Here is a 56,580-nt window from a genome sequence, read left to right on the forward strand (position 1 = left end):
GACCAGCCCGGGTGCCGACAGCCGGCCATCACGACCGCATCGCTGGACTAGCGTCCGCCGGGCGGCTTTTCCGCCCATGACGCCCGCGAAACATCTCCGGGATTATTTTGTCGGCGCGCTGGCAGGCCCCCGTGGGGCCCGCCCCCCACCGACGCCCAGGAGACGCAGATGCCCTACTACACCGGTTCGATCGTCGCGGTTCCGACCGCCCGCAAGCAGGACTACATCGCCCACGCCGCCGCCTCATGGCAGGTGTTCCACAAGTACGGCGCCGAGCGCATGGTCGAGACCTGGGGCGTGGACGTGCCCCATGGCAAACTCACCGACCTTCACCGCGCCGTGGAGGCCAAGGAGGACGAGACCGTCGTGTTCTCGTGGATCGCCTGGCCCGACCGGGCCGCCTCCGATGCCGCATGGCAGAAGATGGAACAGGATTCGGCGATGGCGGCGCTCCCCGAGATGCCCTTCGACGGCAGCCGCATGATCTACGGCGGCTTCAAGCCCGTGTACGCGCAGGGCGAGCCCGTCAGCGGCGGCTACTACCAGGGCTTCGCGCTGGCGGTGCCCGAAGGCAACCAGACGCCTTACGTCGCCATGGCGGACGAGGGCTGGCAGATGTTCGCCAAGCGCGGCGCCCTGGCCATGGTCGAGGCCTGGGGCGAAGACGTCCCGCACGGCAAGCGCACCGACTTCTACCGCGCCGCGCAGGCCGTCGAAGGCGAAGTGCCGGTGTTCAGCTGGATCGCCTGGCCCGACCGCGACACCTGCGACGCCGCCAGCAAGGCGATGGAGGCGGAGATGGAAGGCGCCGGGATGCCCGAGATGCCCTTCGACGGCAAGCGCATGATATGGGGCGGGTTCGAGCCGGTGTTCGATTCCGGCGCGTCGTCCTGACGCAAGGCGCCTGCGTGCCAGCGGCCGGTTCGAGCTGCGCAAGCTGGACGACGGCACCGTCCACTTCTTCCTGTCGGTGAAGGGGATCGAACCGGACGCACTGACGCGGAGGTTCGTCGAGCTGCTTGCGGCTTGAGTCAGCCCCAAAGCCCGAAGACGACGCCGAAGAGCAGGAACTGGACCGCGTGGTAGCCGCCATCGATGAGCCAGAGCTTGAGCGAACGCTGCGCGAACTGGTAATTGATCCCGTAGCTCGCCGCCACCAGGCCGATACCCGTCAGCGCGCCCAGCTTGACCGAAGCCTCGAGCCCGGGCGACGGCCCGACAAGGACCGCGAACGCAGCGGCCGCCACCAGGGAGAACGCGAAGCTCACGCCGAACACCTTGGCCGGATGGCCGGCCGCCATCTGGCTCCCGTTCTCGACGGTCCAGACTTTTCCGAAGAGCGCGGGCGAATACCATAGACCACCCACCAGGAAGCTCGATGCGGCCGCGGCCAGCACGATCCAGATGTTCATGACTTCCCCCATTGATGTACGACGTTTGAGCCCAGGGTGATGACGATCTTGCCGCGCACAGGCTCTCCCGAAGATGAGTTGACCTGCGTCGGGTAACGTCGGGAAAGCATACGCCAGCGTCGCGCCGATGCCCCTATGGCAGGAACTGGCCGGTGGTACGCCGCAGCGCCCCGTCAGTGCAGCGGCGGCGACGCCGGCTCCGCGGCCGACATGTAGAAGTCGTTGAGGTATTTCTCGCCCTTGTCGGCAAGCACGGTGACCACGGTCTTCAGCTCCGGGTAGAGCTCGCGGATGCGGCGGGCGGCGATGAGGTGCGCGCCGGAACTGGGTCCGCACAGCAGGCCGCGGTTGCGGGCGAGCTTGCGCATCTCGGCCACCGCGTCGGTGCTCGACACGCTCAGGAAATCGCTGACCTGGTCGCGGTGGCGGGCGAAGATGCCGGGCACGAAACCATCGGATATGCCCTCGATCCCGTGCAGGTCCACTTCGCCGCAGAGCAGCGTGCGCGACTCCGACGGCTCCATCGCGAACAGGCGTACGTCGGGATTCACCGCGCGGAACGCCTGGCCGACGCCGATCAGGGTGCCGCCGGTACCGACGCCGTGCACGAAGGCGTCCGGCACGCGGCCGTCGGGCAGCTGGGCAAGGATCTCCGGCCCGAAAATCTCCCGGTTTTCCTGCACGTTCCACTCCGACTCGAACTGGCCGGGGAAGAAGAAGCCCGGGCGGCTGCCAAGCTCGCGCGCGCGCTCCAGTGCCTCGTTGACGTGGAAGTTCCCGGTCAGCAGCACCTCGGCGCCAAAGGCGCGCGAGATCGCCACCCGTTCGCTGGACAGGCCTTCCGGCATGACCACGATCATGCGGTAGCCCTTGACCGCCGCGACCATCGAAAACGCGTTGCCGGTATTGCCGCTGGTGGCCTCGACGATCGTGTCGCCGGGCTTGATCAGCCCTTCCCTTTCCGCGCGCTCGATAATGTACGTGGCGATGCGCGCCTTGATCGAACCGGAAGGGTTGAGGAATTCGCACTTGGCGAAGATGCCGTCTTCGAGTTCCAGCAGCGGCGTGTCGTGCACGGCGTCGAGGATGCTGTTGGACACCTGCGTGTAGCGGACCGGCATGTTCGACTCCTGCGATGGAATTGCCCATTGTCCCGGCCCGGCATGGCCCGCGACCTGATCCTGGTCACGGGCCGCCGATTCCGGTCAGAACATGCGCTGCAGCACGCCATCCTTCTTGACGAAGCGGTGGACCAGCGCCATCACCACATGGCCGATCACCAGGGCCAGCAGCAGCCAGGCAAGCGGCGAGTGCACCATGCCGCCGAAGGTGGCCAGCCACGGGATCTCGGCGCCCTGGGCCACCAGTTCCATGCCGAAGACGGTCAGGCCGTAGCCGTTGCCGATCATGATGCTCATGCCGCTCACCGGCATCAGCACCAGGGCCGCGTACAGCGCGACGTGGCCGGCCTTGGCGACAAGGCCGAGCATCCTCGGCGGCGGTGCCGGCGGGCGGCTGCCCTGGTTGCGCAGCGCCCAGAAGATGCGCGCCAGCATCAGCAGCAGGATCAGGAAGCCGATCGAGATATGCCAGGGCACCAGGGTCTGGCCGACCCAGTGTTCGCCATCCTCGATGCGGTCGAAGATCTTGAGCACCTGCCAGACCACCAGCAGGGCCACGCTCCAGTGCAGCAGGCGCGAAACGGTTCCGTAGCGTTCCCTGGTATCACGGCTCATGGGATCTCCTTGGCTGGTTGGGCCGCTGGCGGGCCGGAACGGCGGCAGTACCAACCATACCGCCGTTCGATGAGCATCAGGCCGACGCCTGCCCGAGGGCGTCCATCGCGGACACCGGCAAGCGCAGGTTCGCCGCGGCCATGATGTCGTCGAGCTGCCCCAGGCTGGTGGCGCTGGCGATGGGCGTGACGTTCGGCCGCGCCATCAGCCAGGCGAGCGCCACCTGCGCCGGGGTGGCGGAGACATCCGCGGCGACCTTGCGTAGGACGTCGAGCAGCTTCATGCCGCGCTCATCGAAATAGCCCTTGAGGAGGCCGGCTCGTGCGGTGCCTTCCAGGTCCTCGACGCTGCGGTACTTGCCGGTCAGGAAGCCGCTGGCAAGCGAGAAATAGCTCACCACGCCGATATCGCTCTCCTGCGCCACGGCGGCCAGGCCGGACTCGTAGCCGGCGCGGTCGTACAGGCTGTAGCCGGGCTGCATCACTTCGTAGCGGGACAGGCCCTTGTCGGCGGACACCTGGAGCGCCTCGCGCATGCGTTCGGCCGAATAGTTCGACGCGCCGATCGCGCGGACCTTGCCGGCCTCGACCAGCTTCGAGAACGCGGTGAGCGTTTCCTCCAGGGGCACGGTCTCGTCGTCGGCGTGGGCGAAGTAGACATCCAGGTAATCGGTGCGCAGGCGCTTGAGTGAATCCTCCACCGCCGCCTGGATGTTGTCGGCCGACAGGCCGTCGCGTGATTCGAGCTTGCCGACCTTGGTCATCAGCACGACGTCGTCGCGGCGGCCGCGCTTCGCCAGCCAGTTGCCGATCACGGTTTCCGATTCGCCACCCGACAGGCCGGGGGCCCAGGCCGAGTAGACATCGGCGGTGTCGATGGCGTTGAAGCCGCGTCCGGTGAAGCGGTCGAGCATCGCGAACGACGTGGCTTCATCGGCGGTCCAGCCAAAGACATTGCCTCCGAACACCAGCGGGGCGATTTCCAGGCCAGAGCGGCCAAGCTGACGTGCCTGCATTCCAAGTTCTCCTGTCACATGATTGATTCAACGATACCGCCTTCGACACGCAGCGCCGCACCCGTGGTGGCGCACGCCGCTCATCACGTTGACCTGGTTGAACTCGTCCCAGAGCGCATCGTCGATGTCGAAGAATTCACGCGCGCCGTAGATGCCGATGTTGTTGGTCCGCGCCTGACCGCCAGGTCGCCAGGTCGCCGCGTCAAAGCGTGCTGGTCACTTCGGCCCCGTGGTCGGCGAGGAACTCCTTGGCCCGTGCCTGCTCGTCGTGCGACAGGGCATGGACGACGACCGTCGTGCGGCGCGCGTCCATCGCGTCGTGGGTGGCCTGGACATAGCGGTCGTGGTCGGGCCGGATCGAAACCAGCCCGCCCAGGAACAGTCCGCCGACGGCGCCAAAGAAGATCGTCACGAGGCCCGCCGCCACCGGCGAGCGCGCCACGAACGGCACGCCCATCCACATCATGATCCCGAAGGCGACCACGCCCAGCACGGCGCCGAGGATGCCAAGCCGCACGTGGGCGATGACAATCGTGCGCCAGATGCCGCCGCCCTCGGGTTCGAGCTTGATGTTGGCGTCGGGCTCGCCGGGCGCGATCACCTTCACCTGCGCGGGCTGCAGGCCCACCGCGGCGACAAGCGCCGCTGCGGCATCACGTGCGGCGGCACCGCTGTCGAATACCGCGGCAAGCTTGCTGTTGGATACTTCTCCGCTGACCGGGCTGTCGGACACGGCGCGTGCTCCTGATGGCCTGCGCCGATCATTCCAGACCGGGTGTCCGCCGGACGTGAGCGCCGGACTGCGCCCTCAGGCGGCCGCGACGCCCATCCGCAGCTGCGGTTTCAGGGTCACGTCGCCGCGGTCGGCGATCAGCTGCAGCTCGCCGTCCTGGATCATCGCGCCCATGTTCATGCTGCGCTCGAGCAGGCCGGCCGCGGCCTCCACCGATGCCGGATCGAGGGTGACAACGGTGAGGTTCTTCAGGCGCCCAAGGCCGTTGGCGACCTTGTCCCACCAGATATCCGCGGCGCCACCGCTGTAATTGACCACCGTGACCTGCCGGGCGCGGCCGCAGGCCTTGCGGATGCGGCTCTCATCGGGCTGGCCGAGGTCGATCCAGTGTTCGACGTCGCCGGTGTAGTCGCGCAGCCACAGATCGGGTTCTTCCTCGTTGCTCAGGCCACGGCCGAACTCGAGCCGCTCGTGCGCATTCAGCGCGAACGCGATCACGCGCGCCATCAGCCGCAGGGGCGTTTCCGAAGGGTGCTGGGCGAGCGTCAGGGCATGGCCGGCGTAGTAATGCCGATCCATGTCGCTGACCTGGAGCTCGAGCCGGTAGATCGTGGCATTCGGTGCCATGTGCGCGCCTCTTCAAGGGAGGCGCGAGTGTAGACCCTTGGCAGGTAGGGGTATGGTTGGCGATGCCACCGTCCACAGGAGCGCCTGCCATGACCCGACTTACCGCCAGGGACTTCTCGCCCGAACTCCTCGAGCTGTATGACGGCTATGTGCACGGCCGCATCAGCCGGCGGCAGTTCCTCGACCGGGCGGGCGCACTCGCCATCGGCGGAATGACGGCGATGGGCGCCCTGGCCGCGCTGAGCCCCAACTACGCGCTCGCGCAGCAGGTCCAGTTCACCGACCCGGAGATCGTGGCCGAATACATCACCTATCCCTCGCCCAACGGCCACGGCAAGGTACGCGGCTACCTGGTGATGCCGGCCAAGGCGCAGGACGCCGTGCCCGGCGTGGTCGTGGTGCACGAGAACCGCGGCCTCAATCCCTATATCGAAGACGTCGCGCGACGCGTGGCCAAGGCCGGCTTCGCGGCGCTCGCGCCCGACGGCCTGAGCTCCGTCGGCGGCTACCCCGGCAACGACGACCGCGGCCGCGAATTGCAGCAGCAGGTCGATCCGGAGAAGCTGATGAACGATTTCTTCGCCGCCATCGAGTTCCTGCTCGGCGACGCGCGCACCACGCACAAGGTCGGCATCACCGGCTTCTGCTACGGCGGCGGCGTCTGCCACGCGGCGGCGGTGGCCTATCCCGAACTGGCCGCGGCCGTCCCCTTCTACGGCCGCCAGGCCGAACCGGAGGACGTCCCGCGCATCCAGGCACCGCTGCTGATCCACTTCGCCGAGAACGACGAACGCGTCAACGCCACCTGGCCGGCATACGAAGAAGCGCTGAAGGCCGCCGACACCCCCTACGAAGCGCATTTCTATCCGGGCACCAGCCACGGCTTCCACAACGATTCGACCCCGCGCTACGACGAGGCCGCGGCGAAGCTGGCCTGGGAGCGGACGGTCGCGTGGTTCCAGCGTCACCTGGCCTGATCCGAGGGAAGCGGCGGGCAGCGGGGCGAGGCACCGGCGGCGAATCCGATCATGGCACCCGACAGCAGTTCGGGTATACGCGTCATGCCTTGGTCTGGTGTGCACGAAGCCGCCATGACGCGAACGCCACCGCCGCCAGTCCAAGCAGCGAGCCCGGCCACACGCCCCACACCAGCGCTGCGGCCAGCCCGACGTACAGCGCGACTCCACCCGCCAGGATCGGCGCCATGCCTTCGGCCGCCGGAACACCACGCGTGCGCCGCAGCTCGAAGCGAACCACCAGCACGATCACCGGCGCCACCATCAGCAGGCACAGCGCGATCCAGCCTGCACGCCCCAGCCAGAAGCCGGGCTCGCCCGGCACGCCGGCGTCGATGGGCAGCCCCAGCTTCTCGCCCAGCCACGCAGCAGGCAGCTCGGCCAGCTTGTGCCACAGGTACAGCGGCATGCCGAGCGCGCCGAGCACGGCAATCACGCGCCCCAGCGCGCGACCGGCCAGCAGCCGCCGCGCCAGCGGCTCGAAGAACAGCACCGCACCGGCCTGCAGCCACATCACGCCGATCAATGCCAGCGTGGGCGGCAGCATGTTGTTGCCAGCCAGCGCCACGCCGACCATCGCCAGCGGATAGCCGCTGCCCATCGCCAGCAGCAGCCACGCCGCCCCCAGCGCCAGCAATCCGATGCCCGCGCCGACGCCGCGGAAGCGGCCGCGCTTCCAGGCGATGCCGAGCTGCTGCGGGATCAGCCAGACCAGCAGCATGTTCAGCCAGGCGATTCCTGCCGGGCTTTCCGATACTGCGCGCCCCAGCCAGCGCAGTTCCTCAAGCGAGGTGGCGCCTGCGCGGATCAGGTCGAACACCGCGGCCACGGCCACCAGGCCCGCCACTGCCCCCAGCCCGAAGCGGGCGTCCAGCCGCAGGCACCACGGCAGCAGCGCCTGCACGGTCAACAGCATCAGCAGGAACCACAGGTGGATGGTGAGCGACTGGTTGAACACGCCGAGCAGCCGACCGCCGGTGAGCAGCGAGAACGCCGCCAGCGCCACCAGCACCGCCAGGTAGGTCACCGTGGGCCGCGCCAGCCCGAGTGCGCGCGCCGCCCACCACTGCTTCTGTTCGCCCCGCTCCAGCCTCCGAGCCACGCCATCGGCGCTCACCGCAGCGGACACGAACACGAACAGCGGCACCACCTGCACCACCCAGGTCAGGAAGCCCGCGGCCTCCCAGATGCCGAGCAGATGATCGGTGTCCACCAGCTGGCCATCGACCAGTCGCGGCAGCGTGGCGATCCAGTGCCCCAGCACCACCACCAGCAGCGCGCATGCGCGCAGTGCATCAGGGTAAGGATCGCGATCAGGTCTGCTCATTCGATACCGTGGGCCGACGGGTTCCTGCGGCATCTTATATGCGACCAATGACCCGCCCGACCGCGGTTTACCTTCCCCGCCCCCGAGACTATGCTGACCACCGGTGTAGCGTGGATTACGCTCCTGCAGGATCGCGCGCTATCCCAAGCAAGACACGCCCGGGGATGTCCCCGGTCCGTCCAGCCACCCAGACTCGAGGATCGCTTCATGGTCAACATGAACCGACGGCAGTTCCTCAAGGTCTCAGGTACGAGCCTCGCCGGCTCGAGCATGGCGCTCCTTGGCGCCATGCCCACGACGGCGATGGCCGAAGTACGCCAGTTCAAGCTGGCGCGCATGACCGAGACCCGGAACACCTGTCCCTATTGTTCGGTCGCCTGCGGCGTCCTCCTGTACGGCCTGGGCGACGGCGCCAAGAACGCCGCCGCCAGCATCGTCCACATCGAGGGCGATCCGGACCACCCGGTCAACCGCGGCACGCTCTGCCCCAAGGGCGCGGGCCTGCTCGACTTCGTCAACAGTCCCAACCGCCTCAAGCAGCCGGAATACCGCGCGCCGGGTTCGGACCGCTGGGAGGCGATCTCCTGGGACGACGCCATCGACCGCGTCGCCCGGCTGATGAAGGACGACCGCGACGCCAACTTCGTCACCAAGACCGAAGACGGCAAGACGGTCAACCGCTGGCTCACCACCGGCATGCTCGCGGCCTCGGCCAGCAGCAACGAAGTCGGCTACATCACCCACAAGGTCATCCGCAGCCTCGGCGTCCTTCCATTCGACAACCAGGCCCGCGTTTGACACGGCCCGACGGTGGCAGGTCTTGCCCCGACGTTTGGCCGTGGAGCGATGACGAACCATTGGGTCGACATCAAGAACGCGGACGTTGTACTGATCATGGGCGGCAACGCAGCCGAGGCCCATCCCTGCGGGTTCAAGTGGGTCACTGAAGCCAAGGCGCACAACGCCGCCAAGCTGATCGTGGTCGATCCGCGCTTCAACCGCTCGGCGTCGGTCGCGGACTACTACGCACCGATCCGCACCGGCACGGACATCGTGTTCCTCGGCGCGGCGATCAAGTGGCTGATCGACAACGACAAGATCCAGCATGAGTACGTCCGCAACTACACGGACATGAGCTTCATCGTGCGCGAGGACTTCGCATTCGACGAGGGCGTGTACTCCGGCTACGACGCCGGGACGCGGACCTACGACAAGTCCAGCTGGGACTACGAGCGCGGCGAGGACGGCTACGTCCGCACCGACCCGACCATGCAGCACCCGCGCTGCGTCTACCAGCTGCTGAAGGCGCATTACGCCCGCTACACGCCGGAGATGGTCGAGCGCGTCTGCGGCACCACGAAGGAGCAGTTCCTGACCGTGGTCGAGATGCTGGCATCCACCGCCACGACCGACCGCGCCGCCACCATCCTGTACGCGCTGGGCTGGACCCAGCATTCGATCGGCTCGCAGATCATCCGCACCGGCGCCATGCTGCAGCTGCTGCTGGGCAACATCGGCATCGCCGGCGGCGGCATGAACGCGCTGCGCGGGCATTCCAACATCCAGGGCCTGACCGACCTGGGGCTGATGACCAACCTGCTGCCGGGCTACCTGACCCTGCCCAATGACGACGAGCAGGACTACGCCGGCTACATCGCCTCGCGCACGCAGACCGCGCTGCGGCCCAACCAGCTCAGCTACTGGCAGCACTATTCGAAGTTCCACGTCAGCCTGATGAAGTCCTGGTGGGGCGATGCCGCCACTGCCGAGAACAACTGGGCCTTCGACTACCTGCCCAAGCTCGATCGCCCCTACGACATGCTGCAGACCTACGAGCTGATGGACCAGGGCAAGGTCAACGGCTACATCTGCCAGGGCTTCAACCCACTGGCCGCCGCGCCCAACAAGGCGAAGATGAATTCGTCGCTGGCCAAGCTGAAGTACATGGTGATCATGGACCCGCTGGTCACCGAGACCTCCGAGTTCTGGAAGAACTACGGCAAGCACAACGACGTCGACACCGCCGGCATCCAGACCGAGGTCATCCGCCTGCCGACCACCTGCTTCGCCGAAGAGGAAGGCGCGCTGGTGAACTCGGGCCGCTGGCTGCAGTGGCACTGGAAGGGCGCCGAGCCGCCGGGCCAGGCCAAGAGCGACGTCGAGATCATGGCCCTGATCTACACCCGGCTGCGCGAGCTGTACCAGGCCGAGGGCGGCGCCTTCCCGGACCCGATCCTCAACCTGTCCTGGCCCTATGCCCGGCCCAGGCACCCGACCTCGACCGAACTGGCCATGGAGTACAACGGCCGTGCGCTGCAGGACCTTGCAGACCCGAAGGACCCCTCGCGCATCACCCGCCGCGCGGGCGAGCAGGTCTCCGGGTTCGGCGAGCTTCGCGACGACGGCAGCACCGCCAGCGGCTGCTGGATCTATGCCGGTGCGTGGACCCAGGACGGCAACATGATGGCGCGCCGCGACAACAGCGACCCGACCGGCATCGGCCAGACCCTCAACTGGGCCTGGGCCTGGCCGGCGAACCGCCGCATCCTGTACAACCGCGCCTCCGCCGATCCGGCCGGACAGCCCTTCGACCCGAAGCGGCCCTTGGTCTGGTGGGACGGCAAGCGCTGGACCGGCGCCGACGTGCCGGACTTCAAGGCCGACGAGGATCCGGCGGACGGCATGGGGCCGTTCATCATGAATCCCGAGGGTGTGGCCCGCTTCTTCGCGCGCGGCGGCCTGGCCGAAGGCCCGTTCCCGACCCACTACGAGCCCTTCGAAACGCCGCTGGGCTACAACCCGATCTACCCGGACTCGCCGCAGGCCACCAGCAACCCGGCCGCGCGCCTGTTCGATTCCGACCGGGCGACGATGGGCACGGCGGAGGACTTCCCGTTCGTGGGCACCACCTACCGCCTCACCGAGCACTTCCACTACTGGACCAAGCACGTGAAGCTCAACGCGATCCTGCAGCCGGAGCAGTTCGTGGAGATCGGCGAAGGCCTGGCGCACGAGGTCGGCGTCAGCAACGGCGACCGGGTGCGGGTGTCCTCCAAGCGCGGCCATATCGAGGCCGTGGCGGTGGTGACCAAGCGCATCCGCGCCCTGAAGGTCGACGGCCGCACCGTGCACCACGTCGGCATCCCGATCCACTGGGGCTTCGTCGGCCTGGCCAAGCCGGGCTACCTGGCCAACACGCTCACGCCATCGGTCGGCGACGGCAACTCGAACACACCCGAGTTCAAGTCGTTCCTGGTGAACGTGGAAAAGGCATAGGAGACCCCACATGGCATTGCAATCGCTCGACATCAAACGGGTTTCCGCCACCACCACCCAGCCACCCGTCATCCGTGAACCGGTGACCGGCGGCGTCGCCAAGCTGATCGACACCAGCAAGTGCATCGGCTGCAAGGCCTGCCAGGTGGCGTGCATGGAGTGGAACGACCTGCGCGACGAGGTCGGTGAGAACGTCGGCGTCTACGACAACCCCGCCGACCTGACCCCGCACTCGTGGACGGTGATGCGCTTCGCCGAGCACGAGACCGAGGAAGGCAACCTGGAGTGGCTGATCCGCAAGGACGGCTGCATGCACTGCGAGGACCCGGGCTGCCTCAAGGCCTGCCCCTCGCCCGGCGCGATCGTGCAGTACACCAACGGCATCGTCGATTTCCACGAGGAACACTGCATCGGCTGCGGCTACTGCGTCACCGGCTGCCCCTTCGACGTGCCACGCATCTCCAAGAAGGACAACAAGGCCTACAAGTGCACCCTGTGCTCGGACCGCGTCGCGGTCGGCCAGGCGCCGGCCTGCGCCAAGGTCTGCCCCACCGGCGCGATCGAGTTCGGCACCAAGGAGCGGATGAAGGAGCACGCGGATCTCCGCATCATCGACCTGAAGTCGCGCGGCTTCGAGAACGCCGGCCTGTATGACCCGGCGGGCGTCGGCGGCACCCACGTGATGTACGTGCTGCACCACGCCGACAGGCCGGAGCTGTACAACGACCTGCCCAAGGATCCGAAGATCAGCCCGATGGTGTCGCTGTGGAAGGGCGCGGCCAAGCCGCTGGGCCTGGCGGCGATGGCGCTGGCCGCGCTCGGTGGCTTCTTCCACTACATCCGCATCGGCCGCAACGTGGTGACGGAAGAGGAAGAGGCGGAGGCCGCGGCCGCGGCACCACGCAGGTCCGACGCCGCCACCGGGGAGCATCACCATGACTGAGCGACGGACACCCGAACGGATCCCCCGCTACACCGCCAACGAGCGTACCAACCACTGGCTGACGGCGATCAGCTTCGTGCTGGCCGCGCTCTCCGGACTGGCCCTGTACCACCCGGCCACGAACTGGCTGGTGGCCCTGTTCGGCGGCGGGCCGTGGACGCGCATCCTGCATCCCTTCATCGGCACCTTCATGTTCATCGTGTTCGCGCTGCTGGCCATGCGCATGTGGGGCCACAACCGCATCGAGGCGCGCGACCGGGAATGGATGAAACACACCGGCGATGTGATCAACAACCGCGAGGAAAACCTGCCGGAAGTCGGCCGCTACAACGCCGGGCAGAAGCTGCTGTTCTTCGCCCTGATCGCGAGCATGGTCGGCCTGCTGCTGACCGGCATCGTGATGTGGCGGCCGTGGCTCGCCGCGTTCTTCCCGGTCACCGCGATCCGCTGGGCCTCGCTGCTGCACGCCTTCTTCGCCACGCTGCTGATCTGCATGATCATCGTCCACGTGTACGCCGCGTTCTGGGTCAAGGGCGCGATGGAGGCGATGCTGCGCGGCTCGGTCACCCGCGGCTGGGCCCGGAAGCACCATCGCGCCTGGCTGCGCGAAGTCGACGGGGAAGGCCGCCAAGGCGGCAAGTAGCGGCTCTCCCGGCTTTGGCCTAACCTGCCCCGTGCGGGGCAACGGCGCGCCCCGGAGGGGCGCGCCGCTTCATTTCCGCCGCTCCCCGATGGAGACAACGTGCAACGCATCCTGCCACGAGGCGAAATCGAAACCCTCGACCACACCCGTATCCCGCGCCTGCGCATGCCCGAGCGCGTCAGCGTGTTCTCCGACCGCGCAGCGCGCCTGCACAGCCTGGCCGGGGACAGTCCGGTGGGTGGTTACCTGACGCTGATGGCACAACTGGCGCAGGCACAGCAGGCGGCACTCAAGGGTTACACACCGCCGGCGCCCGAGGCCGCCGTCGTCGAGCGTGCGAAACAGCACGACATGCCACCCCTGCCCGCCATCGGCCTGGCACGCGACCCGGAGTGGCGCGCGCTGCTCGGGCAGCTGCTTGACGAGGTCGCCGGGAGCGACGACACCCCGGCGCCCGCCGTCGACGCCTGCGCCGCGCTGCGGAAGACGCTCGACGAGTCGCCTGCAGTCATCGAGGACATGGCATCGGCCCTGCTCGCAGGCGTCGCCAAGGGCGAGGATGCCGCGGCCGCGCCCTTCATCATGGCCGCGCTGCAGGTCTACTGGACGGGCATGGCGGCCGCCTTGGAAGAAAAGCAGCTGCCGGTCGGCAGCTTCGGCCTCTGTCCCTGCTGCGGCTCGGCGCCGGTCGCAAGCGTCGTCCGCATCGGCGGCGCCCACGATGGCTACCGCTACCTGTGCTGCCCGCTGTGCAGCATCGAATGGCACCTGGAGCGCGTGAAGTGCTCGCACTGCGCGAGCACCAAGGGCATCGCCTTCCACCACGTCGAAGGCGGCTCAGATGCCATCAAGGCCGAGTCCTGCGACGGCTGCAAGAGCTACCGCAAGATCCTGTACCAGGAGAAGGACCTCTACGTGGAGCCCGTGGCCGACGATCTCGCCAGCCTGGCGCTGGACGTGCTGATGGGCGAGGAAGGCTACGTGCGCCGCAGCGGCAACCCGCTGCTGTGGCAGGTCGGCGGCGGGGACTGAGCGATGGCGGCAGCCGGCGGGCGTGACCGCGGTGCGGCGGCCGCAAGCGACATCCCTTCGCTGGACCGCCTGCTGAGGGATCCGGCGTTGGCCGCGCTGCTCGCGGACTACGGCCCGACCCGCGTCACCGCCGCGCTGCGTGCGCGGCTCGACGATCTGCGCCAGGCGGCGCTGGCGGGAGAACTGCAGCACGACGCATTGCAGCCGGAAACACTCGCCGGCGACGCCTCCGCGTCCCTGCACCAGGCCTCGCAGCCGCGCCTGCGCACCGTGTTCAACCTCACCGGCACCGTGCTGCACACCAACCTCGGCCGCGCCCTGCTGCCCGACGCCGCCGTGCAGTCGGTGGTGCAGGCGCTGACCGCGCCGGTCGCGCTGGAGTTCGACCTCGAGCGCGGCGCCCGCGGCGAGCGCGATGCCCTGGTCGAAGACCTGCTGTGCGAACTCACCGGCGCCGAAGCCGCCACCGTCGTCAACAACAACGCCGCCGCCGTGCTGCTGATGCTCAACTCGCTGGCCAGCCGCCGCGAAGTGATCGTCTCGCGCGGCGAACTGGTCGAGATCGGCGGCGCCTTCCGCATCCCCGACATCATGAAACGCGCGGGCGCGAAGCTCGTCGAAGTCGGCACCACCAACCGCACGCACCCGCGCGACTACGAAGACGGCATCGGCGCGCGCACCGCCATGCTGCTCAAGGTCCACTGCAGCAACTACGCGATCTCCGGCTTCACCAGCAACGTCGATACCCCGGCGCTGGCGGCCATCGCGCGCGAACGCGGCCTGCCGCTGGGCGTGGACCTAGGCAGCGGGTCGCTGGTCGACCCTGCGCGCTGGGGCCTGCCGCACGAACCCACCGTGCGCGAGACGCTTGAAGCCGGCGCGGACCTGGTCACCTTCAGCGGCGACAAGCTGCTCGGCGGTCCGCAGGCCGGGCTGGTCGTGGGCCGCGCCGACCTGGTCGCGAAGCTGCGCAAGAACCCGCTCAAGCGCGCGCTGCGCGTGGGCAAGCTGACCCTGGCCGCGCTGGAGCCGGTGCTGGCGCTGTACCGCGCACCGGAGCTCCTGCCCGAGCGCCTGACCACGCTGCGCCTGCTGCTGCGGCCGCAGTCGGCGATGCAGGCGCAGGCCGCGCGCCTGCTGGCACCGCTGCAGGACATTCTGGACACCGACTGGAGCGTCTCTTCGACGCCCATGGCCAGCCAGATCGGCAGCGGCGCGATGCCGGTCGAGGCGCTGCCGAGCTGGGGCCTGTCGCTGCGCTTCGCCGGCAAGGGCAGCCGCGGCCGCGCGCTCGAACGCCTGGCGAAGGCGCTGCGCGACCTGCCGCGCCCGGTCATCGGCCGCATCGCCGACGACGCCCTGTGGCTCGACCTGCGCTGCCTCGAAGAGCGCGACGAGGCGGCGCTTGCCGCCCAGCTGGAGCGGCTGCGCGCATGATCGTCGGCACCGCCGGCCACATCGACCACGGCAAGACCTCCCTGGTACGCGCGCTGACCGGCGTCGAGACCGACCGCCTGAAGGAAGAGAAGGCGCGCGGCATCTCGATCGAACTCGGCTACGCCTACGCACCCCTGCCCGGCGGCGAAGTGCTCGGCTACGTCGACGTGCCCGGCCACGAGAAGCTGGTGCACACCATGGCCGCGGGCGCCTGCGGCATCGATTTCGGCCTGCTGGTGGTGGCCGCGGACGACGGCGTGATGCCGCAGACGCGCGAGCATCTGGCCATCCTCGGCCTGCTGGGCGTGGAGCACGGCGCGGTGGCGCTGACCAAGGCGGACCGTGTCGATCCGTCGTGCCTGGACGAGGTGCACGCCGGGATCGGCGCACTGCTGCGTGGCACCCCGCTGGCCGGCGCGCCCGTGTTCGCAGTCAACGCCACGGCCGACGGCGATCCGGGCGTCGCCGCGCTGCGCGCGCACCTGCAAGGCGTCGCGGCGTCCTCGCAGGCACGCGACGACGGCGGGCTGTTCCGGCTGGCCGTGGACCGCGCCTTCACCCTGGTCGGCCACGGCACCGTGGTCACCGGCACGGTGTTCTCCGGCCGCACCCTGGCCGGCGACGAGCGCGCCAAGCTCGTACTGGCGCCATCCGGCAGGCCGCTACGCGTGCGCGCCATCCACGCCCAGAACCAGCCCAGCGCCGACGGCCGCGCGGGCCAGCGCTGCGCGCTCAATCTCGCAGGCATCGACAAGGATGCGATCAAGCGCGGCGACTGGATCGCAGACGCCCGCGCCTTCGTCCCCGGCACCCATGTCGACGTCGAACTGCAGCTTCTGCCCGACGCGGACGCGGCCATCGGCAACTGGTCGCCGCTGCACGTGCACCTGGGCACTGCGCGCCGGCTCGCGCACGCGGTGCCGCTGTCCGAACGCGGCATCGCACCGGGCGCCAGCGGCCGCGTGCAGCTGGTCTTCGACCAGCCACTCTGCGCGACGCCGGGCGACCGCTTCATCGTGCGCGACGCCGAGGCCAGCCGCACCATCGGCGGCGGCCGCGTGCTCGACCCCGAAGCGCCGACGCGCCGCCGGCGCTCGCCGCAGCGCCTGGCCTGGCTGGGCGGCATCGCCGCCATGCTCGACGGCCAGGGCCTGCAGCCGCTGCTGGACAACGCGCCCCAGGGTGTGGACGAAGGCGCCCTGGTCCGGCTGGCCGGCCTGCCGCCGGAACGGCTGCGGCTGCCCGAAGGCGCGCACTGGCTCACGCCGCGCTCCGCGGCGCGCATCGCCATCGCCGATGGACACTGTCACGCCCTGCGCGCACGCATCGAACAGGCGCTGGCCGACTACCACCGCGACTCGCCGGACGAGCCCGGTCCCGAAGCGTCGCGCCTGCGCCGCATCGCCCTGCCCACCGCGCCCGCGTCACTGTGGCATGCCCTGCTCGACGGGATGGCCCAGGACGGACGCCTGCGCCGCAATGGCCCCTGGCTGCACTTGCCCGGCCACAGCATCACCCTCGACGAGGCCGAAACCGCGCTTGCCGGGCGCCTGCTCGGCCAGCTGCAGGACGGCGGTTTCAATCCGCCCTGGGTGCGCGACCTCGCGCGCACCGAAGCAGAGCCGGAGGAGCGCATACGCCGCCTGCTGCGCACGCTCGCCCTGCAGGGCGAGGCCTACCAGGTGGTGCGTGACCTCTTTTTCCATCGCGACGAGATGCGCGGGCTGGCCGGACTGGCCGCCGGCATCGCCGGCAGCGACGGCACCGTCGAAGCCGCGCGCTTCCGCGATGCCACCGGCCTGGGTCGCAAGCGCGCGATCCAGATCCTGGAATTCTTCGACCGCACCGGCCTGACCCGCCGCGTGCGCGACAGCCATGTCGTGCGCGAGGACAGCGCCTGGCTGCAATCCCTGCAGGTTGTGCCGGTGACCCGTGCAAGCGGCGAAGGCATGGCCGACAATGGCATCACGGGCGGCAGCCACGACGCCTGAAACGCCGCGACGCGGCGGCGACACCCGATGGAAGGCAAGCGCGCCCGGTGGCGCGGCCGGGCTTCAAACCCGGTTGGGGGCGTCAGCCGCTCCCAGGCAGGTTCGACTCCTGTTGCCTTCCGCCATTCCCGCGCCCGCCGCGGACGACCCGATACCGACGAGCACGCCATGTCCGCAACTCCCGACACGCCCGCTTCCCTCGACGCCGGTCCGGCGCCGCGCCTGACATCGCTCTCCCACGGCGGCGGCTGCGGCTGCAAGATCGCCCCGGGCGTGCTCGCCGACCTGCTCAAGCGCGCCGTGCCGGCGCCTGCGTGGCCGCAGTTGATGGTGGGCAAGGACACCGCCGACGACGCCGCCGTCTACCGCCTCAATGACGAACAGGCACTGATCGCCACCACCGACTTCTTCATGCCGATCGTCGACGACCCCTATGACTTCGGCCGCATCGCCGCCACCAACGCGCTGTCCGACGTCTACGCCATGGGCGGCACCCCGGTCATGGCCCTGGCCATCGTCGGCATGCCGATCAACGTGCTGCCGCACGCGGTGATCGCGGAGATCCTGCGCGGCGGCGAGGACGTGTGCGCCGAGGCCGGCATTCCCGTGGCCGGTGGCCACAGCATCGATTCGGTCGAACCGATCTACGGCCTGGCCGCGATGGGCATCGCCCACCCCGACCGCATCCGCCGCAACGCCGACGCGCGTCCCGGCGACGTGCTGGTGCTGGGCAAGGCGCTGGGCGTGGGCGTGCTGTCGGCGGCGCTCAAGCGCGGCGTGCTCGACGATGCCGGCTACCGCGCGATGATCGATGCCACCACCCGCCTCAACCGCCCCGGCATCGCCCTGGCGGCGCTGCCCGATGTGCACGCGATGACCGACGTCACCGGCTTCGGCCTGCTCGGCCATGCGCTGGAGCTGGCCCGCGGCGCGAACCTCACCGTGCGCCTGCGCTTCGACGACCTGCCCTGGCTGCCGGGCGTGCAGGCGCTGGCCGCCGACGGCGTGGTCACCGGCGCCTCCGGCCGCAACTGGGCCGCCTATGGCGACGGCGTGCAGCTCGGCGCCAGCATCGACAAGGCCGCCCGCGACCTGCTCACCGACCCGCAGACCTCCGGCGGCATGCTGGTGTCCTGCGCGCCGCGGGCGCTGGGCGAGGTGCTGGAGATATTCCACGGCGAAGGCTTCACCGACGCCGCGGTCGTCGGCGAAATCCGCGCGGGCGAGGCGCGGGTCGAAGTCGGCTGATCGCCGTCAGGCTGCTGCGCGCCGCCGGTGTGCTCGTGGTGCTGCTCCTCGTGGCCGCGGTCATGCGCACAGGCGGGATGCCGCTGCGCCCTTGTGGTTGCCGCTGAAGCCGAGCCAACGATCGCGCCCGCAGCGCATGAACACGGATTTCGGCGCGGCGGCGCCGGCAGGCCGCAGCACCAGCTCCAGCCAGTCACCCCACAGCACCGCCCGCTTGAGCTTGGCCGGCCGGTCGTCGATCCAGGCCTCGCCCTCCACCCGCTGCCAGGTCTGCTGCAGGCGGACGCGGAAGCGCCGGCCGTGCGATGCCTCCCAGCCCCAGGTGCCCGCCACGCTGGCCGGGATCATCCACAGGAAAATGACAACCCCGCCGGCGGACATCTTGCGGTCCGGCTTCCAGTCGCCCATGTCGAAGGCGTGCGACACCACCCGCGTGCCGGGCCGCAGCTCCTCAAGCAGGCGCGGACGCAGGTCCAGGTTGACGCTGTCCAGCAGGTACATCGTGACCACCGTCGCGGGGCTGAAGTCGGCGTGGAACAGGTCGTATTCGATGAAGCTGACCCTGTGCCCGACCCCGGCCCGGGCCGCGTATGCCTCGGCCCGTTCCACCCGCTCGCGGTCGATTTCCACGCCCACCGCCTGTGCGCCGTGGTCGCGGGCGGCGGCGACCACGATCCGGCCATCGCCCGAACCCAGGTCGTAGACCACGTCGCCGGCATCCACCGCGGCCAGCTTGAGCATTGCCTGCACCACCCGCTCCCCGGTGGGCACGAACGGCACGTCGAGGGGCATGGCGAACGGATCCGGCCGGTCTTCGAACACCACTTCACTGGACAACCGTTGCACCTCGCTTCCGGAAAGACAATCGAACAGCCAGCATACAGCGGCACTTGCCGGACAGCGGGCATGCGCGGGGCGGGCGATCGAATGCTCTCCTTGGCAGACCGGAGTCGGGCCGAAGGCCGGGCACTCGGAAAAGGCCTCAGCCCTCGCCCGCCAGGAAGGACACCGTCATCATCGCCAGCGCACGCGTGCCGACTTCCAGCGCCGCTTCGTCGACGAAGAATTCGGGATTGTGGTTGGGTGCGGCCGTCGCGGGATCCTGTCCGTCCGGCGTCACGCCCAGGAAGACGTAGAGTCCGGGCGCCTGCTGCGAGAAGTACGAGAAGTCCTCGGCAGCCCCGGGGAGTTCCGCCGTCGCCACCTCGCCATCGGCGGCGCGCTCCAGGACCGGTGCCATCCGCTCCGCCAGTCCGGCGTCATTGAAGATGGAGGCGTACATCGGCTCGATCGAAACGTCGGCGACGGCGCCCGCACTCTCGGCGATCTTCATCGCGCTCAGCCTGAGGTCGTCGCGGACCTGCTCGCGCACGCCTTCGTCGTAGGTGCGGATCGTGCCGGACATGGCGACCGTTTCGGGCACGATGTTCGGCCCGGTGCCCCCGTTGATGGTGCCGATGGTGACCACCGTGGGCGAACGCGCAAGGTTGGCCTTGCGGCTGACCACGGTCTGCACGCCGCCGATCACCTGGGCCGATGTGACCACCGGATCGACCGTGTTCCAGGGCATGCCGCCGTGGCCCTGGCTGCCGCTCACGGTGATGTGCAGCATGTCGCTGGCCGCGGTGGTGGCGCCGCTGCGCCAGCTGAGCTGGCCCGACGGGCCCGGCATCACATGCAGGGCGAACACCGCGTCGGGCTTGAGGGTGTCGAACACCCCATCCTCGAGCATGGCCTTCGCGCCCCAGCTCGCGCCCTGGCCCGGCTGCACCAGGCTGGACCCCTCCTCCGCGGGCTGGAAGACGAACATCACCGTGCCCTCCAGCTCATCCTTCATGCCCGCCAGCACTTCGGCGGCCGCCATCAGCATGGCTGTGTGCGCATCGTGGCCGCAGGCATGCATCACGTCGACCTCGGCACCGTGGTAGATGCCGCGTGCCTGCGAGGCGAAGGGCAGCCCCGCAGGCTCCTTGACGGGCAGCGCATCCATGTCGGCGCGCAGTGCCACGGTCCGCCCGGGCTTGCCGCCCCTCAATACCCCGACGACGCCTGTCTTCCCGATCCCGGTGTCCACTTCCAGCCCCAGGCGCTTCAAGTGGTCGGCGACGAGCTTGGCCGTGCGCGTTTCCTGTTCGCCGAGCTCGGGATGCTGGTGGATGTCGCGACGCCACTTCACCAGGCTCGGGAATATCGCCGCGGACTCCTCGCGGATCTGCTGCTCGAGCGGTGCGGCGGATGCCTGGGCGCTGGCATCCATGCTCGCCAGCAGCGCCGCTGCGAGCAGGGAGGGAAGGACGATCGATGTGCGGAATGTCATGGGACCTGCCTGTGAAGAATAGGGTGCCTCTCCCTGGACGGGATGTATGGCGCGCACGCCGGGCCTGGGAGCGGATCGCATCGACGATGCGTGAGTGCGTTCGACACATGCATGGCGCAAAAGTTCGGGCCCGGCCGCGCCCTGTTCAGGCGCGACCGGGCCACTGCTGCCTCAATGCACCCCGTGGCAGACCGAGGTCGGGCCGAAGCTCTCACCGAAGATCTGGCCCTGGCGATGCTGCTGCCAGTAGAACTCGGGCGCGGGCACGGCCTGGTTGCCGATCTCGGCCATGTCGGCGGCGACGTCGAACAGCCGGCCATCGACCATCACGTAGCGGGTGTCGGCGGTGTGGCGGATGTTGTCCAGCGGATTGCCGTCCAGCACCACCAGGTCGGCGCGCTTGCCGACTTCAAGCGAACCGAGCTGCGCACCGAAGCCGATGTAGTCGGCGCCGTCGATGGTCGCCGCGCGCAGCGCTTCGAAGTTGCTGAAGCCGCCCTGGGTGAGCATCCAGATCTCCCAGTGCGTGGCCATGCCCTGCAACTGGCCATGGCCGCCCACCTGCACCTTCACTCCTGCATCGCGCAGGCCCTTGAGCGCCTTCGCCACCTCGATGTGGTGGTAGTCCCAGTCCGGCGCGACCTCGCGACGGATGCTGCGCGCATCAAGCGTCTCGCGCGGGAAGAAGCGCTTGAGCTTGGCGTCCTCCCAGACGTTGTCGCGCGCATACCACCAGTACTCGCCCGACAGGCCGCCGTAGCTGACCACGAGCGTCGGCGTGTTGCGCACGTCGGTTTCCTTCCACAGGTTCACCACGTCCGCGTACAGCGGCGCGACCGGCAGGTTGTGCTCGATGCCGGTGGCGCCGTCCAGGATCATGGTCATGTTGTGGTGGAAGGTCGAACCGCCCTCCTCCACCACCAGCATGCCCAGCTCGCGCGCGGCCTGGTTGACCTGCTGGCGCTGGTCGCGGCGCGGCTGGTTGTAGCTCTTCACCGAGAACGCCCCGTGCGCCTGCATCCGGCGCAGGTGGCTGCGGGCGTCGTCGAGCGAATCGATCTCGGCCTTGAAGCCGCCGTCGGCGCCGTACAGGATCGTGCCGGTCGAGAACATGCGAGGGCCGACCATGCGCCCGGCCTGCAGCAGCTCGGCCTGCGAGAACACGAATTCGCTGGTCGCCGACGGGTCGTGCAGGGTGGTGACGCCGAAGGCCAGGTTGGCGTAGTAGGCCCAGTTCTGCTGCGGCACCACGCCCTGGCCGAAGTTCGCGGCGTGGGCATGCACGTCGATGATGCCGGGCACGATGGTCTTGCCGGCGGCGTCGATCACGTTCGCGCCCGCCGGCACCTGCACCGCCCCCGCGGCGCCGATCGCGGCGATGGTGTTGCCGTCCAGCACGATGGTGCCGTTCTCGATCACCTCTTCGCCGGTCTCGGCGTTGCGCATGGTGACGATGCGGGCATTGGTGAACGCCACCACGTCGCGCGCCGCGTACACAGGGGCCTCGAGCCCCACGGCGGTGCCGCCACCGGGTGCCGGCGCGGCAATCTCCTGCGGCGCGCCCTGCAGGAACGGGAAGGTCTGGTCGAGCCGACGCGAGTGGTAGCGGTCGCCGACCATCCAGTGCAGCGAGCGCGAATCCGCCGCCCAGTGCAGGTAGCTGCCGACGTCGGCGCTGACCGGACGCACCGGCAGCGCCTTGGTCTTGCGGTCGAGCGTGATGCTGCGGCCGGTCTCCGGCATCGGCGCCACATAGGCGTTGAACAGCTCGGTGAACGCCACCCACTTGCCGTCCGGGCTGATCTGCACCGAGTCCACGTACTTGAGGTCGAACACCGCGCGCGGCTCTTCGCCGTGCAGGCCCACTGACATCAGCTTCTTCTCCATGCCGCCGCCGGTGAGGTAGAGCACGCGCGTGCCGTCGTGGTTGAACTGCGGCGACTGGCCGGACTCGGCCACGCGCACGGGCTCCCCTCCAGCCGCCGGCACCACGTAGATGCCGCGGTCGCCCGACCACAGGCTGCCGGTCAGGCCACCGCCGCCGCTGCGGCTGTAGACCACGTGGCGGGCGTCGGGCGAAAAGCGCGGGTGGTAGTAGAAGCCCGGCTCCTGCGTGAGCTTGCGTCCGGTGCCGGTGCCGCTTGCGCCGCGCACGTGGATCGCGCCCAGGCCAGCATCCGACCAGGTGGTGTAGAGCAGCTGGCGGCCGTCGGCGCTGAAACCCGGCTGGTACTCGTACACATCGCGGCTGCCGGTCAGGCGCGCCGGCGTGCCGCCGGGCAGCGGTTTGCGCCACAGCTGGCCAAGCGCGTGGAAGACCAGGGTGCCACCGTCGGCCGAGGTCGCCACGTCGCGGATCATGCGCGGATTGAAGCGCCCCTCGGGCAGCGACTGCGCGAACCGCAGCGGCTGCGACACCACCTGCTCCACCTGCGCGGTGAACGGGATCTTCGTCGCGGCGCCGCTGCCCATGTCCACGCGCCACAGCCCGCCCTGCGCCCAGACCACCACGGCGCGCGAATCCGGCGTCCAGTCGAAGCCGCTGTAGGGCCCGAAGATCGCCCACGCCTCCTGCTGGTCGTGGCTGAGTCCGTCCCAGACCGGACGCACCTCGCCGCTGGCCAGGTCCAGCTGGTGCAGCACGCTCGCGTCGCGCACGCGCTTGACGAAGGCCAGTGACTTGCCGTCCGGCGACAGCTGCGGTCGCACCGCGCCACCCGGCGTGGCGACCACGGTCTCGGTCTTGCCGGTCTGCCGGTCGAAGCGCTTGATCGCGTAGATCACCCCGTGCGGGTCGCGGTTGTACTCGAAGCTCGGCCCGGGGCTGACGTCCTGCGAGAAGTAGACGTAGCGGCCGTCCGGGGAAACGGAGGGCTCGCCGAGGTCCTGCTGCTCGTTGGCCTTCTCCACCAGCTGGATGCCGGCGCTGGTGCCGCCGGCGTGGTACAGCCACAGCTCGCCGGCGCCCAGCGAGCGCGTGGAGGTGAAGTGCTTGCGGGCCACGATGTACTCGCCGTCCGGCGTCCAGGCCGGGTTGTTGATCAGGCGGAACGTCTCCTCGGTAACCTGGCGCGGGTCGCTGCCGTCGGCGGCGACGGTCCAGACGTTGTTGCCGCCGCTGCGGTCGGAGGTGAAGGCGATGCGGCGGCCGTCGGGCGACCAGCGCGGCTGGATGTCCCAGGCGCGGCCGCTGGTGACGCGGGTGGCGGCGCCACCGGCGACCGGCATGCGGTAGAGGTCGCCAAGCAGCGAGAACACCAGCTGGCGGCCGTCGGGCGAGACGTCCACGTCCATCCAGGTGCCTTCGCTGGTCTCGAAGCGCACCGTCTTCGCCTGGCCCTGGGTGGACTCCACGTTCCACTTGGCGTCCTTGTCTTCGCCGTTCGCATCCTGGCGCAGGCCGCGCGCGCTCTCCAGCGGGGCTTCCGCCGGGTCGACGCCGGCGGCGTCGAGGGCGTCCTGCTCCAGTTCGACGTTGTCCGCGGGCTCGTCCTGCTGCTCCGGCATCTCGTCCGGCGGTGGCGCGGGCGGGTCCTGGGCGAGGACGGGGAAGGAGGCGAGCGCGCAGGCGAGTGCGATGGCAAGGACGTTTCGGGGCATTCGATCGGTATCCGGGCGGGTCAATCGACCAACTTAGCGAGCCTGCGGCGCATTGGCGCGGGACAAAAGTCCCGGCTGGAACGGTCGGTTGCCGGTACCCCGTCCTCCGTTTCCACCTCGACGCCGCCGCTTGGTCTAAGGTGCCCGCTCGCCAATCCGCATTCCGGAGACCATCCATGAACCTGCACCGGCGCATCCTCGCCGCGGGTATCGCCACCGCCCTGCCGTCCGCCTGTGGCGGCGCAGCGGACATGGGCGACACCACGGGCGCCTTCTCGCCGGTGGGCTTCATCGGCCCCGGCGTGCCGCTGAAACCGACCCCGGAAGGCACGTGACCGCAGCGACCGAAACGCATCTCTGCTCGTCCTGCGATGCGGTCTGCTGCCGCATGACCGTGGTCCTGCAGGCCGGCGACAGCGTCGCCGAGCGCCTCACCGCCTGGACCGACGCCGGCCTGCATGTCATGGCCCGCGACGAGTTCGGCTGGTGCGTGGCCGTGGACCCGGCCGGCGGCGGCTGCTCGATCTATGAGTCCCGGCCCGACGTCTGCCGGCGATTCACCATGGGCGGCCCGTATTGCCAGGCCCTGCGCGAGGACTATTCCGACCGGAACGCCCGCGGAATACCGCTGCAGATGTTCTAGCGACGGGCGGGCCGATCAGCGGCCGACGCCCCGGATCGGCGGTTTTCGTACAATGGGCGTTCTGATCACTACGGATGACCCATGGCCAAGCCAAATTACTCGTTTGAAAAGCGCCAGCGCGAGCTGGCAAAGAAGAAGAAGCAGGACGCGAAGGACGCCAAGAAGCGCGCCGAACGCGAAGCGGCCAAGGGCAACGACGCCCCGGCGCAGGACACGCCTGCCTGAGCGAGGCGACATCAGCGCCCGCTGAACCGCTCACTGATGCCGGACGGGCTCCAGCAGGCGCTCCAGGTCCGCATCCTTTTCCTGCCACACACCGTTCATCCACTGCTGGAAGCGGGCGCGCACGGCGCGGTCGTCCTGGTAGCGGCCTCCCATCACTTCGGTCGGGATCGGGCGCTGGCGCACCCGCACGTGCACCTCCGGAATGCGTCCGCCGATGAGGTCGATCATCGTGGGCCGGCCCGCGGGATAGGCGATGGTGACGTCCAGGACGGCGTGCAGGGCGTCACCCATCGCATCGATCACGAAGGCCACGCCACCCGACTTGGGCTTGAGCAGGTGCCGGTACGGCGACGCCTGCCGTGCGTGCTTGTCCGGCGTGAAGCGGGTGCCCTCGACGAAGTTCATCACCGCAACGGGCAGCGCGCGGAATTTTTCGCAGGCGCGCCGCGTGGCTTCCATGTCGCGCTTGCCGAGCTCCGGGTTCTTCGCGATCTCCCTGCGCGTGTAGCGGCCCATGAAGGGGAAATCCAGCGCCCACCAGGCCAGGCCCAGTACCGGCACCCAGAACAGCTGGCGCTTGAGGAAGAAGCGCAGCAGCGGAATGCGCCGGTTGAAGACCTTCTGCAGCACCACGATGTCGACCCAGCTCTGGTGGTTGGCAAGCACCAGGTAATGCCCGTCCACCTGCAGGCCGGCCGCGCCGTCGACGTGGAAGCGCGTCCCGGTGAGGCGGTCGATCATGGCGCTGTTGACGCCGATCCAGCTTTCCGCCATTGCCGCGAGCAGGCGGTTGATGGCCCGCCGCAGGCCGTCGAACGGCAGCAGCGCCTTGCACAACGCAACCAGCAGCAGCGGCAGCGCGTGCAGCAGCGTGTTGACGACGATCAGCAGCATGACCAGCGCGGCGCGCAGCGAGGACATCGGGGACACCGGCCAGACATTCGGGAGCGGGTGTCGAAGCGTAGCAAAAAGAACCTGGAAGGCGTGACTAAAGACCGGCGAACCAGGGCGTCCCGGGCGCTAGAGTGCCTGGTTTCCAGCGCCCCGGCGCGCAGAGGTGATCCCGATGTTGAAGCGTTGCCTGATAGTGGTCTGCCTGGGAGCCAGCGGCCTGGTCGCGGCCGCCGAGCCCGTCGACCTGGACATGGTCAGCCGCATCCGCCAGGAGGCCTTCCACAACTCCCAGGTGATGGCGACCTTCAGCCACCTCACCGAGGACATCGGCGCGCGCCTGACCAATTCGCCGCAGATGGCCGAGGCCAACGCCTGGACGCGCGGCAGGTTCAAGGAGTGGGGCCTGGCCAACGTCCACGACGAAGCCTTCGACGACTTCGGCCGCGGCTGGGAGTTCAGCTCGGCCACCGTCGAGATGCTGGACGGCCGCACGCAGCCACTTCATGCGCTGCCCAAGGCGTGGACGCCGGGCACCGACGGCCCGGTGGAAGGCGAGCTGGTGCAGGTGAACATCAAGAAGCTGGCCGACATCGAGACCTGGCGCGGCAAGCTGGGTGGCAAGATCCTGCTGCTGGGAGAAGCGCGTGAGTACAAGCGTGCCACCGCCTCGGACTCGCATCGCCACGACGCCACCTCGCTGGAGGGCCTGCAGGAATTCACCATTCCCAAGAGCAGCGCGAACGAACGCAGCAAGCGGGTCAAGGAATACGAGGAGCGCCTGGAACTCGCCAAGGCGGTGAACACGCTCTTCGCCGAAGAAGGCGCATTGGCGGCGATCAGCATCAGCAGCTGGGACAACGGCATCATCCGGGTGGCCGGTGGCGGCTCGCGCAAGGCCGGCGAACCGGTCGGCATCCCCGAACTGGCGATGATCGCCGAGCACTTCAATCCGTTGGCGCGCGCGCTGGAAAACAAGCAGACGGTGAAGCTGCGGGTCAACGTGGCCGCGCGCTTCACCGACGAAACCAACCAGCCCGGCTACAACACCCTGGCCGAGATCCCGGGCAGCGGTCGCAAGGCCGCGGAAATCGTCATGCTCGGCGCACACCTGGACTCTTGGCACACGGGTACCGGCGCGGCCGACAACGCCGCCGGCGTCGCCGTGATGATGGAAGCCATGCGCATCCTCAAAGCCGTGGGCGCCCGCCCCGACCGCACCATCCGCGTGGCCCTGTGGAGCGGTGAGGAGCAAGGCCTGATCGGTTCGCAGGACTATGTGTCACGCCACTTTGCCGCGTACCCCGAACCCGCCGAGCCGGCGCAGAAGGCTTTGCCGGGTTCGCTGCGCAACCCCACCGGCCCGCTGCAGAAGAAGCGCGACTATGACCGCTTCTCGGTGTACTTCAACATGGACAACGGCTCGGGCCGCTTCCGCGGCATCTACGCCCAGGAAAACCTGGCCGCGGTGCCGATCTTCGAAGCCTGGCTGGCGCCCTTCCACGACGTCGGCGCCACCACCGTGGCCACGCGCAACACCGGCAGCACCGACCACATCCCCTTCGACCGCGTCGGCCTGCCCGGCTTCCAGTTCATCCAGGACCGGCTGGACTACTTCACCAACGTCCACCACAGCCACCTGGACACCTGGGACCACGTCGAACCGGAGGACCTCAAGCAGGCCGCGGCGATCGTGGCCTCGTTCGCATACCACGCCGCCATGCGCGAGGAGCGCATGCCGCGCAAGCCGGTGCTCGAACGCGATTGATGCGCGGGCCTGCGCGATCGCCTAGCGCGGCTCGCCCGCGCCCCGGCCCGGGTCGTCGCGCAGCCTGCCCAACGGCGGGATGACCAGGGTGGTGTATTCCTCGTAGTGTGCGTCGGGCAGGTCGCGCACCGCGACATTTCCGTCCGCGCGGACCACGCGGTCGCGCCCGCCGTGCTTTGCGCGGTACAGGGCCTGGTCGGCCTTGTGCAGCAGCGGCTCCAGCGTGGCGTTGTTGCCGTCGTCCTGGCAGAGCCCCGCGCTGAGGTTGAAGCCGAACGTCTGCCCGAACACGGTGATCGGCTCGAGCCGCGCGCGCAGGCGGCGCAGCAGCGCCTCGGCCTCCGCCGCATCGCCCTCGAGCAGGATCGTGAACTCGTCGCCACCACTGCGGCCGGCGATGCCGTGGCCCTCGACGACTTCGCTGATCCAACCGCCAAGCGAGCGCAAGGCCTCGTCGCCGGCGGCATGCCCGTAGCTGTCGTTGACCTGCTTGAACAGGTCGATGTCGGCAACGATCGCGGTGAACGGACGCCGGTCGGCGCGCGCGCGGGCGAAGGCCGCCTCGCCGCGCTTGCGGATCTGCTGGTAGTTGAGCAGGCCGGTCAGGCCGTCGCGCTCGGATTGCCGGCGGTAGCGGCGGCGCTCGTGGAAGGAATGGCGCAGCAGGATTGCCAGCAGGATGGCGGTGACCAGCAGGGCGAACATGCCCAGGCCCAGCAGCCATTGCCGGCGCTGGGTCGCGGTGACCTGCAGCGCGGCAAGCTCCTTCTCGGCTTCCAGCAGCGCGATCTGCTGTTCCTTCAGCCGGGTGTCGAATTCGACCTGCAGGTAGGCGAGCTGGCGTTCGCGGGAAATGCTTTCGGCCGCTTGCGAGGCGGTCGCGGCGAACTTGCGATGGGCGAGCGCCTCGACAAGGTCGCCACGCCGCTCGGCCAGGTCCGCCATCAACTGTTCGGTCTCGGCGATGGCGAACTCGGCGTCCTTTTCCCGGTAATGCGCCAGGGCCTCGGTCAGCAGCACCTGCGCTTCGTCGAACCCCCGGCCGAGCGTGGTCAGGCTTTCGGCCACCACGAGCTTCGCGCTCCACGCGCCGCCGGCGAAGCCCGCGGCCTCGAACTCGGCGATCGCCTGGCGGCCCCAGTCCAGGGCCTCCGCGTGCCTGCCCTGGGCGGCCAGCATCTTGCCGACGCCATACTTGCCGTTGGCGATGAAGACCAGGTCCCCGGCCCGGGTGCACTCCTCGATCTGGCGATACCGCCAGGTTTCCGATTCGCGGAAGTTGCGCGCGTGGTCCTCGGCCAGGGCCACGTCGGCCACGGCCTGGCATACCGCTCTCGCGTCGCCGCCCCGGGCCTCGACCAGTTCGAGGCCGCGCAGCGCCAGCTCCCGCGCCTTCGCGATCTCACCGACCAGCGTGTGCAGGTAGCTGGCGACGCCCATGAGCTTGCCCGATTCCGAGGGCGCTTCCGACAGGTGCAACAGCCCTTCGCCGAGCCACTCGAAAGCGAGCGGCCAATCCTCGACGTTGGCCGCGATGCTGATGGCCGTGGTGAAGACGCGCACGCGCAGCTGCGCCGAAAGGTCCTCCTCAAGCAGCTCGGTAAAGCCCTGCAGCGCTTCCTGCTCATGGGCCGACAGCCCGAGGTTGCGCAGGTGGACGAACTCCAGGCGCTGCCGCTGCTCCGGACTGAATCTGTCCAGCCGCGGCTTCAGGCGCTCGATCCTCGCGTCCGACTGCCGCCAGTGCGCGGTGACCGCCAGCCGCTCGATCTCCCTGACTTCCGCTTCCACCGCATCGTTGGCGAACGCCGGCAGGCCGACCAAGGCCAGCAGGAGGAACGCGATCGGGATCAGCCGGCACATGGCGTCGGAGGGTCGGGCGCGGCAGCGAAGGCTAGTCGTACGCCCTGATGGTGTGGTTGGTTGCGAACTTGCCGCTGTCGTACTCCGCCGCCAGCGCGGCATCGCTGCCGAGCCTTCTCATCAAATCAAGCAGTGCCGACATCTACCGTCTCCCCTTTGACCCAGCCCGGCTTCCAATGCCGTTCGCGGGATGGCTTTGCCCCCGATCGCCGAGGCCCGGACACTAGCACAGGAGCATGACACCGGCAGCGACGCCCCTCCCCGACCTCAGCTCCCCGGAACCGCGGCGCGCGGGCCGGACAGTTGCCTGGCCGAAGCGATGATCTCCGCCACCAGCCCGTGCAGCGCGTCGCGGTGGCCGCTGCGCGCGGAGGCCTCGCTGTCGTCGGAGGTCATCGCCACCGTCAGCCCCAGCGACGGCACCACATAGAGCATCTGCCCGCCGTAGCCCCAGGCGTAGCGCACCGGTTCGCCGGCGATGGTGCGGAGGAACCAGCCATAGCCGTAGTCGTCGCCGGTGAAGCGTGATTGCGTGCGCGGCTGCCACGAGGCTTCGATCCATTCCCGTGACAGCAGGCGACGGCCGTCGCCGGTCACCCCTCCGGTGCGATAGAGCTCGCCGAAGGCGAGCAGCGATCGCGTGCCCATCGCCATGTTGTTGCCACCGAAGTAAACGCCCTGCGGATCACGGTCCCAGCCGGTGATCACGAAGCCGTCCTGTGGCCCCAGCCACTCACGCGCGAGCGCCAGCGTCGAGCGCCCGCTCACCCGGGTAAGGATGGCCGAGAGCAGGTGGGTCGAACCGGTCGAGTACAGCATCGCCCCGCCCGGCTCGTCGACGAAGGGCCGCGCCAGCGCAGCGCGCACCCAGTGGGCACTGGTCACCCAGCGACCGTAGTACGGACCCGAGGTGCGCTCCAGGCCGGCCTGCATCGACAGCAGGTGGCCGATGGTCACCCGCGCCAGCCGGGGATCGGGGTCCGGCGGCAGGTCCTCGCGCAGCAGCGCTGCGATCGGTTGGCCGGTGCCTTCCAGCAGGCCTTTGTCAATGGCGATGCCGACCAGGGCAGACACCACGGTTTTCGAGGCCGACTTGATGTTGGTCGGCGAATCCGTCCGGGCGCCGTTGTAGCCGCGCTCGGCGATGACGACACCATCGCGGGCGACCACCACGGCCTTCAGCGGCCCGATCGCGTCCGCCTGCTCGAGCAGCGCGTCAATCGTTGGCACAGGCGGCTCCGGGAACGCAGCAGACGCCGCCGGCGCCGGCGTGGGACCGGTGCCGGCGGCGTCATCGCCCACTGCCCGCGGCCGCAGATCGGGCGACTGCCCGCAGGCCATGGACGACAGCGAAAGAGAAAGCACCACCAGCAACGTTCGCAAGGTCATGGCGCGATATTGACAGGCAAGGCGTGGCCGAGGCGTGTCCGGCCTGCGCGGGCCGCAGCCATGGCCCGCGGTCACGGCGCAATCATGGCCCCGCTGCGAACATCGCCCGCCATGGCGCAACCCGACACCCGGGCCCGGCAAACCCGCTATTTCACCGAAGGCCAGCCACCCAGTCCCACCGCGGCAGCGCAGGAGTGGAACATCGCGCTGGCCGACGGCCCGGTCGTGACCACCGCCATCCACGACGGTCATGCCATCCGGCCGTCGCTGCGGCCCCTCATCGCCCTGCCCGACGAGGTGCGCTTCCGCGAGGAGGATCCGCTGACCGGCGTGCTGGCCGACGTCGGCGACGTGCGCATCCGGGTGCCGGCCTCGCGCTTCGAACTCGACCTCAACCGGCCGCGCGCCGGCGCGGTGTACGCGCGGCCGGAGGACTGCTGGGGGCTGGAAGTCTGGAACGGCCCACTTCCCGAAGCCGAGATCGAACGTTCGCTCGCCAGCTGGGACCGCTTCCACGCCATGGTGGCGGAGTTGCTCGACCGGCTGCTGGAACGCTGGGATGCGGTGCTGCTGATCGACCTGCACAGCTACAACCATCGTCGCGACGGGCCCGACGCCGACCCCGCGCCGCAGGACGCCAATCCCGACATCGAACTGGGCCTGACCACCGCCGACCCCGGGCGCTGGGCCGCGGTCGGCGAGCGCTTCGCCGCCGCCCTGCGCGCGACGCCGGTCCGCGGACGCGCGCCCGACGTGCGCGCCAACGTGCGCTTCCCCACCGGCGGCGACTTCCCGGAATGGGTGTATGCACGCTGGGGCGCACGGGTCTGCACGATCTCGCCCGAGTACAAGAAGATCTTCATGGACGAACACACCGGCCAGGCCGACGTCGCCGCGCTGTACGCGCTGCGCGACGGCCTGCAGGCGGCGGTGGATGCGGTGCGTCGCGATTTCGGGGCGCGATGATGGGCGCGGGCGCGCGACACCCCGGACCGCGGCCCCTGCCACCGGTGGCCGCCGAAGTCGACGCCGCCCTCGCCGACATCGATGCCGGACTCGACTGGCTGCTCGCACTCACCCCGCTCGGCACCGACGCGCTGTGGGAGGAGTTCGTGGCCAGCGGTCATGCGCGCGTGTCGTCGCTGCGCTACGCCGAGCCGGTGTTCGACCTGTCCGCGATGCGCAGGCGGCTGCTGGACCTTCCGGTCGAACGCATCGAATCACCGCTGCTCGCCGGCGTGCTGGGCGAGAAGCAGCGCGAACTCGACCGAATGATCGAGCTGGTGCGGTTGCGCGGGACGCGGGGCTTCGTGTCCGCCAGCATCGACCTGTTCGGCGGCGTGGAGCCGGGGCTGCTCGAACTTGCCCATGCCATCCTCGACGGCGTCGGCGACAGCGAGCCGCTCGAGGCCGACATCGGCGTCGACGCGGTGGTCGCCGCGGTGGAGGACGAGGTCGCCTGGTACTGCGAGCGGGCGCCGGACTTCAGCCTCGACATCGTCGTCGACGCCGACATCGGCTCGCTGATGATGGTCTCGCACGGCCGGCTCTACCTCGACGCGCAGCTGCGCCTGCCCCGCGCGCGGCTGCAGCCGCTGGTGCAGCACGAGGTCGGCACCCACGTGGTCACCCGCCACAACGGACTGCGCCAGCCCCTGCGGCAGCTGGCCGTCGGGCTGGCGCACTACGACCCGCTGCAGGAAGGCCTGGGCGTCCTGGCCGAATACCTGGCCGGTTACCTGCCCGGCGAGCGCCTGCGCGTGCTGGCCGGCCGCGTGGTCGCCGCCGACATGGCCATCCGCGACAGCGGCATCCCCGCCATCTTTGCCTGCCTGCACCAGGAGCACGGATTCTCCACCGAGGATGCCTTCGACGTCGCGGTGCGCGCGCGGCGCGGCGGGGGTCTGACCAAGGATGCCGTCTACCTGCGCGGCCTGCGCGACCTGCTCGACCACCTGCGCGGCGGCGGCACCTTCGAAGCCCTGTTCGCCGGCAAGTTCGCGCTCACGCACCTGGTGGTGCTGGAGCAGCTGGTCGAGGCCGGCTGGGTGCTGCCACCCGCGCTGCTGCCGCGCTATGCCACCGCCGATGGCTTCACGCGGGCTCTCGAGCAATGCAGGACGATCGGTGTCGAAGCCCTGCACCACACCCGGCCCTCCCCTCACGCCTTCCAGGAACCGCCAGCATGACCGACCGGCCGCTGCGCATCGGATTCGTCGTCAACGACGTCGCCACCGAGCAGGACAACTACACCACCATCCGTCTGGCGCGCACCGCGGCCAACCAGGGGCACAGCGTGGCCCTGATCGGGCTCGACGGCTTCGTCTACGACGCCAACGGCACCGTGCGCGCCAAGGCGCACATGCCTGCCGGGAACGAATACGCCGACGACAACGCGCTGCTCGAGGAGATCCAGGCCGAGGACGCCGCCACCGAACGCATCAACGTCGAAGAGCTCGACGTGCTGATGCTGCGCAGCGACCCGGCGCCGGAACAGGTCGACCGCCCCTGGGCGCCAGCCAGTGCGCTGCTGTTCGCCCAGCTGGTGACCCGCCGCGGCGTGATCGTACTCAACGACCCCTTCCACCTCACCAACGCCGCCAACAAGACCTACTTCCAGCATTTCCCGGAAGAAGTGCGGCCGGTGACCTGCATCAGCCGCGACGCCGAGGAGATCCGCGACTTCATCGCCACCCATGGCAACCGCGGCGTGATCAAGCCGCTGCAGGGTTCCGGCGGCCAGGGCGTGTTCGTGGTCAAGGACGACGAAAGCGCCAACCTCAACCAGATGATCGAAGCGGTGATCCGCGACGGCTACGCGATCGCCCAGGAATACCTGCCGAAAGCCGCCGACGGCGACCTGCGCCTGCTGACCCTCAACGGCCGCCCGCTGCAGGTCGACGGACAGTACGCCTGCTTCCGCCGCTACAACGACAGCGGCGACGCGCGCAGCAACGTCAGCGCCGGTGGCAAGGTCGAACTGGCCCAGCCGGATGCGGCCGCGCTCCGGCTCGCCGACATCGTGGCGCCCAAGCTGATCCGCGACGGCATGTACTTCACCGGCCTCGACATCGTCGGCGACAAGCTGATGGAGGTGAACGTCGACACGCCCGGCGGCATCAACATGGCCGAGGAACTGACCGGCGTGGATTTCAGCAGCCACATCATTGCCGACTTCGCGCGCAAGGTGCAGCTGCGGGAGCAGTACGGCGGCATCCTGGCCAACCGGGAGCTGGCGATCCTCTGACCGGGGCCGGCCACCTCAGTCCCGCGAATCGACCTCCTCCAGCATCTGCCCTGTCGGATCCGGAACCGCTCACCCGCGCCAGTTGGCGTGCGTGCTCCAGAACGCGACGCTGCGCCGGTAGGCCTCGCGGTCCAGCTGCACGCCCGAGCCGCCCTCCTCCACGCCCAGCGCGTTGCGCATCATCGTGATCGGCGCCATCGGCGTTTCCTCCGGCTCCGCGGTGTACATGCAGCCCACCACGCCCCAGTCGGCGGTGATGCGCGTGCCCTCCTTCGCCAGCTGCCCGCGGCTGTAGAGGATCGGAATCAGATAGGCGGCCACCGGCGGCTCCAGGCCTTCGAACCAGCGCACCAGCACGGGCAGCTCGTCCCGCGTGCGTGCTTCGTAGTCGGAGCGCAGCAGATGGCGGTTCGCGTTCGTGACCGGCACCGCCAGGCAGCGGGTCGAGGTCCAGTTGCGGTGCACGTGCAGCTTGCAGAAGGGCGCGTAGCCGTCGAGCACTGCCAGCGGCGGCACCTCGTTGAGGTGGCGCTCGAAGGCCTCGGGCGTGCAGTCCTGGATGGTGTTGCCGCGGGGCTCCCGCGGGAACACGCGGGCGCGGGCGAAATCTGTGAGGACGATCGACATGGCCCGAATGCTACCCGACACACGCCCCTTCCCCGGAAGCAGCACCTCTGCAAACGGCGACTGCTGCGCTTCCGCCACCTGTGCCAGCATCCGACCTGCATGCGGCCCGGTGCCGAACAGCAGCACTTCCGGCCAGCCACACTGCAACGCGGCAGTTCAAAACGGCGGCACTGCGTCCCGCCGCCTTGCGAAGCACCGGTGTTCGCCGGTCAGCGGATCAACGAATTCCAGCGCCTGCGCGAACAGCTGCATCGGCCGCGCATGGCTGTCTTCCGCGCGGTCGCGCAGGGCCGGATAGAACGGGTCGTCCTGGATCGGCGCGCCCAGTGCCGCCATATGCACGCGCAGCTGGTGCTTGCGGCCGGTGACCGGTTCCAGGCGGTACCACCACGCGTCCGGGCCACGCGCGGCGACATCGACCACGGTCTCGCTGTTGGACTCCCCAGAGACCTCGCGCATCCGGAAGAACGGCTCGCCGCGTTCCAGTCGACTGCGGTGCAGGTACGGAAACACGAAGTCCGGCAGAGGCGGTGCAAGGGCAAAGTATTCCTTGCGGATGCGTCGCTCGCGGAACAGCGCCTGGTAGCGTGTGCGGCTGTCCGGGTTCACCGAGAACAGCACCAGTCCCGCCGTGTCCCGATCGATGCGGTGCAGCGGTACCAGCGCGCGATTGTCGAAGCGCTCGACCAGCCGCGTCAGCAGCGTTTCACGGACGTAGGCACCCGTCGGCGCAACCGGCAGGAAATGCGGCTTGTCGACGACCAGCAGATGTCCGTCGACATGCAGCACGGTCTCGGCGAACGGGATGCGGGGCTCATCGACGACTTCGCGGAAGTAGTGGATCCCGGTGCCGGCGCGGTACGCCGCCGTGGCAGCAAGCGCGCGCCCCTCTGCATCCAGCACGCGGCCGCGGCGGAAGCGATCGGCCCACGTCGCCCGGTCCACCCCGGGAAAGCGCGCGCACAGGCCATCCAGCAACGTGGCCCAGGGACCGGGCGGAAGCTGCAGGCGACTGGCCGGGATACCGTCGCGGACCGGGCGTGGCACGGAGTTGATGAGGCCTATTGCTGGAACACCGGCTGCAGCAAGCGGAAGCTGCCCGCAGCGGCATCCAACTCCACCCGGCCGCCAACGGGCACGATGAACTGCTGCCGGATGTGGCCGATCATCGCGCCGCGGTACGCGGGGATGCCCAGGGGCTTGATGTAGTCGTCGAGAATCTGGCCCAGCCCCAGCGAGCCATAGCCAGCGCCGGGATCGCAATCGGTGCACTCGCCGAAGATGAAGCCCGCGATCCGGTCCAGCGCGCCCATCAGCTTCAGGGTGCTGAGCATGCGGTCGACGCGGTACGGCGCCTCGGACACGTCCTCGAGGAACAGGATCTTCCCGCTGAAGTCCGGCAGGTAGGGCGAGCCGGCCAGTGCCGTCAGCACCGCCAGGTTGCCGCCCACCAGCTCGCCCTGCGCCGTGCCGCCGGTGATGGTGACGGTGCGGTTCCTGCGCTGCACCAGCTCATCGCCGCGATCGGCCACGTTGCGGTACTGCATCAGCTCGCGCTCGAAGAACAGGCGCCGGAACTGGTCGGCATTGAAGCTGTTCCAGCTGCCGGAGCCGTTGGGGCCGTGGAAGGTGACGAGCCCGGTCTGCGCGTTGATCGCATTGTGCAGCGCAGTGATGTCGGAGTAGCCGAGCAGCACCTTGGGATTGGCACGGATCAGGTCGTAGTCGAGCAGCGGCAGCAGGCGCGCGGCGCCGGATCCACCGCGAACGCAGATGACGGCCTTGACCTCCCTGTCGGCGAAGGCCGCATTGATGTCGCCCGCGCGCCCGGCGTCGCTGCCCGCCAGGTGCCCGCGCCTGTCCGCGTAATGGGCCCCGGCCTTGACCTTGAAGCCCAGCGCTTCCATCACTTCCTGCGCAAGCTGCAGGTTGAAGGAATCATCGACCGGGGATGAGGGGCTGACCAGGGCCACGGTGTCGCCCGGATTGAGCGGCGCGGGCAGCAATGGCACACCCCGCGCCGCCATCGCACTGCGTCCCCGCGCGAACGGCAGCAGCAAGGCCGCTGCCGCGGCGCTTCCGATGAACCTTCGCCTGTCCATGCCGCCGCGGCTGCCGGCCAGGGCGCTCAGGGCGCGCCCGCCACATGGTCGTCGTCCTCGAGCATCATCCGGCCATCGGCGAAGGCTTCGCCGTAGGACTCAGGCTCGCCGGCATGGACGAGCCGCATGGTGCTGGACAGCAGGAACGCGACGAGGAAGCGCATGGGAACCCCGGATCGGCGATGGACGGGTTCCGACGATAACGGTGGACGGCGACGGGGGCCAGTGTCGGCCTGCCCAGCGCATCCCGATTGGCGGGACAACCTGCGGGACTGACCGTTCGCCCCAGCCCTCGTCCTTGCCGTGCGCAACCGTGTCGACCTCGATCACCGCAAACCTGACGCGACGGCGGGCCCCGATGCCGGGACCCGCCGCCCGTCAGTCAGAACCGGGCTTCGGCGCCAAGCATCAGCGTGTCGGCGCGGTCGGCATCGTAATAGAACGTGCCGCTATCCCAATAGGCTTCGTTGAAATACACGTAGTTCGTGTAGACAAGACTCAGATTGAAATGGCGGGTGATGTCCACGCCCAGACCGACGCCGACGTAGCCGCCATCGATATCGCCGAACTCGTAGTCGGCCGACATGTAGCCCGCACGCACCAAAGCATAGACCGGACTGGTATGGCCGAAGTTGAAACGTGCGTTCACACCGATGCTCGCGTAGTCGACTTCGGCGAAACGCCAGCCATCGTCCGTGGTGCTGTCCAGCCGACCGCTCGCCAGCTCGATGCCGATCAACGTCACCGCGCCCGCTTGCCAGCGATAGCCGGCGTTGACCGCGAGCGCCGACTGGTCGACGTCGTCGTACACCCAGCCCTTGCCGCCCTGCACACCGACGAAGAAGCCGCCGCGGCCTTCCTCATGGCGCGTGGGAGCCTCGTACGCAGCGGTGTACGGCTGCGCGCGACCTACGGTGGACTGGTGCTGCGGCGTCGGCACCGGCTGCTGCACCTGCTCCCCGACAGCGACCGGTCGCGGCGCTTCGGGCACACGCTTGGCCGGATCCATCTCCTGACGCGGCGGCGGCGCCGGCTCGATCGCCTTGGTCTGGGCGTAGGCGCCCGCGGATGCGATGACTGCGAACGCTGCGGCCATCATGGCCACCGAACTGGACTTCTTCATGAAACTCCCCTGTTTCGACTGTTGTGAGCGCAGCGCAAGGCACCGGCACGCTGCGTATAGCCAAGCATCAGGGAAAGCGGTCTCATCGACTGCGCCTACGGACGACAACGCCACGGCATCCCTGAGTGGCGCTCCACATCAAGCATGGCGCGTGCCAGCCGTCGCGTCGGCATCAAGGGGCTGTGTCCATCGCGCGAACAGACGCGAAACGGCAATGACTGCCGTGCCGCGTCAGCCTCGGGCCGGCTCGCGCGTCAGCGGGCGGCGCGCGTCCAGCATGGACGCGTCATTGGCGCGATCGCCCAACGGCGCGAATTCGTGCATCTGGATGGCACCGCGCGCCAACGCCGCCTTCGATCCCACGCAGGGAAACGACGGCGCCGCCACGAAGTCGTGGAACCGGGCGGCCATGGCACTGCCGGGGCGCCGGATGGGTGACGGTAGCGTGTGGCCCGGCGACGCGGCAGCCATGGCTGGACTCCGGATCGGATGCGTTATCGTAACGCCCGCCGCCGAGGCCCCCGGGGAACGACCACATGAGCGATCAGGGCACACGCACCGACACCGACCACGCGCCGGCCCGCTGCGAGAACTGCGCGGCCGTCCTGCACGGCGAGTTCTGCCATGCCTGCGGACAGTCCATGCACAACCCGATCCGCCACTTCGGGCACGCGGTGGAGGAGTTCTTCGAAGCCTTCTGGCATCTCGATGGGCGCGTCTTCCGCACCCTGCGCGACCTGTGGTTCCCCGGGCGGGTGGCGATCAACTACCTCGCCGGCCATCGCGCGCGCTACATCGCGCCGCTGCGCCTGTTCGTGATCCTGAGCGTGCTCACGTTCTTCATCGGCGCGGTGGCAGTGCACGTCGACGACAGCCCGATCGGCGTCACCGGCATCGAAGAGATCAGGGGGGCGGCCACCGTCGAGGACGTCGAACGCATCCGCGACGAAATGGTCGCCGAGATCGAGGCGGCGCGCGCCGAGGCCGGCAATACCCCGGGCGTAGACCCCGCCCTGATTGCGGCCGAGGTGCGGATCCAGGGGGCCGCGGCCAACCGCCTGGTCGAACTGACCGGTCGCCCCCCAGCCGAAGGCACCGCCGACGTGCCCGCGGCAGACGGCAAGCCGGGCATGCAGATCAACCTGTTCGGCCACAAGGGCGCGTGGGACGCAGAGACCAACCCCCTCGTCGTCAGCTGGTGGCCGGATTTCGCCAACAACTGGCTCAACCGGAAGGTGGGCAACCTCGACAAGAACATGCGGTCGCTCGATGCCGCTTCCCCCGACACCTGGGTGCAGGGAATCATGTCGTCGGCACCGTCGGCGCTGTTCCTGCTGGTCCCGGTGTTCGCCCTGCTGCTGAAGGTGGCTTACCTGTTCACGCGCCGGGTGTATCTGGAACACCTGGTCGTGGCGCTGTACAGCCACGTCTTCCTGCTGATCATGCTGACCCTGGCCTTCGTGCTGTCGGCGCTGGACAACTGGGTCGGCACGGGTGTCTCGGGCATTGTGTTCGGCCTCGGCCTGTCCGCCATCGTGATATGGATGCCGGTTTACCTGCTGCTGATGCAGAGGCGCGTGTACCGCCAGGCCTGGTGGCTGACCGTGCTCAAGTACCTGGTCATCGGCAACATCTATTTCATGATGCTCACCGTCGCCACCGTACTGATGTTCCTTGCGCGGCTGACGGCCGCCTGACTCCCGGGCCAGCGGTCCCGTCCCTTGCTGATGCTTCCCCCGCGGACCCCGTTCAGAAACCTGTCGCCCTGGACCTCGCGGCCACCCGGTGGCGCGCTGCATTCCCATGACTGGCGCATACTGTGCAGGCCGACTGCAACCGCAGTGCAGCGCGAATGCGCCAGGAGAATCCAATGAGCAAGGGTCTGAACCAGAAAAAGGAACAGAAGAAGAAACCGGCCAAGACGATGAAGGAGAAGAAGGCCGAGAAGCGCGAGAAGAACGCGAGCAAGCCCTTCGCGCCGACCTGAGCGCGCTCCGACCGATCAACAGGAAAGGCCCGGACTTGTCCGGGCCTTTTCGTTCCATCGGCCGCACTGCCACTGGCCGGCCATCCGGCGCTCGCCCTCCCGGAAAGACACCTCGAAACTGGAACTCCCTGCGGCCTGTCATCGATACTCGGCGCACCAAGCAGGCCCACCGACCGGCCAGGACAGCCATGAGAACCTTCGTACTGAGAGCCCGGGCGGCGCCCACCGACAGCCAGGCACTGCTGGACTCCGTCGGCAAGGACGCGCATACCGAGATCCTCGCGCATACGCTGATGAACGCGATCTTCGTCGCCCAGTCGCATCGCGCCGATGTCACCGTGTACCTGGTGCTCGAAAGCACCCGGGATTTTTCCCGCACGATCGTGTTCGATGTCAACGCCATGCACGAGATCGGCGGCTTCGACGAGCGCGCGCTGCTGGGCAAGGTCGCGAAGGCGCTGGATGCGTCCAGAGGCATGGGCAAGGACGAGGCGCGGCCCGTGGAATCGGGCGTCACGGTGCGTACGTCAAGCTTCGAACGGCTGGTGCAGGTGCTGGCCGAAGACCATCAGCTGTTCCTGCTGGACCGCAAGGGCACGCCGATCCGCGAGCAGGCCTTTGGCGACAAGCCGTGCTTCCTGCTGACCGACCACATCCCGATGCCGAGGAAGACCATCCCGGGCCTCGAGCGCCTGGGGGCGAAGAAGATCACGCTGGGATCCCGGATGCTGTTCGCATCGCAATGCGTCGTGCTGGTCCACCACGAACTGGACCAGCGATAGCGGGCGCGTCGAGGGCTCAGGGCAACAGCGCGGTCCATTCCGGCGTGGAGAACCGCTCCCGCGCCAGCGCCTGCGCGCGCCCGGATTCGTCCGGATGCAGGATGTCGGGCGCCAGCCCGCCGTGGCGGCGGCGGAAGGTGTCCACCATGTGCTCGATCACCGCGGCGCGCGGCAGCCCGGTCTGGCTGCGCAGCGGATCCACGCGCTTGGCCGCGCTGGTCGTGCCCTTGTCGGACAACTTCTCGCGACCGATGCGCAGCACCTCCATCATCCTTGCCGCGTCGATGTCATAGGCCATGGTGACGTGGTGCAGCACCGCCCCGCGGCGCCGGGTCTGCGCCGCACCGGCGATCTTGCCGGCACTGGAGGTGATGTCGTTCAAGGGCTGGTACCAGGCCTTGATCCCCAGGCCGGCCAGCGCCTCGATCACCCACTGGTCCATGAACGCATACGCCTGCTCGAACGTCATGTCCTCCACCAGCGTCAGCGGCGCGACGATGGAGTAGGTGATGGTATTGCCCGGCTCGATGAACATCGCCCCGCCGCCGCTGATCCGCCGCACCACCTCGATGCCGTGGCGACGCGCGGCCTCCATGTCGACCTCGTTGCGCAGCGACTGGAAGCGCCCCATCACCACCGCGGGTCCGGCCCACTCCCAGACCCGCAGCGTGGGCGGCCGCCGCCCGGCGGCCACTTCGTCCAGCATCACGTCATCCAGCGCCATGTGCAGCGCCGGCGCCTGCGGTGCGGCATGCACCAGGTGCCAGGCGTGGTCCTGCCAGTTGCTGCGGCTCACGCCCGGCCTCCCGGGTCATCGCCCCCGGGCGCGGCATCCAGTGCCCGGCGCACCGCGGCCGCGACGCCCTCGGGGGTGATGCCGAACATCCGCGGCTCCGGGCCGAGCGCCGCGGCCACCGCGGCGGCAAGACCGGCCTCGGCGGTGGCGATGGACAAGCCTTCCAGCGCGGCGTTGATCGTGTCCAGCGCGCTGTCGGGCTCCAGGAAGAAGTCCCCGCTGACCTGCACGGCCGTCATGCGGCCCCCGGCGATGGCCAGGTCGACCACCACCAGCTTGCCGCCGGGGACCTTGTACTCGCCGTGCGCAGTGTTGTTTGTCGTGTTCACTCGCACAGTCTAGGCGCACATCCAAAGGTCGTGATAGCCGGGTCGTGACCGCGCGCGCCGCCAGGCCCGCTCCGTGTCTAAACTCGCGGGATGCCGAGAAAGACAACCGACGACCGCCAGCTCCTGCGCGGCATCGTCGTCCACGACATCCGCCGCGACCTGCGCCGCCACCTGCGCCCGATGCTGGCCTGGTACCTGCTGTTCACCGTCTTCGCGACGGTCGCGGCCGCACCGCTGACGACCTGGTCGCTCGCGGCGCTGCTGCACTGGATCGAGCGTCCGCTCGCGGGTGACTTCGATGGCGTCGTCGACAACCTGCTGGCGCTCACCTGGCTCATGCTGGCGGGCGCGCTGGCCTGGTATGTGGTCATGCTGCAACAGGCCGGCATGCTCCTGGTGTCGGCAAGCCACGGCTGTCGCTACCGCACGGCCGCGGCGGCGCTGCTCGGCATGCTGCGGCGCGCGGGCCCGCTCGCCGCGCTCGCGGCCTGCCAGGTCCTCGCCCATGCGCTGCTGGCGCTGCCGTGGCTCGTGATCGGCGGCGTGCTCTACCGGGTGTTCCTTGGCGGCTACGATCCCTATTACGTGGTGGCGGCGCGTCCGCCCGCGCTCTGGTGGTTTCTCGGCAGCTTCCTGCCGGTGCTTGCGGTCGGCCTGCTCCTGCACGCGACGCTCTACTTCCGATGGCTGCTCGCCACGCCCGCACTGGTGCTGGAGGGCCTGTCGCCGGTGGCCGCCCTGCTCCGCAGCCGCGTACTCACCCGCGGCCGACACCTGCGCATCGCGGTGCTGGTGGTGGCTGTCGCACTCACCGTCGCGGCCATGCCGCTGGTCGTGACCGAGCTCTACGACCGGGCGGCCACTCCGCTGCTGGACTGGCTCCCCGGCCATCGCCTGCTGGTCAGTGCGGGGATGCTGGCGTACCTCACGCTCTACGCCGCCACCGTGCTGGGCGTGCTGCTGCTCGGCACCACCTTGAACACGCTGCTGGTGCGCGCGCTGTTCCACCGTCTCGGTGGCGCCCGCGGCGCCCGCGCGATCCCCGCCACCCCGCCCCGTCCGGGCCGGTTCGTCTGGGGTGCGGAGGTGGCGTTCCTTGGCGTGGCGCTGGTACAGGCGACAATCGCCGTGGCGAGCATGAACCTGCGCACCGATGTCTCGGTGACCGCGCATCGCGGCGCAGCCCTGGTCGCGCCGGAAAACACGCTCGCGGCCTTCCAGGCGGCCATCGAGGCCGGCGCGGACGCGATCGAGCTGGACGTCCGGCTGAGCGCCGACGGTGCCGTGGTCGTACTCCACGACAGCGACTTCCGGCGCATCGCCAGCGACCCGCGTGCGGTCGTTGAAACGCCGCTGTCGGCCATGCGTGACATCGACATCGGCAGCTGGTTCGATCCTGCATTCTCGGGCGAGCGCATTGCGACGCTGGCCGAAGCCCTCGCCTTCATCGACCGGCGTGCGCTGGCGCTGGTCGAGCTCAAGCCCGACGCGGACAACGCGCAGGCCCTGCTCGAAGCCGCGCTGTTGGAAGTGCAGCGCGGCGGTTACGGGGATGTGGTCATGCTGGCCTCGCTTTCGCCGGAGCTGGTGCGCGCGGCGCGCGCCGCCGCACCGCAGGCGCGGCTGGCCCTGTTCACCAATGCCGCCTTGCCGGGCACGGCGCGGCGGACCGACTTCGACATGCTGGGGCTCAACCACCTGCAGGTCGACGCCGCGGCGGTCGCGGAGGCACGGCGCCGCGGCTACCTGCTGCAGGCGTGGACGGTCAACGACCCGGTGCGCATGGCGCGCTACATGGACCTCGGCGTCGACGACATCAGCACAGACGTGCCGGCAGAGGCCGTCCGGCTACGTACCGAGCGGGCTGCACTGACCGAGGTCGAACTGCTGCTCGTACGCCTGCACAGCTGGTTCCGGCGCTGATCGCGACCCTCTCGTCGAGGGCGGTCAGCCGCTCTGGGTATTGGGATTGAAATGGCAAAGGGTCACGGTCTCGTCTTCGCCGAATCCCGGGTAGTGGATCCTGAGCTGGGCGAGCAGTCCCTGCGGCGTACGGCAGTCGGGGTCATGCTCGAACCGCAGTGCCTCTTCGTCGATGTCGCGGAATATCCGCAGCTCGGTCTCCAGCACGACCGGCGGCGAGAGACTGCCGTCCCCGAGCCGCAGCCGGGCGGCGGGAACGCCGTGCCAGCGCGCTCCCCGGCGCACCGTGGTGTTCCGGCCTTCCAGGAAGGTGGCGTTGGAGAACTCGAGTACAGGGAGCATCGTGGTCATGCCGGAAGCATAGCGCCGCTACACTGCGCCTCCCGACTCCCGGCAGCCCTCCATGTCCGATCCCGTACGCCTGGCCAGACGCGTCATCGAGCTCACCCAGTGCTCGCGCACCGACGCCGAGCAGTACATCAAGGGCGGCTGGGTGTCGGTCGACGGGCAGGTGGTCGAAGACCCGGCCCACAAGGTGGGCACCGAAACCGTCGTCGTCGACCCCGCCGCCCGGCTGACCGTCGCGGAGCCGGCAACGATCCTGCTGCACAAGCCGGCCGGCCACGACACGATCAGCGGCCCGAACCCCGCGGCCGCGCTGGTGCAGTCCGACAGCCGATGGAGCGAGGACGCCTCCGGCGTGCGCCTCCTGCAGCGCCACTTCCATCGCCTGACGCCGCTGATGCCGCTGGATGCCGAAGCCAGCGGCCTGATGGTGCTGACCCAGGACGGCCGCGTCTGGCGTCGCCTGAGCGAAGACCGCGACGACATCGAACAGGAGTTCATCGTAGAAGTGGACGGCGACATCGCGCCCTACGGCCTGCAGCGCCTCAGCCACGGCCTGGGCTACAGCGGCCGCCCGCTGCCGCCATGCAAGGTCAGCTGGCAGAACGAGATCCGCCTGCGCTTCGCCATCAAGGGCGTGCAGGGCGGGCAGCTGCGCGACATGTGCGCGCAGGTGGGGCTGGAGGTGGTGGCCATCCGCAGGATCCGGATCGGCAAGGTGCCGCTGGCCAAGATGCCGGTGGGCGCCTGGCGCTACCTGCCCGTCGGCGAGCGCTTCTGAAGCTCTGCGAGCTCAGGCGCCGCGCACGCGCAGCGTCAGCCCCTTGAGGAATGCGCGCAGCAGCTGGTCGCCGCAGGGGCGGTAGTTCTTGTGCCCCGGCTGGCGGAACAGCGCCGACAGCTCCGGCTTCGCCAGGGGAAAGCCCGCGGCGACAAACACCTGGTGCATGTCCTCGTCCTTCAGCTGGAAGGCCACCCGCAGCTTCTTCAGCACCACGTTGTTGCTGATGCGCTTCTCCACCGGCCGCGGCGGCACGGTGTCGTCCCTGCCACGCAGATGCACGATCAGCCCGTCGAGGACATGCGCCAGCACCGCATCGCTGCAGGCCAGGTGCCCGGGCTCCTCCTCCTTCAGCAGGAAGGCGCGCACATCGTCCTTGTCGAGGGCAAGTGCGGGATCGGCAAGGAGTGCGATCTCGACCACCTTGTTGTCGCTGAGATCAAGCATGTAGCGGATGCTGCGCAGGACGTCGTTGTTGATCATGGTTCCTCGCGCTTGAGCAGCGATTTCAGGCCGGCAAAGGGATTGGACGTGGCCGAAACAGGCTTGTCTTCGGCGGCCAGTGCGCTGACCCCGGTGTGGTCGAGCTGGCGCGAGTGCTCGTTGTCGTGGCAGTACACGCACAGCAGTTCCCAGTTGCTGCCGTCGGCCGGATTGTCCGAGTGGTTGTGGTTGCGGTGGTGCACCGTCAGCTCCTGCAGGTTGGCGCGGGTGAACTCGCGCGCGCAGCGGCCGCAGATCCACGGATACATCTTCAGCGCGCGCTCGCGGTAGCCCTGGTCGCGCTGCCCGGCGCTGCGCCGGGCCTCGGCGACGATGCGGTCGAGCTTGGCGTTGTCTGGCGTGGACATGGCGATCGGGTCAGGTGGGAGCGGCGCGGGAAGGGTAGCACCGGCAGCACGTTCGCCCCGCAGTGGAGTCCGGGAGCGGGTGCCGATCATTCAAAGAACAACGGCCCGGTGCGAGCCGGGCCGTTGTTCTGCTGCGGACGCGTCGCGCGGACGCTCAGTCCTCCGCGCTCTGGTAGCGCACCAGGTAGCGACTGGCGGCAACGGCATAGGCCGCGCGGGTCACGCCCTTGGTCGGATCGAAGTACGCCTGCAGGGTCGGCTCCAGGTCGAACGGTCCCTGCTTGACCACGAAGCGGGCGTTGATCAGGCCAAGGTCGAGCGCCAGCTGCACGTAGCCGCGCAACGTCGCGGGGATCGACGCGGCATCCTCGACCGGGATGCGCTGGCCAAGGTAGAACGCGGTCAGTTCGCCGCTGAACCCACGCGCTTCCTCCTGCAACGCCAGGCTCTGCACCAGCGAATAGGCCAGGCTGACCCGGCTGACGTTGTCGTCGGGCCGGAACTTGCCGTTGAGCACGCCCATCACGCCGGCCTGCGACTGGCCCAGGTCGCGCAGCGCGCCACCGGTGGCGACCGCCGACTCGGCGAACGGATACGCCGGGTCGTCGACGCTCAGGTCGGTGAAGCTCGGCTTGCGATCCAGTGGCAGCTGCTGGCGCACGCTGGCGCCCATCAGCAGGTACTGCGCCATCTCGCTGCGCTTGAGGAAGGCGTCAGGGCGGAAACGGCGGTCGGAGTCCCCGTCGACCAGGCGGTTGGCGACGGCGAACTCGATCGCCTGGCGGGCCGGGTGGGTGGCGACGTCATTCATGCCGGTGTAGCCGCCGCTGTTGAGGAAGCTGAGCTCGCCATTGACCGTGCCTGGCGCTGCATAGCCATTGGTGGCGCCAAGCGGGTCGACGTTCTGGCCGGACACCCCGCCGATGCCGCGCACGGTGACGGTCCAGGTGCCGACCTTGGCGGGGGCTCCGGCAACCACGGTGTCACCGATCAGCGGCAGGGAAATCGAGGAACCGTAGCGAATGCCGTCCGGATCGGTCAGCACGACGGCGATCGTGTTGGCATCGACGACGGCTCGTGCAGCGACGAAGGCCACTTCGGGACCGACCTCGAACGACTGGCTTTCGACCGTGCCGACCGGACTGAAGAAGATCGAGAACGGGATCGGGTCGCCGCCCGGGGCGAGCAACGCGTTGGCGTTGAACTCGCGCAGGCCGTTGACGGTCGCGCCGAAGTCGTTGCGCATGTCGGCCGACTCCGCGACCGCGGCGTAGGCGTTGAGGTGGCCCATGCCGGCCTCCCACGGCAGGCGACCGGTCATGTTGGTGGCGGTGCGCTCGAGGATCTCCTTGACCTGCGCCGGGGTGAGGTTCGGGTTGGCCTCCAGCATCAGCGCGACCACGCCGGCGACGTGCGGGGTGGCCATCGAGGTACCGCTCATGTGGGTGTAGAACGGCAGGTGCGCGGCGTCGAGGTGCTCGGCGTCGTAGTCGGCCGCGAGCTGCGGCAGCACGCCGGTCAGGGTTCGGGTGGAGACGATGTCGACGCCGGTGGCGACCACGGTCGGCTCGTTGATGTAGGTCCACTCGCGGCCGTCGGGCATGGTGAACTGGCCGATCTCGCCGCGCTTGCCGCGCGAGGAGAAGCCGGTGAGCACGCCGTCCTTCTCGCCGGCGCCGACCGAGACCACCCACGGAGCCTGCGCGTACGGATTGTGGGTGTCCTCGCCGGAGCCGTCGTTGCCGGCGGCGAACACGCTGACGATGCCGCGCTTGTACAGCTCGTAGGTGGCGACGTTGACCGGGTTGAGCGGTGCGAACTTGCCGGAGCTGCCCCAGGAGTTGCTGGTGACGCGGATCGGGTGGTCGTAGCTGAACTGGTTGGTGGCGGCGTAGTCGAGCCCGCCCACCGCATCGAGGATGAACAGCACGGCGCCCGAGCCGTAGCCGACCAGGTCCGCGCCCGGCGCGGCACCACGGTACAGGCCGTTGGACTTGGCGCCGGTGCCGCCGATGGTGCCGGCGCAATGGGTGCCGTGGCCCGAACCCCAGTCGGTGTTGGCGACGCCTTCGGTGTAGGTGATCGGCAACAGCGTGTCGTACGCCGCCAGGTTGGTCACGCCCTGGGTGTTCTGCACCAGGTGGGCGCCGAACTTGATGTCGTCGTGGGTACCGTCGACACCGGAATCGTTGACCAGCACGGTCACGCCGGCACCGCTGAAGGGAATCGCGCGGTTGTAGTCGGCCGGGTTCTGCACGGCACGCTCGGCGCCGGATATCTGGCGTGCCTCCTTGTTGAAATACTGCAGCGGCGCGTTGAAGTAGATCGAGGCGACGTCATCGCGCTGGGCCAGCGCGCGGATCTCGGCCGGGGTGGCGAGCGCGCCGGCGATCGGCAGCGTGCGCATCAGCATGCCCTGGTCGATGCCGAGCGACTTGAGCGCGGCGACCTGGCCGGCCGTGACCGGACCGGACTGCTCGTAGCTGACCACGATCTGCAACTGATCGGTCGGCAGCGCATTCTGCATACGCGAGATCAGTTCCGGGTCGAGTTGGGCGTCGGCGAGTGCGACGCCGCTGGCGAGCAGGCCGGCGGCGATGGAGCAGATTCGGAAAGTGCGACGCTGAATGGGGGATCTGGTTCTGGAAGGCATGGAGGACTCCGGATAAATCGCCGCAGGCTTGGGGCGAACCCGAGTATTCGCGGCGTTTCGCCCAGCGGCCCATCCGGAATTGCCCCCAACCGCACTGGGGAAAATCACCCAGCAGGCGAGCGGATGGGTCAGCGCCACGCGCCTGAGTGATTTCCCCTAGAGACTCGGGTCACGGAATCAGGCTAGGGTAGGCAGGCTGATGCCGTGGAGTAATGATGATGTCGAGGTTCCCGTTGGTTTCAAGACTGCTCGCCGTGGCGGCACTGCTGTTCGGCAGCGGCCAGGTTGCGGCGCAATCGATCGCGGTCCCGGTGCAGGTCGACGTCAGCGGCAACACCGCGGTTGTCCAGATCGGCAGCGGCAGCCAGCCGTTGGCGGAGCTCATCCTCACGTTCGATGATGCCAGCGGGCTCAGCGCATCCAGCCTCGGCGTCAGCGCGCAATTGGTGAATATCAACGACCCCACGCTGCTCACCCGGCTGCCCGGCCAGACCCTGACCCCGCTCGACCCGGCCCTGCCGCTCATGATCACGGTGGAGCCGCCGGCCCTGGGCGGGCTCAGCTTCAACCGCACGGTGCGGGCCGAAGTCCACACCCATGCCCTGCCCTACACCGCGGGCAGTTCGCTGCGGTTGCTGAAGGCACCGTTGAATGGCGCATTCCGCGACATCACCGATGAAATCGCGCCGGGCAGCGTGCGTGCGCGTGGCACCACCGGAGGTTTTTCGCAGTTCCTGGTGGTGACCGACCTGCGTGAGACCGGCGTGGTGCTGGACCAGAAGTTCTCGTGGTTGCGCGCGCGGATCGCCGCCCTCCCCTCGAGCGAACAAGCGGCCTTCGATGCGTACCTCGATGCAGCGGAGTCCGCCGTCGCCAGCGGCGATCACGCCGGCGCGATCGGCGCGCTGGACGAGATCCGTGCGCGCGCCTCGGCCCGCGCCGGGCTTGCCCTGACCCAGCAATGGCGGGCCACCCGGGATGTAGAAAACCAGGCCGGCGAGATCATCGCCGGTGCCGCGACACTCAGGTACAGCGTCGCCTACCTGCGCGACTACGGGCGGTAGCCGCGACGCCCGCGGCGGCGGGCCGGCCCTTCCCCGGCGGCGTTTCGACCCGCCGTCCAGTCCCGCGATACCGCGCTAAGATGCCTGGATGCAGGCACGACTGATCGCCTACCCGCCCGATGACGCCGCCATCATCCGCCTGGTCCGACCCGGCCAGGCGCTGCGGATCGGTCGCGTGGGCGAGGACTGTCCGGCGGGGCAACTCGTCCTGCACCACCCGTCGGTGTCGCGCGCGCATGCCGAGCTGCATGGCGACGGGGGCCATTGGCGGCTGCTCGACCTCGGCAGCAAGAACGGCAGCCACGTCGATGGCGTCGCGATCAGCGATACCCGGCTGGATCGCGGCTGCTGGCTGCGTTTCGGCGACGTCCACTGCGAGTTCGCCCTGCTCACCGCAGCCGAGGCCGAAGCGGCCGAACACGACCGCCGTGTCCGCCGCCACGCCGCCACCGCACACACCACCCGCATCGAGCAACTCACCCGCTTCGGCGATTTGCTCGACGCCAGCCTGGATGCCGTGCTGGGGCTGGCGCATTGCGAACGCGGCTTCGTGCTGATCGACGACGGCGCCGACTTCGTGGTGAGTGCGAGCCAGTCGCTGGCACCCGCGGCGCTGGCGGGCCGCTCATTCTCCGGCAGCGTCGGCGCCGTGCGACGTGCGATGGACCAGCGACGCATCGTGGTCGTCAACGATATCGGCCGCGAGGCCTGGCTGGCGAACCGCGAGTCGGTGGTTGCCGCCGGACTCAGCGCGCTGGTGTGCGTGCCATTGATGGATGAGGATCGCGTGCTCGGCGCGATCTACGCCGACCGCGTCGCGCCCGGGCCGGCGATCAGCACGCTCGACCTGGAGCTGCTGCAGGCCTTCGCCGAGAACGCCGCGGTATGGATCTCGGCACGCCGCACCAGCGAACAACTCGAACTCCAGTCCGACATGCCGGACCGGCGGCATGCCGAGCGGGACGACGCCGGCTGGAGCCGGATCATCGCCGCGCACCGTCAATCGAGCGACCAGGACGCATGACCCTTCCAGGCGGCAACTCCGACCCGCCTGGCGGCGACGAGGCGGCCAGCAACGCCACCGCCACCGGCGTCTACGCCCAGGTCGACCTTGCTCCGGGAACCGTACTGGCCGACCGCTTCCGGCTCGAGTCGATCCTCGGCATCGGTGGCATGGGCGTGGTCTATCGCGCCACCGACCTGACCCTCGACGTGCCGGTCGCGCTGAAGCTGCTGCGCCCGGAACTGGCGCAGCGCGCCGACGCGTTCGAACGGTTCCGCGGCGAACTGCTGCTGGCGCGGCAGGTCTCGCATCCGCACGTGGTGCGGATCCACGACCTCGCCCGGCACGGCCAGCACTGGCTGATCAGCATGGACTTCGTCGATGGGACTTCGCTGGACCATCGGATCGACAAGCAGGGGCCGCTCGCGCTGGAGGAGGCCCTGCAGCTGACGCGCCAGCTCGCCGAAGGCCTTGCCGCCGCGCACGCCAAGGGCGTGGTGCATCGCGACCTGAAGCCGGCCAACGTACTGCTCGATGCGCAGGACAATGCCTACATCAGCGATTTCGGCGTGGCCCGCTCGCTAATCACCAGCGGCCTGACCCAGTCGGGCACGGTGGTCGGCACCCCGGATTACCTTTCGCCCGAGCAGGCCCGCGGCGACCCGGTCGATGCGCGCAGCGACCTCTACGCGCTCGGCCTGATCCTGTACGAGATGCTGGCCGGCAAACCGCCGTTCGGCGGCGGCACCATGGCCGAGGTGCTGGCGCAACGCATCGTGAGCACCCCGCAACCGATCAATCGGCACCGGCCCGAGGTGCCGGCGTGGGTTGCGCGCCTGCTCGACAAGCTGTTGCGCCCGCAGCCGGCGCACCGCTTCCAGAACGCGGCCGAGGTCGTGCGCGCGATCGACACGCGCGAAGTACCGCGCGAACTCCGGCTGTCCCGCGGGATCGGCTGGGGGCTGGCGGCGACGCTCGCGCTCGCGATCGGCGTGGGCGGATGGTGGTGGCAGCACGAGCCCTCACCGGCTGTCGCCGCCTCGCCGCCGTTGCAACGCCTGCTTGTATTGCCGATCGGGCATGCCGGCGATGGCCGCTCGCCGGAAGACACGCCCGCAGCGGAACTGGCGGGCCTGAGTGCGCACCTGCGCGATGCGCTCGCGGCGATCCCCGGCCTCGCCGTGGTCGATGGCGAACGCACCCGGCAGGCCCTGCGCCAACTCGACCCGGCTGGCGCCGCAAGGGCGGACATCGCCGGCTTGCGCACCACCGCCGCCGCGCAGCGGGTGCTGCAACCCGCGCTGGAAACCGAGGACGGCCGCTGGCGCCTGCGCGCGCAACTGCATTCGGGAACCGACGCGTCCCTGGCCATTGATGGGCCGGCCGCCGACGGCCCCGCCGCCGCGCTGCGCGCGTGGGCCGACCAGGCCAGCACGCGGCAGGCGCTCGGCCTGCGCGACGACGCTGCCATCCGCTTGACCCTGCCCACCGGGTCCGAAGCACTGGATGCCCATGGCGCCGGCCTGCTCGCGCGCCAGGGCGGCAAGCTCGACGAAGCGCTGGAGAAGCTGCGCGCCGCCACCCTGTCCGCCCCGGCCTATGCCGCCGCGTGGCTGGCGCAGGCCGAGACCGCGCTGGCGATCGGTGAGCTCGATACCGCGTTCGACGCCATCGAGCACGGCCAGCGGGCCGCGACCGACGCGCCCGCCAGGCTGCGCGGGCGCCTCGCCGCCGAGCTCGCGCTGCTTGAAGGCAACCCGACCGCCGCCGTCGCCGAGTGGCGCGCGCTGCTCGCGGCAACCCCGGACGACACCTTCGCCGAACTGCAACTGGCGCGCGCGCAGGGCGCCGGCGGCGACTTCGGCGCCGCCGTCGAAGGCCTGCAGACCCTGGTCCAACGCGATGCGAATGACCCGCGCGCCTGGTTCGAGCTTGGAAAGTTCACCCTGCTCAGCGGCGACGCCCAGCGCGCGGTCGACGACCACCTCGTGCGCGCACTGGTGCTCTACAAACGCAGCCGCGATGCCTATGGCGAGGCCGAAACCGTCAATGCGCTCGGCATCGGCTACGCCCGCCTCGGCCAGACCGCCGACGCCATCGAGCAGTACCGCAAGGCCGTCGACCTGCGCCGCGCCGTCGGCAATCGCCGCGGCGTGGCGACCAGCCTGCGCAACCTCGCCAACGTGCTGGCGCTGACCGGGCAGTTCGACGAAGCCGCCGGCTACCTCGAGCAGGCCCGCGCGCTGCATGCCGAACTCGGTGACCAGGAAGGCCTGGCCGCCACCGAGAACGAGCTGGGCCTGCTGGCCGAGGAACGCGGCGACTACCGCGGCGCACTCGAAGCCTACCGCCGCGCGCTGCAGATCTGGCAGCGTGCCGGCGACGCCCACGGCAGCGCCCAGGCGCACAACAACATCGGCTTCGCGCATTACCAGCTTGGCGCCTACAACGACGCCCAGGTGTACTGGCAACAGGCTGCCGATGCCTACACCGGACTTGGATCGCTGACCGGCCAGATCCGCACCGAGCAGAACCTCGGCCTGCTCGCCACCGCCCGCGGCGATTGGGACGACGCACGACGCCGGTTGACCCGATCGCTGACCAACGCCGAGCAACAGCAGATGCCGGAGGAGGCCGCGGTCAGCCGCCGCAACCTGGCCGAGCTCGAACTGCTGCAGGGCCACCTGGCCGCGGCGATCGACCAGACCCACAAGGCCGAGACGCTGTTCCGCCAGCGCGAGGACCAGCGCGGCGTCGCCGATGCCGTCCTGCTCCGCACGCAGGCGTTGCTGGCGTCCCACGCCGATGCCGGGGCACGGGCGCTGCTCGACGCGTTGCAACCCACCCTCGCCCAGGCCTCGACCGAGCAGCGCGCGATCGCGCAGATGCTGCATGCGGAACTCGCCACGCGCGCCGGCGACGCCGCGCAGGCCACCGCCATGCTGCGGCAGGCCCGGGAATGGGCGGCGAACTCCGGCGTGCGCCACCTGCAACTGCAGATCGCGTTGCACGAGGCCCGCGCCGGCACCGTCGACGGCAAGGACCTCGACGCCGCCACCACGTCGCTCGGCCATGCCGGCCTGCGGCTGGGCTGGCTCGAATGGGTCATCCGGCAGGCGCTCGACAACGGTGACCCGACGACTGCCCTCGCCGCCTACCGGGAGGCCCAGGGGCTGCTGCGCGGCGGCGATTTCCAGCACGCCTGGCAGATCCACCGGCTCGGCTCCGAGGCCCACGACGCCATTGGCAACACGGCCGAGGCCGGCCGCGCCCGCGCCCGTTCCCGAGATGCACGAACCTTGTTGCGCGAAGGACTGCCCGAGTCCCTGCGCGCCGGCTTCGACCTGTCCACGCAAGCCACCGGACAGGAACCGCCGCGGTGAGCAGGCAGCCTCTCGACCAGGCCCTGTCGCTGCCGGCGATCCGCGAGCAGTACCAGCGCCTGCTGCAGCGGCTGGAAGCCAACGAGCGCGAGTTCCGCCGGCTCGGACGCTCGGTCCTGCGGGTGCAGGAAGACGAACGGCGCCGGCTCGCGCGCGAGCTGCATGACGGCATCGGCCAGAACCTCACCGCGCTCAAGCACCGCCTGGTCCAGTTCGGCGGCAACCTGCCGGCGGACCCGGCCCTGCGCGCCCAGCTGGAGGCCGCGATCGCCCTGTGCGGCGACACCCTCGACGACACCCGCGAACTGTCGCGCCTGCTGCGCCCGCCGATCCTCGACGACCTCGGCCTCGCGCCGGCGCTGCAATGGCTGGCGCGCAGCCAGGGCGAAGCCAGCCAGCTGTCGATCACCGTCGAGATGGAACCGCTGCCGCCGCTCGACGACGATCTGCAGACGCTGCTGTTCCGGGTCGCCCAGGAAGCCCTCAACAATGTCGCCCGGCACGCGCGGGCCGAAAACGTCCTGCTGCGCCTGGTCGTGCGTGGCGGCCAGTTGCAGCTCCAGGTGGTCGACGATGGCCGCGGTTGCGACCCCGGAACCGCCCTGCGCAGCGGCGGCAGCGGCCTCGGCGGCATGCGCGAGCGCCTGCGCCTGCACGGCGGCCGCCTCGACCTGCACTCCTCGCCGGGCAACGGCGCGCGCATCCGCGCGGTCATCCCGCTTGACGGCGATTGATCGCTCGCGCACGTTAGTGCAATGGGGAACATCCGCGTCCTGATTGCCGACGACCACACCCTGGTCCGTGAAAGCCTGGTCGGGCTGCTGCAGGCCGATGGCGACGTGCAGGTGGTGGCGCAGGCCGCCGACGGCCTGGAGACGCTGGAACAGGCGGCGGCCACGCGTCCGGACATCGTCGTCACCGACCTCGCGATGCCGGGGCTCAACGGGATCGAGGTCGTGCGCCGCCTGCGCGAATCGCTGCCGAACACCCGGGTGCTGGTGCTGACCATGCACCAGGAGGACGAGTACGTGCTGCAGGCGGTGCGCGCCGGCGCCTCGGGCTACCTGGTCAAGGACAGCGCCGCATCCGAGCTTCTGGCCGCGGTGCGCAGCCTGCAACTTGGCCGCAGCTACTTCGGCCCGCAGGCCTCGAAGGCGCTGGCCGAGCAGTTGCAGCATCCCGAGCGCGTGGTCGACGACCCATACGGCCGCCTCACTCCGCGCGAGCGCGAGGTGTTCCACCTGATCGCCGAAGGCCTGACCACCAAGCAGATCGCGCGCAAGCTCGGCACCAGCACCAAGACCGCGGAGAACCACCGCACCCGCGTGCTGGGCAAACTGGGCGTGCGCAACACCGCCGAACTGGTCCGCTACGCGCTGCGGCGCGGGTTGCTGGATTAGAACGCAGCAGGACGCGTCCCCCCGCCTTGCGCAACATCCGCAGCACCTCCTCCTGGCGCGAGGGCGCATCCGCCCCGGCTCGCGTCCGGTTAACGGCTGCTGGAGTAAGAAGGCGGTTCACATCCCACCCCGCCGACAAGGAGGGAGATCCCATGAAGATCGTGACCAGCCTGAGCTTCCAGGGGCAATGCCGCGAAGCGTTCGAGTTCTACGCCAAGGTGCTCGGCGGCAAGATCACCGCCGCGTTCCCCTACGGCGACGGGCCGCCGGGGATGCCGATCACCGACGAGAAGTACAGGACGTGGCTGATGCACTGCTGGCTCGAGGTCGGCGACCAGGCCCTGATGGGCGCCGACATGGACGTCGACTGGGCACCCAACATCGACAAACCCAAGAACGGCTTCGACGTCACCCTGCATAGCGATGACATCGCCGAAGCCCAACGCTGGTTCGAGCAGCTGGCCGAAGGCGGCAGGCAGGTGATGCCGTTCGCGGAAACCTTCTGGTCGCCCGGCTACGGCGCCCTGGTCGACCGGTTCGGCGTGCCGTGGATGGTCAACACCGTGCCGTCGGCGGACTGGAAGCCACAGCCATGATCGCGAAGAACACCATCTGCCTGTGGTACGAGAGTGACGCGCTCGAAGCCGCCACCTTCTACGCCGAGACCTTCCCCGACAGCGCCGTCAACGCGGTCAACCACGCGCCCGCTGACTACCCGTCCGGCAAGGAGGGCGACGTGCTGACGGTCGAGTTCACCGTGATGGGCATCCCCTGCCTCGGCCTCAACGGCGGCGACGCGTTCAAGCACAGCGAAGCGTTCTCGTTCCAGGTGGCCACCGACGACCAGGCCGAGACCGACCGCCTGTGGGATGCGATCGTCGGCAACGGCGGCCAGGAAAGCGCGTGCGGCTGGTGCAGGGACAAGTGGGGCATCTCCTGGCAGATCACCCCGCGCGTCCTCACCGAGGTCTACACCGGCACCGACCGCGCCGCCGCCAAACGCGTGTTCAAGGCCATGATGACCATGCGCAAGATCGACGTCGCCGCGATCG

52 protein-coding genes, 1 tRNA gene and 2 pseudogenes (2 of these 55 cut by a window edge) are annotated in these 56,580 nt (G+C 69.4%); 30 read left to right on the forward strand and 25 right to left on the reverse strand.

Annotation, left to right across the window (positions count from 1 at the left end):
• The 3 genes and pseudogenes from E2169_RS02090 to E2169_RS14315 form a co-directional block, all read left to right on the forward strand.
• On the forward strand, nucleotides 1–51 hold the end of the coding sequence (locus E2169_RS02090; protein ID WP_132985442.1) for an alpha/beta hydrolase. Its footprint begins 1,017 nt before the window's first position; 51 of the gene's 1,068 nt are visible here — the last part of the coding sequence; its start codon lies off the left edge, out of view; it ends in the stop codon at nucleotides 49–51.
• Between the two features lie 117 nt (nucleotides 52–168).
• Nucleotides 169–522 (forward strand): annotated as a pseudogene (locus tag E2169_RS14380) (DUF1428 domain-containing protein); the annotation flags it as partial.
• Nucleotides 523–549: 27 nt separating this feature from the next.
• Nucleotides 550–894, forward strand: a pseudogene (locus E2169_RS14315) (DUF1428 domain-containing protein); the annotation flags it as partial.
• A gap of 137 nt (nucleotides 895–1,031) precedes the next feature.
• Here the strand turns inward: E2169_RS14315 and E2169_RS02100 are convergent.
• The 6 genes from E2169_RS02100 to E2169_RS02130 all read right to left on the reverse strand — a co-directional run bounded on the left by E2169_RS02100 (nucleotide 1,032) and on the right by E2169_RS02130 (nucleotide 5,523).
• Entirely contained in the window at nucleotides 1,032–1,412 is a 381-nt protein-coding gene (locus tag E2169_RS02100) for a DUF1761 domain-containing protein (RefSeq protein WP_165942297.1), read from the reverse strand.
• Between the two features lie 173 nt (nucleotides 1,413–1,585).
• On the reverse strand, nucleotides 1,586–2,533 hold the full coding sequence (locus E2169_RS02105) for a PLP-dependent cysteine synthase family protein (RefSeq protein ID WP_132984958.1): 948 nt from the start codon (nucleotides 2,531–2,533) through the stop codon (nucleotides 1,586–1,588).
• A gap of 84 nt (nucleotides 2,534–2,617) precedes the next feature.
• Nucleotides 2,618–3,148, reverse strand: coding sequence for a cytochrome b (locus E2169_RS02110; protein ID WP_132984959.1), 531 nt, complete (start codon nucleotides 3,146–3,148; stop codon nucleotides 2,618–2,620).
• A gap of 76 nt (nucleotides 3,149–3,224) precedes the next feature.
• Entirely contained in the window at nucleotides 3,225–4,163 is a 939-nt protein-coding gene (locus tag E2169_RS02115; protein WP_132984960.1) for an aldo/keto reductase, read from the reverse strand.
• Between the two features lie 202 nt (nucleotides 4,164–4,365).
• Nucleotides 4,366–4,896, reverse strand: a complete 531-nt coding sequence (locus tag E2169_RS02125) for a riboflavin biosynthesis protein RibA (RefSeq protein ID WP_132984961.1) — start codon at nucleotides 4,894–4,896, stop codon at nucleotides 4,366–4,368.
• Nucleotides 4,897–4,971: 75 nt separating this feature from the next.
• Nucleotides 4,972–5,523 (reverse strand): YaeQ family protein, encoded by a 552-nt coding sequence (locus tag E2169_RS02130; RefSeq protein ID WP_132984962.1) that lies wholly within the window; start codon nucleotides 5,521–5,523, stop codon nucleotides 4,972–4,974.
• Between the two features lie 89 nt (nucleotides 5,524–5,612).
• Between E2169_RS02130 and yghX the strand changes: the two genes are divergently transcribed.
• Nucleotides 5,613–6,500, forward strand: coding sequence for a YghX family hydrolase (gene yghX / locus E2169_RS02135; protein WP_132984963.1), 888 nt, complete (start codon nucleotides 5,613–5,615; stop codon nucleotides 6,498–6,500).
• Nucleotides 6,501–6,582: 82 nt separating this feature from the next.
• Here yghX and E2169_RS02140 read toward each other — a convergent pair whose 3' ends face one another.
• On the reverse strand, nucleotides 6,583–7,866 hold the full coding sequence (locus E2169_RS02140; protein ID WP_165942298.1) for an acyltransferase family protein: 1,284 nt from the start codon (nucleotides 7,864–7,866) through the stop codon (nucleotides 6,583–6,585).
• A 207-nt stretch (nucleotides 7,867–8,073) separates the two neighbouring features.
• On the opposite strand from E2169_RS02140, the gene fdnG reads away from it, so the two are divergent.
• The 8 genes from fdnG to selD all read left to right on the forward strand — a co-directional run bounded on the left by fdnG (nucleotide 8,074) and on the right by selD (nucleotide 18,436).
• Nucleotides 8,074–11,142, forward strand: coding sequence for a formate dehydrogenase-N subunit alpha (fdnG, locus tag E2169_RS02150; RefSeq protein ID WP_165942299.1), 3,069 nt, complete (start codon nucleotides 8,074–8,076; stop codon nucleotides 11,140–11,142).
• 10 nt (nucleotides 11,143–11,152) lie between these two features.
• Complete coding sequence (gene fdxH / locus E2169_RS02155) at nucleotides 11,153–12,085, forward strand: formate dehydrogenase subunit beta (RefSeq protein ID WP_132984967.1); 933 nt, start codon at nucleotides 11,153–11,155, stop codon at nucleotides 12,083–12,085.
• On the forward strand, nucleotides 12,078–12,728 hold the full coding sequence (locus tag E2169_RS02160; protein WP_132984968.1) for a formate dehydrogenase subunit gamma: 651 nt from the start codon (nucleotides 12,078–12,080) through the stop codon (nucleotides 12,726–12,728). Before fdxH ends, E2169_RS02160 begins: the two co-directional genes overlap by 8 nt.
• Before the next feature lie 99 nt (nucleotides 12,729–12,827).
• A complete protein-coding gene (gene fdhE, locus E2169_RS02165) occupies nucleotides 12,828–13,760 on the forward strand; it encodes a formate dehydrogenase accessory protein FdhE (RefSeq protein WP_132984969.1) in 933 nt (310 codons plus the stop codon).
• Nucleotides 13,761–13,763: 3 nt separating this feature from the next.
• Entirely contained in the window at nucleotides 13,764–15,197 is a 1,434-nt protein-coding gene (gene selA, locus E2169_RS02170) for an L-seryl-tRNA(Sec) selenium transferase (RefSeq protein WP_132984970.1), read from the forward strand.
• A complete protein-coding gene (gene selB / locus E2169_RS02175; protein WP_132984971.1) occupies nucleotides 15,194–17,188 on the forward strand; it encodes a selenocysteine-specific translation elongation factor in 1,995 nt (664 codons plus the stop codon). Before selA ends, selB begins: the two co-directional genes overlap by 4 nt.
• 29 nt (nucleotides 17,189–17,217) lie before the next feature.
• Nucleotides 17,218–17,313, forward strand: a tRNA-Sec gene (locus tag E2169_RS02180).
• A gap of 43 nt (nucleotides 17,314–17,356) precedes the next feature.
• Nucleotides 17,357–18,436: a selenide, water dikinase SelD gene (selD, locus tag E2169_RS02185; RefSeq protein WP_132984972.1), complete on the forward strand. Its 1,080-nt coding sequence runs from the start codon at nucleotides 17,357–17,359 to the stop codon at nucleotides 18,434–18,436.
• Nucleotides 18,437–18,496: 60 nt separating this feature from the next.
• On the opposite strand, the gene E2169_RS02190 is transcribed toward selD, so the two are convergent.
• The 3 genes from E2169_RS02190 to E2169_RS02200 form a co-directional block, all read right to left on the reverse strand.
• Entirely contained in the window at nucleotides 18,497–19,273 is a 777-nt protein-coding gene (locus E2169_RS02190; RefSeq protein WP_207918344.1) for an SAM-dependent methyltransferase, read from the reverse strand.
• 145 nt (nucleotides 19,274–19,418) lie between these two features.
• On the reverse strand, nucleotides 19,419–20,753 hold the full coding sequence (locus E2169_RS02195) for an amidohydrolase (RefSeq protein ID WP_165942300.1): 1,335 nt from the start codon (nucleotides 20,751–20,753) through the stop codon (nucleotides 19,419–19,421).
• 171 nt (nucleotides 20,754–20,924) lie between these two features.
• Nucleotides 20,925–24,353 carry an amidohydrolase family protein gene (locus E2169_RS02200; RefSeq protein WP_229659110.1) on the reverse strand — a complete coding sequence of 1,143 codons (3,429 nt, stop codon included), beginning with the start codon at nucleotides 24,351–24,353 and terminating at the stop codon, nucleotides 20,925–20,927.
• Between the two features lie 176 nt (nucleotides 24,354–24,529).
• Between E2169_RS02200 and E2169_RS14180 the strand changes: the two genes are divergently transcribed.
• The 3 genes from E2169_RS14180 (at nucleotide 24,530) to E2169_RS14185 (ending at nucleotide 25,221) form a co-directional block, all read left to right on the forward strand.
• Nucleotides 24,530–24,688 (forward strand): hypothetical protein, encoded by a 159-nt coding sequence (locus E2169_RS14180; RefSeq protein ID WP_165942301.1) that lies wholly within the window; start codon nucleotides 24,530–24,532, stop codon nucleotides 24,686–24,688.
• A complete protein-coding gene (locus E2169_RS02205; protein WP_268236927.1) occupies nucleotides 24,685–24,996 on the forward strand; it encodes a YkgJ family cysteine cluster protein in 312 nt (103 codons plus the stop codon). The genes E2169_RS14180 and E2169_RS02205 overlap by 4 nt, the downstream gene beginning before the upstream one ends.
• 81 nt (nucleotides 24,997–25,077) lie before the next feature.
• Nucleotides 25,078–25,221, forward strand: a complete 144-nt coding sequence (locus tag E2169_RS14185) for a hypothetical protein (RefSeq protein ID WP_165942302.1) — start codon at nucleotides 25,078–25,080, stop codon at nucleotides 25,219–25,221.
• A 30-nt stretch (nucleotides 25,222–25,251) separates the two neighbouring features.
• Here the strand turns inward: E2169_RS14185 and E2169_RS02210 are convergent, their stop codons facing one another.
• The gene (locus E2169_RS02210; RefSeq protein WP_132984973.1) at nucleotides 25,252–26,142 is read right to left on the reverse strand and encodes an acyltransferase; all 891 of its coding nucleotides are present in this window, start codon (nucleotides 26,140–26,142) and stop codon (nucleotides 25,252–25,254) included.
• Nucleotides 26,143–26,287: 145 nt separating this feature from the next.
• Between E2169_RS02210 and E2169_RS02215 the strand changes: the two genes are divergently transcribed.
• Nucleotides 26,288–27,880, forward strand: a complete 1,593-nt coding sequence (locus E2169_RS02215; RefSeq protein ID WP_132984974.1) for a M20/M25/M40 family metallo-hydrolase — start codon at nucleotides 26,288–26,290, stop codon at nucleotides 27,878–27,880.
• A gap of 21 nt (nucleotides 27,881–27,901) precedes the next feature.
• Here E2169_RS02215 and E2169_RS02220 read toward each other — a convergent pair whose 3' ends face one another.
• Both E2169_RS02220 and E2169_RS02225 read right to left on the reverse strand, forming a co-directional pair.
• Nucleotides 27,902–29,743, reverse strand: a complete 1,842-nt coding sequence (locus E2169_RS02220; protein WP_132984975.1) for a GGDEF domain-containing protein — start codon at nucleotides 29,741–29,743, stop codon at nucleotides 27,902–27,904.
• 267 nt (nucleotides 29,744–30,010) lie between these two features.
• On the reverse strand, nucleotides 30,011–31,132 hold the full coding sequence (locus E2169_RS02225; RefSeq protein WP_207918345.1) for a serine hydrolase domain-containing protein: 1,122 nt from the start codon (nucleotides 31,130–31,132) through the stop codon (nucleotides 30,011–30,013).
• Between the two features lie 111 nt (nucleotides 31,133–31,243).
• Here E2169_RS02225 and E2169_RS02230 point away from each other — a divergent pair, with 111 nt between their 5' ends.
• From E2169_RS02230 to E2169_RS02240, 3 genes are read left to right on the forward strand one after another with little or no spacing between them, the layout of a single operon-like run.
• Nucleotides 31,244–32,098, forward strand: a complete 855-nt coding sequence (locus tag E2169_RS02230; RefSeq protein ID WP_165942303.1) for an N-formylglutamate amidohydrolase — start codon at nucleotides 31,244–31,246, stop codon at nucleotides 32,096–32,098.
• Between the two features lie 44 nt (nucleotides 32,099–32,142).
• Nucleotides 32,143–33,321 carry a peptidase MATCAP family protein gene (locus tag E2169_RS02235; RefSeq protein ID WP_165942304.1) on the forward strand — a complete coding sequence of 393 codons (1,179 nt, stop codon included), beginning with the start codon at nucleotides 32,143–32,145 and terminating at the stop codon, nucleotides 33,319–33,321.
• Nucleotides 33,318–34,379: an ATP-grasp domain-containing protein gene (locus E2169_RS02240; protein ID WP_207918346.1), complete on the forward strand. Its 1,062-nt coding sequence runs from the start codon at nucleotides 33,318–33,320 to the stop codon at nucleotides 34,377–34,379. Before E2169_RS02235 ends, E2169_RS02240 begins: the two co-directional genes overlap by 4 nt.
• 69 nt (nucleotides 34,380–34,448) lie before the next feature.
• Here the strand turns inward: E2169_RS02240 and E2169_RS02245 are convergent, their stop codons facing one another.
• The 6 genes from E2169_RS02245 to E2169_RS02265 form a co-directional block, all read right to left on the reverse strand.
• Nucleotides 34,449–35,006 (reverse strand): DUF3228 family protein, encoded by a 558-nt coding sequence (locus tag E2169_RS02245; protein ID WP_132984978.1) that lies wholly within the window; start codon nucleotides 35,004–35,006, stop codon nucleotides 34,449–34,451.
• A 156-nt stretch (nucleotides 35,007–35,162) separates the two neighbouring features.
• Nucleotides 35,163–36,071 carry a pseudouridine synthase gene (locus tag E2169_RS02250; RefSeq protein WP_188726156.1) on the reverse strand — a complete coding sequence of 303 codons (909 nt, stop codon included), beginning with the start codon at nucleotides 36,069–36,071 and terminating at the stop codon, nucleotides 35,163–35,165.
• The gene (locus E2169_RS02255) at nucleotides 36,068–37,108 is read right to left on the reverse strand and encodes a S66 peptidase family protein (RefSeq protein ID WP_132984979.1); all 1,041 of its coding nucleotides are present in this window, start codon (nucleotides 37,106–37,108) and stop codon (nucleotides 36,068–36,070) included. Before E2169_RS02255 ends, E2169_RS02250 begins: the two co-directional genes overlap by 4 nt.
• 26 nt (nucleotides 37,109–37,134) lie before the next feature.
• On the reverse strand, nucleotides 37,135–37,272 hold the full coding sequence (locus E2169_RS14190; RefSeq protein WP_165942305.1) for a hypothetical protein: 138 nt from the start codon (nucleotides 37,270–37,272) through the stop codon (nucleotides 37,135–37,137).
• Between the two features lie 218 nt (nucleotides 37,273–37,490).
• Nucleotides 37,491–38,231, reverse strand: a complete 741-nt coding sequence (locus E2169_RS02260; RefSeq protein WP_132984980.1) for an outer membrane protein — start codon at nucleotides 38,229–38,231, stop codon at nucleotides 37,491–37,493.
• A 231-nt stretch (nucleotides 38,232–38,462) separates the two neighbouring features.
• Nucleotides 38,463–38,702 (reverse strand): hypothetical protein, encoded by a 240-nt coding sequence (locus E2169_RS02265; RefSeq protein WP_132984981.1) that lies wholly within the window; start codon nucleotides 38,700–38,702, stop codon nucleotides 38,463–38,465.
• 65 nt (nucleotides 38,703–38,767) lie between these two features.
• Between E2169_RS02265 and E2169_RS02270 the strand changes: the two genes are divergently transcribed.
• A complete protein-coding gene (locus E2169_RS02270) occupies nucleotides 38,768–39,928 on the forward strand; it encodes a DUF3667 domain-containing protein (protein WP_132984982.1) in 1,161 nt (386 codons plus the stop codon).
• Between the two features lie 478 nt (nucleotides 39,929–40,406).
• Complete coding sequence (gene trmY, locus E2169_RS02275; protein ID WP_132984983.1) at nucleotides 40,407–41,000, forward strand: tRNA (pseudouridine(54)-N(1))-methyltransferase TrmY; 594 nt, start codon at nucleotides 40,407–40,409, stop codon at nucleotides 40,998–41,000.
• Nucleotides 41,001–41,016: 16 nt separating this feature from the next.
• Here trmY and E2169_RS02280 read toward each other — a convergent pair whose 3' ends face one another.
• Nucleotides 41,017–41,796 (reverse strand): lipoate--protein ligase family protein, encoded by a 780-nt coding sequence (locus E2169_RS02280; RefSeq protein ID WP_132984984.1) that lies wholly within the window; start codon nucleotides 41,794–41,796, stop codon nucleotides 41,017–41,019.
• Nucleotides 41,793–42,125, reverse strand: a complete 333-nt coding sequence (lplB, locus tag E2169_RS02285; RefSeq protein WP_132984985.1) for a lipoate-protein ligase small subunit — start codon at nucleotides 42,123–42,125, stop codon at nucleotides 41,793–41,795. The genes E2169_RS02280 and lplB overlap by 4 nt, the downstream gene beginning before the upstream one ends.
• 90 nt (nucleotides 42,126–42,215) lie before the next feature.
• Here lplB and E2169_RS02290 point away from each other — a divergent pair, with 90 nt between their 5' ends.
• Nucleotides 42,216–44,048, forward strand: coding sequence for a glycerophosphodiester phosphodiesterase (locus tag E2169_RS02290; protein WP_132984986.1), 1,833 nt, complete (start codon nucleotides 42,216–42,218; stop codon nucleotides 44,046–44,048).
• A 24-nt stretch (nucleotides 44,049–44,072) separates the two neighbouring features.
• On the opposite strand, the gene E2169_RS02295 is transcribed toward E2169_RS02290, so the two are convergent.
• Nucleotides 44,073–44,399, reverse strand: a complete 327-nt coding sequence (locus E2169_RS02295; protein WP_132984987.1) for an ASCH domain-containing protein — start codon at nucleotides 44,397–44,399, stop codon at nucleotides 44,073–44,075.
• 52 nt (nucleotides 44,400–44,451) lie between these two features.
• Here E2169_RS02295 and E2169_RS02300 point away from each other — a divergent pair, with 52 nt between their 5' ends.
• Nucleotides 44,452–45,174, forward strand: coding sequence for an rRNA pseudouridine synthase (locus tag E2169_RS02300; RefSeq protein ID WP_132984988.1), 723 nt, complete (start codon nucleotides 44,452–44,454; stop codon nucleotides 45,172–45,174).
• A gap of 12 nt (nucleotides 45,175–45,186) precedes the next feature.
• On the opposite strand, the gene E2169_RS02305 is transcribed toward E2169_RS02300, so the two are convergent.
• From E2169_RS02305 to E2169_RS02315, 3 genes are all read right to left on the reverse strand, one after another.
• Entirely contained in the window at nucleotides 45,187–45,657 is a 471-nt protein-coding gene (locus E2169_RS02305) for a YehS family protein (protein ID WP_132984989.1), read from the reverse strand.
• A complete protein-coding gene (locus E2169_RS02310) occupies nucleotides 45,654–46,025 on the reverse strand; it encodes a YajD family HNH nuclease (protein WP_188726137.1) in 372 nt (123 codons plus the stop codon). The genes E2169_RS02305 and E2169_RS02310 overlap by 4 nt, the downstream gene beginning before the upstream one ends.
• A gap of 154 nt (nucleotides 46,026–46,179) precedes the next feature.
• Complete coding sequence (locus E2169_RS02315; protein WP_188726136.1) at nucleotides 46,180–48,678, reverse strand: S8 family serine peptidase; 2,499 nt, start codon at nucleotides 48,676–48,678, stop codon at nucleotides 46,180–46,182.
• A gap of 254 nt (nucleotides 48,679–48,932) precedes the next feature.
• On the opposite strand from E2169_RS02315, the gene E2169_RS02320 reads away from it, so the two are divergent.
• From E2169_RS02320 to E2169_RS02350, 7 genes are all read left to right on the forward strand, one after another.
• On the forward strand, nucleotides 48,933–49,742 hold the full coding sequence (locus tag E2169_RS02320) for a DUF6689 family protein (RefSeq protein ID WP_229659108.1): 810 nt from the start codon (nucleotides 48,933–48,935) through the stop codon (nucleotides 49,740–49,742).
• Nucleotides 49,743–49,830: 88 nt separating this feature from the next.
• Entirely contained in the window at nucleotides 49,831–50,766 is a 936-nt protein-coding gene (locus E2169_RS14195; RefSeq protein ID WP_165942306.1) for a GAF domain-containing protein, read from the forward strand.
• Entirely contained in the window at nucleotides 50,763–54,128 is a 3,366-nt protein-coding gene (locus E2169_RS02330) for a serine/threonine-protein kinase (protein ID WP_132984991.1), read from the forward strand. The genes E2169_RS14195 and E2169_RS02330 overlap by 4 nt, the downstream gene beginning before the upstream one ends.
• A complete protein-coding gene (locus E2169_RS02335; protein ID WP_229659107.1) occupies nucleotides 54,125–54,862 on the forward strand; it encodes a sensor histidine kinase in 738 nt (245 codons plus the stop codon). Before E2169_RS02330 ends, E2169_RS02335 begins: the two co-directional genes overlap by 4 nt.
• 21 nt (nucleotides 54,863–54,883) lie before the next feature.
• Nucleotides 54,884–55,528 (forward strand): response regulator, encoded by a 645-nt coding sequence (locus E2169_RS02340; protein WP_132984992.1) that lies wholly within the window; start codon nucleotides 54,884–54,886, stop codon nucleotides 55,526–55,528.
• Between the two features lie 152 nt (nucleotides 55,529–55,680).
• Nucleotides 55,681–56,124: a VOC family protein gene (locus E2169_RS02345; protein ID WP_132984993.1), complete on the forward strand. Its 444-nt coding sequence runs from the start codon at nucleotides 55,681–55,683 to the stop codon at nucleotides 56,122–56,124.
• Nucleotides 56,121–56,580, forward strand: the 5' portion of a protein-coding gene (locus E2169_RS02350; RefSeq protein ID WP_132984994.1) for a VOC family protein. It continues 20 nt past the right edge of the window; the window shows 460 of its 480 coding nt (coding positions 1–460); the start codon lies at nucleotides 56,121–56,123; its stop codon lies off the right edge, out of view. The genes E2169_RS02345 and E2169_RS02350 overlap by 4 nt, the downstream gene beginning before the upstream one ends.

It is taken from the genome of Luteimonas terricola (genome assembly GCF_004352845.1).
GTDB lineage: Bacteria > Pseudomonadota > Gammaproteobacteria > Xanthomonadales > Xanthomonadaceae > Luteimonas > Luteimonas terricola.

Coding starts and splice junctions, on each gene's coding strand:
- E2169_RS02100 (WP_165942297.1), bottom strand. CDS start 1,412: ATGAACATCTGGATCGTGCTGGCCGCGGCCGCATCGAGCTTCCTGGTG.
- E2169_RS02105 (WP_132984958.1), bottom strand. CDS start 2,533: ATGCCGGTCCGCTACACGCAGGTGTCCAACAGCATCCTCGACGCCGTG.
- E2169_RS02110 (WP_132984959.1), bottom strand. CDS start 3,148: ATGAGCCGTGATACCAGGGAACGCTACGGAACCGTTTCGCGCCTGCTG.
- E2169_RS02115 (WP_132984960.1), bottom strand. CDS start 4,163: ATGCAGGCACGTCAGCTTGGCCGCTCTGGCCTGGAAATCGCCCCGCTG.
- E2169_RS02130 (WP_132984962.1), bottom strand. CDS start 5,523: ATGGCACCGAATGCCACGATCTACCGGCTCGAGCTCCAGGTCAGCGAC.
- yghX (WP_132984963.1), top strand. CDS start 5,613: ATGACCCGACTTACCGCCAGGGACTTCTCGCCCGAACTCCTCGAGCTG.
- E2169_RS02140 (WP_165942298.1), bottom strand. CDS start 7,866: ATGAGCAGACCTGATCGCGATCCTTACCCTGATGCACTGCGCGCATGC.
- fdxH (WP_132984967.1), top strand. CDS start 11,153: ATGGCATTGCAATCGCTCGACATCAAACGGGTTTCCGCCACCACCACC.
- E2169_RS02160 (WP_132984968.1), top strand. CDS start 12,078: ATGACTGAGCGACGGACACCCGAACGGATCCCCCGCTACACCGCCAAC.
- selA (WP_132984970.1), top strand. CDS start 13,764: ATGGCGGCAGCCGGCGGGCGTGACCGCGGTGCGGCGGCCGCAAGCGAC.
- selB (WP_132984971.1), top strand. CDS start 15,194: ATGATCGTCGGCACCGCCGGCCACATCGACCACGGCAAGACCTCCCTG.
- selD (WP_132984972.1), top strand. CDS start 17,357: ATGTCCGCAACTCCCGACACGCCCGCTTCCCTCGACGCCGGTCCGGCG.
- E2169_RS02195 (WP_165942300.1), bottom strand. CDS start 20,753: ATGACATTCCGCACATCGATCGTCCTTCCCTCCCTGCTCGCAGCGGCG.
- E2169_RS02200 (WP_229659110.1), bottom strand. CDS start 24,353: ATGCCCCGAAACGTCCTTGCCATCGCACTCGCCTGCGCGCTCGCCTCC.
- E2169_RS14180 (WP_165942301.1), top strand. CDS start 24,530: ATGAACCTGCACCGGCGCATCCTCGCCGCGGGTATCGCCACCGCCCTG.
- E2169_RS14185 (WP_165942302.1), top strand. CDS start 25,078: ATGGCCAAGCCAAATTACTCGTTTGAAAAGCGCCAGCGCGAGCTGGCA.
- E2169_RS02210 (WP_132984973.1), bottom strand. CDS start 26,142: ATGTCCTCGCTGCGCGCCGCGCTGGTCATGCTGCTGATCGTCGTCAAC.
- E2169_RS02215 (WP_132984974.1), top strand. CDS start 26,288: ATGTTGAAGCGTTGCCTGATAGTGGTCTGCCTGGGAGCCAGCGGCCTG.
- E2169_RS02220 (WP_132984975.1), bottom strand. CDS start 29,743: ATGTGCCGGCTGATCCCGATCGCGTTCCTCCTGCTGGCCTTGGTCGGC.
- E2169_RS02225 (WP_207918345.1), bottom strand. CDS start 31,132: ATGACCTTGCGAACGTTGCTGGTGGTGCTTTCTCTTTCGCTGTCGTCC.
- E2169_RS02230 (WP_165942303.1), top strand. CDS start 31,244: ATGGCGCAACCCGACACCCGGGCCCGGCAAACCCGCTATTTCACCGAA.
- E2169_RS02240 (WP_207918346.1), top strand. CDS start 33,318: ATGACCGACCGGCCGCTGCGCATCGGATTCGTCGTCAACGACGTCGCC.
- E2169_RS02245 (WP_132984978.1), bottom strand. CDS start 35,006: ATGTCGATCGTCCTCACAGATTTCGCCCGCGCCCGCGTGTTCCCGCGG.
- E2169_RS02255 (WP_132984979.1), bottom strand. CDS start 37,108: ATGGACAGGCGAAGGTTCATCGGAAGCGCCGCGGCAGCGGCCTTGCTG.
- E2169_RS14190 (WP_165942305.1), bottom strand. CDS start 37,272: ATGCGCTTCCTCGTCGCGTTCCTGCTGTCCAGCACCATGCGGCTCGTC.
- E2169_RS02260 (WP_132984980.1), bottom strand. CDS start 38,231: ATGAAGAAGTCCAGTTCGGTGGCCATGATGGCCGCAGCGTTCGCAGTC.
- E2169_RS02265 (WP_132984981.1), bottom strand. CDS start 38,702: ATGGCTGCCGCGTCGCCGGGCCACACGCTACCGTCACCCATCCGGCGC.
- E2169_RS02270 (WP_132984982.1), top strand. CDS start 38,768: ATGAGCGATCAGGGCACACGCACCGACACCGACCACGCGCCGGCCCGC.
- trmY (WP_132984983.1), top strand. CDS start 40,407: ATGAGAACCTTCGTACTGAGAGCCCGGGCGGCGCCCACCGACAGCCAG.
- E2169_RS02290 (WP_132984986.1), top strand. CDS start 42,216: ATGCCGAGAAAGACAACCGACGACCGCCAGCTCCTGCGCGGCATCGTC.
- E2169_RS02295 (WP_132984987.1), bottom strand. CDS start 44,399: ATGACCACGATGCTCCCTGTACTCGAGTTCTCCAACGCCACCTTCCTG.
- E2169_RS02300 (WP_132984988.1), top strand. CDS start 44,452: ATGTCCGATCCCGTACGCCTGGCCAGACGCGTCATCGAGCTCACCCAG.
- E2169_RS02305 (WP_132984989.1), bottom strand. CDS start 45,657: ATGATCAACAACGACGTCCTGCGCAGCATCCGCTACATGCTTGATCTC.
- E2169_RS02310 (WP_188726137.1), bottom strand. CDS start 46,025: ATGTCCACGCCAGACAACGCCAAGCTCGACCGCATCGTCGCCGAGGCC.
- E2169_RS02315 (WP_188726136.1), bottom strand. CDS start 48,678: ATGCCTTCCAGAACCAGATCCCCCATTCAGCGTCGCACTTTCCGAATC.
- E2169_RS14195 (WP_165942306.1), top strand. CDS start 49,831: ATGCAGGCACGACTGATCGCCTACCCGCCCGATGACGCCGCCATCATC.
- E2169_RS02330 (WP_132984991.1), top strand. CDS start 50,763: ATGACCCTTCCAGGCGGCAACTCCGACCCGCCTGGCGGCGACGAGGCG.
- E2169_RS02340 (WP_132984992.1), top strand. CDS start 54,884: ATGGGGAACATCCGCGTCCTGATTGCCGACGACCACACCCTGGTCCGT.
- E2169_RS02345 (WP_132984993.1), top strand. CDS start 55,681: ATGAAGATCGTGACCAGCCTGAGCTTCCAGGGGCAATGCCGCGAAGCG.